This is a genomic window from Aneurinibacillus tyrosinisolvens (assembly GCF_001015055.1).
Classification (GTDB): domain Bacteria; phylum Bacillota; class Bacilli; order Aneurinibacillales; family Aneurinibacillaceae; genus Aneurinibacillus_A; species Aneurinibacillus_A tyrosinisolvens.
The window spans coordinates 57,672-115,342 of record NZ_BBWZ01000006.1 but is presented as its reverse complement, the minus strand read 5'-3'; the positions used below and the strand labels follow the sequence as shown (position 1 = coordinate 115,342).

Annotated in this window: 53 protein-coding genes and 2 pseudogenes (2 of these 55 cut by a window edge); 8 read left to right on the top strand and 47 right to left on the bottom strand. The window is 44.1% G+C overall.

Annotated elements, in window-relative coordinates; translation table 11 throughout:
- Nucleotides 1-200 carry the 5' end (the start) of a patatin-like phospholipase family protein gene (locus MBEAL2_RS07920; protein ID WP_052947567.1) on the bottom strand. Its footprint begins 670 nt before the window's first position, so 200 of the gene's 870 nt are visible here — the first part of the coding sequence; it begins with the start codon at nucleotides 198-200; the stop codon falls past the left edge of the window.
- A gap of 220 nt (nucleotides 201-420) precedes the next feature.
- On the opposite strand from MBEAL2_RS07920, the gene MBEAL2_RS07915 reads away from it, so the two are divergent.
- Complete coding sequence (locus tag MBEAL2_RS07915; protein ID WP_052947566.1) at nucleotides 421-1,320, top strand: phosphatidylinositol-specific phospholipase C/glycerophosphodiester phosphodiesterase family protein; 900 nt, start codon at nucleotides 421-423, stop codon at nucleotides 1,318-1,320.
- 224 nt (nucleotides 1,321-1,544) lie between these two features.
- Nucleotides 1,545-2,288 (top strand): uracil-DNA glycosylase family protein, encoded by a 744-nt coding sequence (locus MBEAL2_RS07910; RefSeq protein ID WP_052947565.1) that lies wholly within the window; start codon nucleotides 1,545-1,547, stop codon nucleotides 2,286-2,288.
- Here MBEAL2_RS07910 and MBEAL2_RS07905 read toward each other — a convergent pair.
- Genes MBEAL2_RS07905 through MBEAL2_RS07895 form a run of 3 tightly spaced genes read right to left on the bottom strand, consistent with a single transcriptional unit; the run spans nucleotide 2,262 to nucleotide 4,833 of the window.
- A complete protein-coding gene (locus MBEAL2_RS07905) occupies nucleotides 2,262-3,113 on the bottom strand; it encodes an STAS domain-containing protein (protein ID WP_047151774.1) in 852 nt (283 codons plus the stop codon). The two genes, MBEAL2_RS07910 and MBEAL2_RS07905, sit on opposite strands and share 27 nt — an antisense overlap.
- Nucleotides 3,114-3,169: 56 nt before the next feature.
- Nucleotides 3,170-3,985, bottom strand: a complete 816-nt coding sequence (locus MBEAL2_RS07900; protein ID WP_047151773.1) for an STAS domain-containing protein — start codon at nucleotides 3,983-3,985, stop codon at nucleotides 3,170-3,172.
- A 50-nt stretch (nucleotides 3,986-4,035) separates the two neighbouring features.
- A complete protein-coding gene (locus MBEAL2_RS07895; RefSeq protein WP_236692719.1) occupies nucleotides 4,036-4,833 on the bottom strand; it encodes a PAS domain S-box protein in 798 nt (265 codons plus the stop codon).
- A 347-nt stretch (nucleotides 4,834-5,180) separates the two neighbouring features.
- Here MBEAL2_RS07895 and recQ point away from each other — a divergent pair.
- Nucleotides 5,181-6,963: pseudogene (recQ, locus tag MBEAL2_RS07890) on the top strand (DNA helicase RecQ).
- A 104-nt stretch (nucleotides 6,964-7,067) separates the two neighbouring features.
- Complete coding sequence (locus MBEAL2_RS07885; RefSeq protein ID WP_047151772.1) at nucleotides 7,068-7,370, top strand: hypothetical protein; 303 nt, start codon at nucleotides 7,068-7,070, stop codon at nucleotides 7,368-7,370.
- Nucleotides 7,371-7,485: 115 nt separating this feature from the next.
- Here the strand turns inward: MBEAL2_RS07885 and MBEAL2_RS07880 are convergent, their stop codons facing one another.
- From MBEAL2_RS07880 to MBEAL2_RS07730, 34 genes are all read right to left on the bottom strand, one after another.
- Nucleotides 7,486-8,703, bottom strand: a complete 1,218-nt coding sequence (locus MBEAL2_RS07880) for a benzoate/H(+) symporter BenE family transporter (RefSeq protein ID WP_082129817.1) — start codon at nucleotides 8,701-8,703, stop codon at nucleotides 7,486-7,488.
- Between the two features lie 130 nt (nucleotides 8,704-8,833).
- Nucleotides 8,834-10,390 (bottom strand): extracellular solute-binding protein, encoded by a 1,557-nt coding sequence (locus MBEAL2_RS07875; RefSeq protein WP_047151771.1) that lies wholly within the window; start codon nucleotides 10,388-10,390, stop codon nucleotides 8,834-8,836.
- The gene (locus MBEAL2_RS07870) at nucleotides 10,387-11,529 is read right to left on the bottom strand and encodes an ABC transporter ATP-binding protein (protein ID WP_047151770.1); all 1,143 of its coding nucleotides are present in this window, start codon (nucleotides 11,527-11,529) and stop codon (nucleotides 10,387-10,389) included. Before MBEAL2_RS07870 ends, MBEAL2_RS07875 begins: the two co-directional genes overlap by 4 nt.
- Before the next feature lie 477 nt (nucleotides 11,530-12,006).
- Nucleotides 12,007-12,342 (bottom strand): cupin domain-containing protein, encoded by a 336-nt coding sequence (locus tag MBEAL2_RS07865; RefSeq protein WP_052947564.1) that lies wholly within the window; start codon nucleotides 12,340-12,342, stop codon nucleotides 12,007-12,009.
- Nucleotides 12,343-12,445: 103 nt separating this feature from the next.
- On the bottom strand, nucleotides 12,446-13,576 hold the full coding sequence (locus MBEAL2_RS29030) for a CapA family protein (RefSeq protein WP_052947563.1): 1,131 nt from the start codon (nucleotides 13,574-13,576) through the stop codon (nucleotides 12,446-12,448).
- A 25-nt stretch (nucleotides 13,577-13,601) separates the two neighbouring features.
- On the bottom strand, nucleotides 13,602-14,726 hold the full coding sequence (locus tag MBEAL2_RS07855; protein ID WP_052947562.1) for a zinc-binding dehydrogenase: 1,125 nt from the start codon (nucleotides 14,724-14,726) through the stop codon (nucleotides 13,602-13,604).
- A 67-nt stretch (nucleotides 14,727-14,793) separates the two neighbouring features.
- Entirely contained in the window at nucleotides 14,794-16,167 is a 1,374-nt protein-coding gene (locus MBEAL2_RS07850) for an amidase (protein WP_052947561.1), read from the bottom strand.
- A complete protein-coding gene (locus tag MBEAL2_RS07845; RefSeq protein ID WP_047151769.1) occupies nucleotides 16,164-16,367 on the bottom strand; it encodes a hypothetical protein in 204 nt (67 codons plus the stop codon). Before MBEAL2_RS07845 ends, MBEAL2_RS07850 begins: the two co-directional genes overlap by 4 nt.
- 68 nt (nucleotides 16,368-16,435) lie before the next feature.
- Nucleotides 16,436-16,681 (bottom strand): amidase family protein, encoded by a 246-nt coding sequence (locus tag MBEAL2_RS33925; protein ID WP_161798188.1) that lies wholly within the window; start codon nucleotides 16,679-16,681, stop codon nucleotides 16,436-16,438.
- A complete protein-coding gene (locus MBEAL2_RS07840; protein ID WP_052947560.1) occupies nucleotides 16,579-17,784 on the bottom strand; it encodes an amidase in 1,206 nt (401 codons plus the stop codon). Before MBEAL2_RS07840 ends, MBEAL2_RS33925 begins: the two co-directional genes overlap by 103 nt.
- A 371-nt stretch (nucleotides 17,785-18,155) precedes the next feature.
- The gene (locus tag MBEAL2_RS07835) at nucleotides 18,156-19,208 is read right to left on the bottom strand and encodes a ketopantoate reductase family protein (RefSeq protein WP_047151768.1); all 1,053 of its coding nucleotides are present in this window, start codon (nucleotides 19,206-19,208) and stop codon (nucleotides 18,156-18,158) included.
- Between the two features lie 42 nt (nucleotides 19,209-19,250).
- On the bottom strand, nucleotides 19,251-20,261 hold the full coding sequence (locus tag MBEAL2_RS07830; protein WP_047151767.1) for an oxidoreductase: 1,011 nt from the start codon (nucleotides 20,259-20,261) through the stop codon (nucleotides 19,251-19,253).
- A 23-nt stretch (nucleotides 20,262-20,284) separates the two neighbouring features.
- Nucleotides 20,285-22,039 carry a M28 family peptidase gene (locus MBEAL2_RS07825; protein ID WP_047151766.1) on the bottom strand — a complete coding sequence of 585 codons (1,755 nt, stop codon included), beginning with the start codon at nucleotides 22,037-22,039 and terminating at the stop codon, nucleotides 20,285-20,287.
- A gap of 249 nt (nucleotides 22,040-22,288) precedes the next feature.
- Nucleotides 22,289-23,647, bottom strand: coding sequence for a M20/M25/M40 family metallo-hydrolase (locus MBEAL2_RS07820; protein ID WP_236692718.1), 1,359 nt, complete (start codon nucleotides 23,645-23,647; stop codon nucleotides 22,289-22,291).
- A 16-nt stretch (nucleotides 23,648-23,663) separates the two neighbouring features.
- On the bottom strand, nucleotides 23,664-25,019 hold the full coding sequence (locus MBEAL2_RS07815; protein ID WP_047151765.1) for an Asp-tRNA(Asn)/Glu-tRNA(Gln) amidotransferase GatCAB subunit A: 1,356 nt from the start codon (nucleotides 25,017-25,019) through the stop codon (nucleotides 23,664-23,666).
- Between the two features lie 38 nt (nucleotides 25,020-25,057).
- Nucleotides 25,058-26,512, bottom strand: coding sequence for a sodium:solute symporter family protein (locus MBEAL2_RS07810; RefSeq protein WP_047151764.1), 1,455 nt, complete (start codon nucleotides 26,510-26,512; stop codon nucleotides 25,058-25,060).
- Nucleotides 26,513-26,749: 237 nt separating this feature from the next.
- A complete protein-coding gene (locus MBEAL2_RS07805; RefSeq protein ID WP_047151763.1) occupies nucleotides 26,750-28,534 on the bottom strand; it encodes a M28 family peptidase in 1,785 nt (594 codons plus the stop codon).
- Between the two features lie 45 nt (nucleotides 28,535-28,579).
- Nucleotides 28,580-29,815 (bottom strand): M20 family metallopeptidase, encoded by a 1,236-nt coding sequence (locus MBEAL2_RS07800; RefSeq protein ID WP_047151762.1) that lies wholly within the window; start codon nucleotides 29,813-29,815, stop codon nucleotides 28,580-28,582.
- 169 nt (nucleotides 29,816-29,984) lie between these two features.
- A complete protein-coding gene (locus tag MBEAL2_RS07795) occupies nucleotides 29,985-31,154 on the bottom strand; it encodes a metal-dependent hydrolase family protein (RefSeq protein ID WP_047151761.1) in 1,170 nt (389 codons plus the stop codon).
- Nucleotides 31,155-31,245: 91 nt separating this feature from the next.
- Nucleotides 31,246-32,673, bottom strand: a complete 1,428-nt coding sequence (locus MBEAL2_RS07790; RefSeq protein WP_047151760.1) for a sodium:solute symporter family protein — start codon at nucleotides 32,671-32,673, stop codon at nucleotides 31,246-31,248.
- Between the two features lie 109 nt (nucleotides 32,674-32,782).
- Nucleotides 32,783-33,478: a hypothetical protein gene (locus MBEAL2_RS07785; RefSeq protein ID WP_047151759.1), complete on the bottom strand. Its 696-nt coding sequence runs from the start codon at nucleotides 33,476-33,478 to the stop codon at nucleotides 32,783-32,785.
- A 95-nt stretch (nucleotides 33,479-33,573) separates the two neighbouring features.
- Nucleotides 33,574-34,776 carry an MFS transporter gene (locus MBEAL2_RS07780; RefSeq protein WP_047151758.1) on the bottom strand — a complete coding sequence of 401 codons (1,203 nt, stop codon included), beginning with the start codon at nucleotides 34,774-34,776 and terminating at the stop codon, nucleotides 33,574-33,576.
- 224 nt (nucleotides 34,777-35,000) lie between these two features.
- On the bottom strand, nucleotides 35,001-37,058 hold the full coding sequence (locus MBEAL2_RS07775; RefSeq protein WP_047151757.1) for a sigma-54 interaction domain-containing protein: 2,058 nt from the start codon (nucleotides 37,056-37,058) through the stop codon (nucleotides 35,001-35,003).
- A 217-nt stretch (nucleotides 37,059-37,275) separates the two neighbouring features.
- Nucleotides 37,276-38,043 (bottom strand): aspartate/glutamate racemase family protein, encoded by a 768-nt coding sequence (locus tag MBEAL2_RS07770; protein WP_052947559.1) that lies wholly within the window; start codon nucleotides 38,041-38,043, stop codon nucleotides 37,276-37,278.
- Nucleotides 38,044-38,124: 81 nt separating this feature from the next.
- Nucleotides 38,125-39,237: a CapA family protein gene (locus tag MBEAL2_RS07765; protein ID WP_047151756.1), complete on the bottom strand. Its 1,113-nt coding sequence runs from the start codon at nucleotides 39,235-39,237 to the stop codon at nucleotides 38,125-38,127.
- Between the two features lie 20 nt (nucleotides 39,238-39,257).
- Nucleotides 39,258-40,013, bottom strand: coding sequence for a M20/M25/M40 family metallo-hydrolase (locus MBEAL2_RS07760; RefSeq protein WP_236692725.1), 756 nt, complete (start codon nucleotides 40,011-40,013; stop codon nucleotides 39,258-39,260).
- 44 nt (nucleotides 40,014-40,057) lie between these two features.
- Nucleotides 40,058-40,405: a zinc-binding metallopeptidase family protein gene (locus MBEAL2_RS32725; protein WP_236692717.1), complete on the bottom strand. Its 348-nt coding sequence runs from the start codon at nucleotides 40,403-40,405 to the stop codon at nucleotides 40,058-40,060.
- 12 nt (nucleotides 40,406-40,417) lie between these two features.
- Nucleotides 40,418-41,212: an SDR family NAD(P)-dependent oxidoreductase gene (locus MBEAL2_RS07755; protein WP_047151755.1), complete on the bottom strand. Its 795-nt coding sequence runs from the start codon at nucleotides 41,210-41,212 to the stop codon at nucleotides 40,418-40,420.
- Between the two features lie 15 nt (nucleotides 41,213-41,227).
- Complete coding sequence (locus MBEAL2_RS07750) at nucleotides 41,228-42,586, bottom strand: MFS transporter (RefSeq protein ID WP_082129814.1); 1,359 nt, start codon at nucleotides 42,584-42,586, stop codon at nucleotides 41,228-41,230.
- A gap of 140 nt (nucleotides 42,587-42,726) precedes the next feature.
- Nucleotides 42,727-43,191 carry an Lrp/AsnC family transcriptional regulator gene (locus MBEAL2_RS07745; RefSeq protein WP_052947558.1) on the bottom strand — a complete coding sequence of 155 codons (465 nt, stop codon included), beginning with the start codon at nucleotides 43,189-43,191 and terminating at the stop codon, nucleotides 42,727-42,729.
- 245 nt (nucleotides 43,192-43,436) lie between these two features.
- Nucleotides 43,437-43,604 (bottom strand): hypothetical protein, encoded by a 168-nt coding sequence (locus MBEAL2_RS31680; protein WP_161798187.1) that lies wholly within the window; start codon nucleotides 43,602-43,604, stop codon nucleotides 43,437-43,439.
- Between the two features lie 114 nt (nucleotides 43,605-43,718).
- Entirely contained in the window at nucleotides 43,719-45,290 is a 1,572-nt protein-coding gene (locus MBEAL2_RS07740; protein ID WP_047151754.1) for a class I adenylate-forming enzyme family protein, read from the bottom strand.
- 194 nt (nucleotides 45,291-45,484) lie between these two features.
- Complete coding sequence (locus MBEAL2_RS07735) at nucleotides 45,485-46,147, bottom strand: glucosaminidase domain-containing protein (RefSeq protein ID WP_052947557.1); 663 nt, start codon at nucleotides 46,145-46,147, stop codon at nucleotides 45,485-45,487.
- A gap of 52 nt (nucleotides 46,148-46,199) precedes the next feature.
- Nucleotides 46,200-46,823 carry a C40 family peptidase gene (locus MBEAL2_RS07730; protein WP_052947556.1) on the bottom strand — a complete coding sequence of 208 codons (624 nt, stop codon included), beginning with the start codon at nucleotides 46,821-46,823 and terminating at the stop codon, nucleotides 46,200-46,202.
- Between the two features lie 309 nt (nucleotides 46,824-47,132).
- Between MBEAL2_RS07730 and phaP the strand changes: the two genes are divergently transcribed.
- The gene (gene phaP, locus MBEAL2_RS07725; RefSeq protein WP_047151753.1) at nucleotides 47,133-47,669 is read left to right on the top strand and encodes a polyhydroxyalkanoic acid inclusion protein PhaP; all 537 of its coding nucleotides are present in this window, start codon (nucleotides 47,133-47,135) and stop codon (nucleotides 47,667-47,669) included.
- A 79-nt stretch (nucleotides 47,670-47,748) separates the two neighbouring features.
- Here the strand turns inward: phaP and MBEAL2_RS07720 are convergent, their stop codons facing one another.
- The 4 genes from MBEAL2_RS07720 to MBEAL2_RS32715 form a co-directional block, all read right to left on the bottom strand.
- Nucleotides 47,749-48,315: a TnsA endonuclease N-terminal domain-containing protein gene (locus tag MBEAL2_RS07720; RefSeq protein ID WP_047151752.1), complete on the bottom strand. Its 567-nt coding sequence runs from the start codon at nucleotides 48,313-48,315 to the stop codon at nucleotides 47,749-47,751.
- 43 nt (nucleotides 48,316-48,358) lie between these two features.
- A complete protein-coding gene (locus tag MBEAL2_RS30080; RefSeq protein ID WP_047151861.1) occupies nucleotides 48,359-50,152 on the bottom strand; it encodes a site-specific DNA-methyltransferase in 1,794 nt (597 codons plus the stop codon).
- A gap of 3 nt (nucleotides 50,153-50,155) precedes the next feature.
- Nucleotides 50,156-51,466: a hypothetical protein gene (locus MBEAL2_RS32720; RefSeq protein WP_236692716.1), complete on the bottom strand. Its 1,311-nt coding sequence runs from the start codon at nucleotides 51,464-51,466 to the stop codon at nucleotides 50,156-50,158.
- A 279-nt stretch (nucleotides 51,467-51,745) separates the two neighbouring features.
- Nucleotides 51,746-52,174 (bottom strand): SNF2-related protein, encoded by a 429-nt coding sequence (locus MBEAL2_RS32715; protein ID WP_052947554.1) that lies wholly within the window; start codon nucleotides 52,172-52,174, stop codon nucleotides 51,746-51,748.
- A gap of 304 nt (nucleotides 52,175-52,478) precedes the next feature.
- On the opposite strand from MBEAL2_RS32715, the gene MBEAL2_RS07705 reads away from it, so the two are divergent.
- Nucleotides 52,479-53,483 carry an aldo/keto reductase gene (locus tag MBEAL2_RS07705; protein ID WP_047151751.1) on the top strand — a complete coding sequence of 335 codons (1,005 nt, stop codon included), beginning with the start codon at nucleotides 52,479-52,481 and terminating at the stop codon, nucleotides 53,481-53,483.
- 25 nt (nucleotides 53,484-53,508) lie between these two features.
- Nucleotides 53,509-54,672 carry an iron-containing alcohol dehydrogenase gene (locus MBEAL2_RS07700; RefSeq protein WP_047151750.1) on the top strand — a complete coding sequence of 388 codons (1,164 nt, stop codon included), beginning with the start codon at nucleotides 53,509-53,511 and terminating at the stop codon, nucleotides 54,670-54,672.
- 72 nt (nucleotides 54,673-54,744) lie between these two features.
- Here the strand turns inward: MBEAL2_RS07700 and MBEAL2_RS07695 are convergent, their stop codons facing one another.
- The 4 genes and pseudogenes from MBEAL2_RS07695 to MBEAL2_RS07690 all read right to left on the bottom strand — a co-directional run bounded on the left by MBEAL2_RS07695 (nucleotide 54,745) and on the right by MBEAL2_RS07690 (nucleotide 56,841).
- Nucleotides 54,745-55,695: a D-2-hydroxyacid dehydrogenase gene (locus MBEAL2_RS07695; protein WP_052947553.1), complete on the bottom strand. Its 951-nt coding sequence runs from the start codon at nucleotides 55,693-55,695 to the stop codon at nucleotides 54,745-54,747.
- A gap of 32 nt (nucleotides 55,696-55,727) precedes the next feature.
- Nucleotides 55,728-55,908 (bottom strand): annotated as a pseudogene (locus MBEAL2_RS32710) (ectoine/hydroxyectoine ABC transporter ATP-binding protein EhuA); the annotation flags it as partial.
- Complete coding sequence (locus MBEAL2_RS34325) at nucleotides 55,871-55,996, bottom strand: histidinol dehydrogenase (RefSeq protein WP_161798186.1); 126 nt, start codon at nucleotides 55,994-55,996, stop codon at nucleotides 55,871-55,873. The pseudogene MBEAL2_RS32710 and the gene MBEAL2_RS34325, both read right to left, overlap by 38 nt.
- Nucleotides 55,997-56,151: 155 nt before the next feature.
- Nucleotides 56,152-56,841 (bottom strand): GntR family transcriptional regulator, encoded by a 690-nt coding sequence (locus MBEAL2_RS07690; RefSeq protein ID WP_047151749.1) that lies wholly within the window; start codon nucleotides 56,839-56,841, stop codon nucleotides 56,152-56,154.
- A gap of 307 nt (nucleotides 56,842-57,148) precedes the next feature.
- Between MBEAL2_RS07690 and MBEAL2_RS07685 the strand changes: the two genes are divergently transcribed.
- On the top strand, nucleotides 57,149-57,334 hold the full coding sequence (locus tag MBEAL2_RS07685) for an alpha/beta-type small acid-soluble spore protein (protein ID WP_047151748.1): 186 nt from the start codon (nucleotides 57,149-57,151) through the stop codon (nucleotides 57,332-57,334).
- 61 nt (nucleotides 57,335-57,395) lie between these two features.
- On the opposite strand, the gene MBEAL2_RS07680 is transcribed toward MBEAL2_RS07685, so the two are convergent.
- Nucleotides 57,396-57,671: the 3' portion of a sensor histidine kinase gene (locus MBEAL2_RS07680; RefSeq protein ID WP_047151747.1), read on the bottom strand. Its footprint extends 1,131 nt past the window's final position; the window shows 276 of its 1,407 coding nt (coding positions 1,132-1,407); its start codon lies beyond the right edge, outside the window — the gene reads right to left on this strand; the stop codon is at nucleotides 57,396-57,398.

Genomic DNA, 57,671 nt, shown 5'->3' with positions numbered 1-57,671 from the left:
CGTTTGGTAATGGAGGGGATAATGTTAATTAGCTGTTCTGGTGAATACCCATAAGCATAAAGGGCAGCCACAATTGCTCCTGAACTGCTTCCTGTAAGACAATGAATCGGTATCCCTTCTTCTACGAGCGCCTGCAAAATACCCAAATGGGAGCAGCCTACAATTCCTCCTCCACCAAGTGCAACTCCGATTTTCTCCACTTTGTTCACCCCAATCCATTGCTATTTCTTTCAATTATTGGTTAAGAATACGTTAATTATTCTTTAGCAAAAAATAAAAGTATTGTATTAAGAAACCGTAAAATATTTATTATCGTTTGTAATTCTTTTCGATTTCACCTTTGAAATTCAGTGATTTATTTATAACATGATAGTCGAAAGGTTTATCACTAACAAAATCTAGTTCAGAGGTGAAGAATGGATGAAAAAATGGTTGCTGGCCTTGACCTTAGTTTTTACTGCATGTATGACGCCTTTTGCCAATGTTTTTGCTGCTGACCAAGAGAATTTGAAGCCTTCTAAGCAGGAATCGGTTTTACCTCTTGCAAGGACTCATGCTCATAATGATTATGAGCACACCCGTCCATTATTGGATGCCCTGGAACATGGATTTACAAGTGTTGAAGCTGACATCTGGCTTGTCAACGGAGAACTGCTGGTTGCCCATGATATAAAAGATTTACGTCCGGGACGTACATTAAAATCTCTTTATCTTGACCCGTTGAAGCAAAGGGTCAAAGATAATCACGGAGCGGTTTATCCAAACTATGAGCATGATATTACCCTATTGATTGATGTTAAGTCAGAGGCTGATTCTACCTATCGGGTTCTACACGAGCAACTTCGCCAGTATCAAAATATGCTGACCAGGTTCGCACCTTCAGGGGTGAAACCCGGCGCAATTACCGTTATTGTTTCAGGGAACCGTGCGGGTACCGTGATGGAGAAACAGGCTGTTCGTTATGCAGCTTATGATGGACGTATGAGTGATCTCGGGTCAAAAGCTTCGAACGAGTTTATCCCCCTCATCAGTGATAACTGGACTAAGCAATTTACATGGATGGGTAAAGGAGAAATACCGAAAGAGGAACAGGAGAAGCTGTATCAAATCGTTTCAACCGCTCATGCTAATGGTCAAAAGGTACGTTTTTGGGCTACTCCTGACACCCCTTCTCCTGAACGAGAAGCTGTGTGGAATGAACTTTTGCGGGCTGGCGTCGATATGATTAATACGGATGATTTGGCAGGCTTACAACAGTTCCTGATGAAACATGACCCGAAGCCGTCCGAACCTCAAATTACCTGGGAAACGAATAACTAAAGACCAAACAACGAAGGACTATGCTTACCCAGACTGCTTTTAGGAAAAGAAGTTGGGTGTATAGTCCTTTGTTTATTAAATGAATAATATGCTTTGGCATGGAAAGGGTATGTATACCCACGATAGGGAAATTATAATTTCTAGATATTAGCTAAATACAATGATCTGTCACCCTATTTAAGCGAGAGTAAACTAAAGTGCTACTGACAAGAAGGGAATAATCCATGCTGCATATAAATATTAGCAACCCTGCGGAGCTCATCTCTGCACTCCCCCACAACGTTAAACTAACCAAAGGTGACCTTTTAACCGAAGATTTTCTTCTATATAAAAACAATGGATTGGAAATCTATTATGCACCGTTTGACTACACGAATGAAACGGCAAAAGTTGTCATTGTAGGCATTACACCCGGCTGGAATGAAATGGAGATCTCCTTTCGGCAAGTTAGAGCAGCACTTTCAAGGGGATTATCATTTGAACAAGCTTGCAAGCTTGCCAAACAACAGGCAGCATTTGTTGGCAGCACGAGGAAGAATCTCTGTGAAATGCTTGATGACTTAGGCCTGCCAGCAATCTTTACTATAGAGAATAGCCAATCGCTTTTTCATGATAATATTCACTTATTGGACGCAACCTCTGTCATCCGCTACCCTGTATTCATTCATAGCAAAAATTACACCGGGCATAGCCCAAACCTTTTAAAAACACCAATCCTCCGGCAATTTGCAGTAGAAATATTCAGTGAGGAAATCAAGGCGATTAAAGATGCACTCATCATCCCACTTGGAAGTTTAGTCACTTCAGCCTTAGAGCTCCTCATCGAGCAGGGAATGGTCAAGAAGGAACAATGCCTCCTTGGATTCCCACACCCTTCAGGAGCGAACCGCCACAGGAAAAAACAATACGAAAAGGCAAAGCCCGAGTTAAAAACTATGCTATTAAAAAATCTTCTCTACCTTATGTAAATCACTTAAAGCTTGCTGTAGGTTTGCTTTTATCGTTAAATCATTAAAATCCAATCCAAGACTCACCATCGTCTGAGCAACTCCGGGACGAATCCCTGTTAGTATCGTTTTTACACCAACAAGTGTCAAGGCGCTAATAATTTTAAAAAGCTGATCCGCTACCATCGTATCCACAATCAGTACACCTGATAAGTCCAATATAAGATGAGATAACTTTCGGTTAGCTGCTTCTTTCAACGTCTCCTCCATTAACAACTTGGCTCTTTCTGTATCTACGTTTCCGATCAAAGGCAGGATAGCCACTCCTTTTGTAAGAGGAACAACCGGTACCGATAATTCAAAAAAGGCACGGTTCGCTTTTTCAAGGGTGGCTTGATGGAAATGAACATACGTTAAACTAAAAGAATAAACAGCCTTATCCAGGAGAGGATCGATAACAGATAGCACTTCAAATACAGTATCAACTGATATATTCTGTTCGTTTACTTCTTCGTGTATGGCTTTCCATATAAACGTTCGATAAAAACTCGTATCAAGTAAGGCTTCATCTAAAGGAATCCCTAAATGATAAATAAATTCCCCTGTCTCCTTGCCCCAGCTCAAAATCTTTTCAAAAGCTTTCTCATCATCTAATTTCTCTTTTAGTGTTTCCCCAAATAAACCAATGAAACCAGCCCGAATTTTTATGATATCTTCTTCTACATGGGCGATTTGCTGCTTTTCCTCTTCACTTGCCGCTGCTAACCTGTTTTCGTGCACTCTTTTCGCAATTTCATATCTTCTTTCTAAGATTTTTTCCCCCAGAAACTGCAGTTCGTTCTCCATTTTTTTCCTCCGAAAGTTTAGTTGATTAATTATGCCCCGTTTATTTCTGTTTCATGTTACTCCATACTTTCGATTGCCTGCTTAACATTAGCATAGGTTTTGATGGATGAGAAATCGATTCCTCCGCTAATCACAGTCTGGGCTATTTCAGGACGCAAGCCTGTCGCAATCGCCTTAATCCCCAACAAACGAAGAACGTTATGGATTTTAAACAAATGATTGGTGACAGCTGTATCAATCATTTGGATGCCGGAAAAATCAATAATAAGGCATTCAATCTCTAATTCGGCAACCTTTGGCACGACCTTCTCTAAAATGTAATTAGCCCTGTAAGAATCAATGGAACCGATCAGCGGGAGAACCGCAATTCCATCTTGAATCGGTACAACGGGTGCTGATAATTCAGCCATTTCCTTTTGAGTCTCTTTAATAATTTTATCTTTAAGTCGCTCAAATGCAAAGATGGTTTCATTAATACTTGTATCCAGCATGCAGTTGATCCGCTTGTTAATAAAGGTGACTTCTTTCGTAGAAAGTCCATGCTCCAGACCTATTTCGGTCATGCGTTCAGTAAAGACGATTCGAGTAGGCGGATAACGAACAATAATATCTGAAATTCTGCCGCCTAAAGATGCCTCGCGTTCTCCATTCTTTTTACTCCATGCAATAAGGTCCTCCGGCACTCCCTCTTCATCGCTAGTGATGGATTTCCCCAGGAACTCTATAAATTCAATATACATAATGACTGCTTGTTTTTTCTCCCACTCAGGAATTTCTAGGTTCATTCTTTGAAGAACACCTTCAACGATTTCAACAGCTAGAGGTTTTGCATCTTCAATCAGGTAATTAGCAACTTTAGAAATCAAACTCATCGCTCTCCTCCATACATTTAGTTATATAGTAATTAATTATAACAAATAACTCAGCCTGATTTTTCAACACCCAGATAATGCAATGCTTGCTTTACAGTCGCAAATGTTGGGACTGAGGACAAATCAACTCCAAGCTGGACGGCGATTTGAGCAAGCTCAGGTCTTATTCCCGTTATAATGGAACGAACACCAAGCAAATGAAGGACGTCATTAATTTTAAACAAATAATCGGTAACCATTGTATCGAGCGTATAGATGCCTGAAAAATCAATAATTAAACACGCAACGCTCTGTTCCTTTATTTTTGAAGGAATATCGTCTAAAAGGTATTTCGCCCGATACGAATCGATAGAACCTACCAGTGGAAGCACAGCGATTCCTTCAATAACAGGTACGAGGGGCGCAGATAATATGCTAATTTCTTGTAATGCTTTTTTGAGTGTTCTCTCGGTTTCTTTACGCTGTGTTATATCTCTAAGAACAGATTGAACTGCTTTTTTATCATCAAACATAATAGGATTACAATTCATTTCTACATCAACAAGTGTGCCATCCAGTCTGAATATTGTTTGTTCGATGAGTTCACCCGGTTCATTTTCTACTATACTCTTCTGTATTCTTTCTTTAATTACCGCTTTACAGTCTTCTTGAAAAATATCCAGCACACATGCACCAATGATATCTTCCTTAGCAGCTCTTAAAAATTTGGCGCCTGATTCATTGATATACAATACTTTATAATCAGTGTGCATGATAATCGTTTCTGCGGAAGATTCAACGATTTGACGATACATTCTTTCCCTTTTGATTAATGATTCATACGCTTCATCTGAAGTGTTTCCCATCATGTTTCCCACTTCCTTACCAAAAGTTTAGGCTATATAAAAAAATGATTGACCGTACTATTGTACTGCAAAACAAAAGTTACTTTTGGTCACAACTAACCTAAAACAACTATTCTATTTACCCTAAAAGTTCTGGTTTAAAACCTCTTAAAGAAAGATGATATGCTGGTTAAAAGATTTATATAAATGGCCAGGATTAAAAACGAACGTATATTTCCTTTTTTATGTTATAATAAAAGCGATAAATTCCAACGACAGAAAACAAAGAAACATCTAATGATAGTTCTTCAGGTTGTCGAGACATTCTCGGCAACCTTTCTAATTTGGGGTTCCAAAGGAGATGGGGTTCGATGTATGAACAAGCAAAAGAGCTGTTAAAAAAATATTATGGATACGATGATTTTAGAGAAGGCCAGGATACGATTATTAAAAGCGTACTTGAAGGGCAGGACACCCTGGGGATTATGCCGACCGGCGGTGGAAAGTCCATCTGCTATCAAATACCCGCCCTCCTGTTACCGGGAACGACGCTTGTAATCTCCCCCCTTATTTCTTTAATGAAAGATCAGGTAGATGCTCTCGATAGTCTTGGAATTCCTTCGACTTACATCAATAGTTCGTTAACGTATAAACAAGTAGAGAAGCGGATTAACGAGGCGCGGCTTGGAAAGTACAAGCTGTTGTATATTGCGCCGGAGCGCCTGGAGTCTGAGGAGTTCTTCTCCCTGCTTCAATCACTTGAGGTATCGATGGTGGCGGTTGATGAAGCCCACTGTATCTCTCAGTGGGGGCATGATTTTAGGACAAGCTATTTATCGATCGCTCCCCTGCTTGAGAAACTTTCCAGCCGTCCGGTTCTTTCAGCGTTTACTGCTACAGCTACACCGGAAGTCAGTACAGATATCGTAAAATTACTTTCTCTTCGCACCCCGAATGTATATATACGCGGATTTGACCGGCCCAACCTATCTTTTACGATTCTGCGCGGGGAAAATAAAAAAAGACTTCATTCTCCATTACGTGGAAGCAAACAAGGATCAGGCAGGGATTATTTATGCTGCAACGCGTAAAGAAGTGGACAGTGTCTATGAGTTTCTAAATAAAAAAGGATACAAAGCAGGCCGCTACCATGCGGGTTTGTCAGATAAAGAACGAGCGCGAAATCAAGATGAGTTCCTCTATGATGATATCCGGATTATGGTCGCCAGCAACGCATTTGGCATGGGGATCGACAAATCAAATGTACGCTATGTAATCCACTACAATATGCCGAAGAACATGGAGGCTTACTACCAGGAGGCCGGGCGGGCCGGGCGCGATGGGGAACCGAGTGAGTGCATCATGCTATTTAATCCGCAGGACATTCTGATGCAGAAATTCCTCATCGAGCAGTCCTTCCTTACAGAGGAACGAAAAACAAATGAGTATCGAAAACTGCAGGCCATGGTCGATTATGCCCATACGACCCAATGTGTGCGCAATTATATCCTGAAATATTTCGGGGAGGAATCAACCGAGGAATGCGGCCGCTGCAGCAACTGTACGGATGACCGGGAAGAAAGCGATATTACGGTCGACGCCCAGAAAATCTTCTCCTGTATTTGGCGTATGAAAGAACGTTTTGGTATGTCCCTTGTTGCCCAGGTGCTGCGCGGTTTAAAAAACAAAAGAATACTCCAGTTTGGCTTTGAAAATCTGCCAACGTACGGCCTGCTTCGCCAGTACACAGATAAGGAGATAACCGATCGGATTAATGTTCTCATTGCCGAAGGGTATCTCACATTAACAGGCGGCCAGTATCCGGTTGTAAAACTTGCGCCACGTGCCGTTCGTGTTTTAAAGGGAGAAGAAAAAGTTTTCCAGAAGGTGCGTAAGAAGCAGCAAAAAATTGTGGAGGATAACGCTCTGTTTGAGCAGCTTCGCCAGCTGCGCAAGGAATTATCCCAGCGGGACAATGTGCCGCCTTATATTATATTTCCAGACAGCACCCTTCGCGAGATGAGCGAATACTGTCCGACGGACGAGTCTTCGATGCTGGCCATTAAAGGTGTCGGGGAAGCGAAGATGAAAAATTACGGGCAGCCGTTTTTGGAACTGCTGCAAAAATATGCGGAAGAACATGCACTTGTTTAAACTAACCATGCCGGATGCTGCCGTTGCTGGTTTGATTTTGCATAAAACATGGAAAAAGAAACAAAATAGTTAGAGATACTAACGAAAAGAAACGGAGTGATCGCATGAAGCCAATTGAATACCTCATGACCCCAAAAGTTGATGATACGTTTGACTCCGACGCGATAGAGGCGATTATTAGCAAGGCAACGGAAATATTTGAGACAGATCCGGATAAGTATTATTGGCTTGCGGTTGAATCTACAGATGAGGGGTGTGCCATTAAGGACGAAAACGGAAATGTATGTGGTACACTTTCAGTGAACATTCCTGAGGCAATGTGGATTCTTACCGAAGAACAGGAAGAGCAGTATCTCTTTATGGCATTGCTGCCGGAAGAGTATGAGGAAGATCCGGATGTAGAATAAGGAAGAGGGCGGGTGGGCTATAAGCTGCCCGCCCCTTTTTTCATGAAAAGAGATACTAAAATTGGAGTTTTAGGATCAAGGGCTTAATCGCTCCAAAAAACCTTCTTTCGGAGAGTTATTTTTCCAGTGTCCTTGCGATGACTGCGCCAAATAGGAGTGCCCATACTGGAGCACTAACGTGGAACAAAGATACGTTAGACAAAGCAACAATAAACGCCGTTAACGAACTCAATGAATACTTTTTCCCGGCAAAACCCAATTGCAAGTTTGATAGAAGAACCCCAACAAGTGCAAATCCGGCCAACATCGAAATGAATGCCTGTGGCAGAGCTTGAATGAATGGAACGATTTTCCAGGCAAAAACTCCGAATCCCACCATCGCTATTCCCGATACGACAGCAGCAACATACCGTTGTGACTTCGGTCCGGAATCCGTGCCAGAGCAAATAGCTGTCATCATCCCGGCGATATTGGCACATTGTCCGCCGAAGAAACTAGTAATGACGGAAAAAATACCGCTTACAGAAACGATGTTGCGAATGGGCGGTTTATAGCCGGTACTTTGCAGTGCACCAACCCCGGGCGCCACATCGTTGCTTAGAATCAGCATTGCCAGGGGAACAGCCAGGGTTAGCAGCCCTTTCCAGGTGAATTCCGGCGCCTGCAAAGTTGGAAACAAATAAGCATTGCCCATCCCCTTCATTTCCAGCCCCTGTGTCCCCAACAACGCGAGAATTGCGACAACGACAGCCCCCAGTACAGGCGGTATTCGCTTGCTAAATTTCATGAGGATAAAATAACTGATCAGCGCTGCTCCTCCAACAATCGGCATTTCCTTTACAGATGGGACGAGCCGAACCACATAGCCGGCCACCAGCCCGGCCAGCATCGCGGAAATCACTTCTCTCGGAACCCACTTGATAATTTTCGTAAAGAGGCCGGAGATGCCAATAAGAAAAATGAGCAGCCCTGACATGAGATATCCACCGACTAGCTGGGGATAGGTAAACTGTGCTGTAACCGTAACCAAAAAAGCCACTCCTGTTAAAGAATGGCCCCCTGTAATCGGCATACGGTACCGCAGGGCCATCAGAATTCCAAACAATCCACCAAAAAAATAAACCGCAAACATCCAATTGATCGTCTGCTGATTCGTAAACCCCCCATTAGCCGCTGCTTCCAAAAGAATAATCGCCGGACCCGTCATAATTAAGGTGGCGGAAATAAGCCCGGTTGCCACGTTCTGTGCCGTCGCATCCGAGAACAGACTGCTGACCCAATTCCCGCGTGGTATCACACCCTCGAGGACTTCGGTTTCTTTGGGTAATTCCATCTTTTGCACTCCTGTCTACTGTGTTATCTATTAAAGGTTACATACAGTATACCATCTTACATGTTGGTGAAGCTGTTGAATAAGTAAGGGGTGTGCAGTCTGTAAACCGCCCACCCCTTTTCTTTTAAGCTTATTTGATTAACCCTTTGTTCTTTAGGAACGCTATCGCTACTTCTCTAGGATCCTGTTTATCTAAATCTACCTTAGCGTTCATTTCCGCCATCTCTTTCTCAGATATTTTCCCGCCAAGCTCATTTACGACGCCTTTCAGTTTTGGGAATTTATTCAATGCTTCCTCACGAACGACCGGAGCCGCATAATAGGGGGGGAAGTACTTTTTATCGTCTTCAAGCACACCAAGATTGAAACGAATAATTCTTCCGTCTGTCGTGTAGGCAGGAATGGCATCTATTTCTCCTTCTTTTACAGCAGAGTACATCAAGTTAGGATCAAGGCTTCGCTTATCTTTGAAATTGAGACCATATGTTTTAACAAATGCATCATAGCCATCTTCACGCTCGAAAAATTCTGCAGGGCCGCCAAAAGTAATTTCAGATGATCGAGGCGCAAGCTCAGAGATTGTCTTTACTCCCAGTTGTTTATATATCTCTGGATTTAAAGCAAGGGCATACGTGTTTTCAAAGCCCAGGGGCTTTAGCCATTCTAACTGGTATTTCTTCCTGTATCCTTCTTTTACTTTATTGTAAATTACATCTGCACTATCTTCCGGGTTGTACGGTTCTTTCAAAATGGTCAATAGGCCTGTCCCTGTATATTCAATATACATATCGATATCGCCTTTTTGAATGGCCTGGGTCAAGATTGGTGTTTCCCCGAGCCCTTCTTGTACGGTGACATTATACCCTGTTTTTTCCTTCACATATTCAGAGATAACGTAAGGAAGTATGTATTGTTCCGTCCACTTTTTACCTGAAATTACTACTGTATCTTCAGCATTGCCGCCTCTTAACCCAAAGAATAGGGCGAGGACTGCAATCGGAATCAAAATGAGGGCTCCTTTTTTCCAGGAGAATTTTTTTCTGGATTTTATATCTGTCGCCATCTCAATGCGTCTTAAGATAAGGTCAATCGCAATAGCCAGAACGGCTGCCGGTATTGCACCTGCCAGAACCAATTCATTGCGTGTTGTGGTTAATCCTCTGTAAATGATGTCACCCAATCCGCCCGCACCGATGAATGCCGCAAGAGTTGCCACGCCAATCGTTAGCACGGTTGCCGTACGCAAACCGGCCATAATAACGGGTATAGCGAGCGGAAGTTCAATCATGCGTAAAATCTGGTTTTTCGTCATTCCCATCCCCCGTCCGGCTTCTACCGCTGCCTGGTCAACACCGGAAATCCCTGTGTACGTATTCCTCAAAATCGGAAGCAGCGCATAGATGGTAAGGGCAATAATCGCTGTAACACTTCCTATTCCAAAAAGCGGGAGCAGAAAACCAAACAACGCAAGACTTGGAATGGTTTGAAACACAGAAGCAACGCCCATGACCGGCTCCGCCAATCTTCTTCTTCTTGAAATATAAATTCCTACCGGGATGGCGATGAGCGTTGCGATAAGGATGGATACAAGAGATAAAAATAGATGCTGCTGCAGCGCTTCAAGGATTTCTGGCCATCTTGTTCGGAAGGTATCGATTAATAACATAAAAAAGTTTTCCTTATTCATTTAACAATGCCTCCATCCCCGGGTGCTGCTATTTTCATACCGGCTAACCCTCTCATCATCGTTGCGCGGGTAATGAGCCCGACAAGTTTTCCATTTCGGAGAACAGGGATGGAGACGGCACCTTTGGCAAAGATTTCTGCCACATCAGTATATGAAGTGTCCGCTTCCACTGTCTGATAATCCTGATTCATAATATCTCTTAAAGTTTTGTCTTCATCAGCGTAATAACGTTCCACATTATCAATCGTAGCAATACCAATAAATTGATTTTGGTTGTCTGTTATAAGTAAGCTGTCAACTTTATACATTTTCATCGTTTTTAGGGCTTGTGCAAGTCCTCTAGCAGACCTTGCTGTTATCACTTTCTTGATCATCAAATCTTCCGCAATCGGCTGGGAGTTATTCCCTGCCTCCAGGCGCTCCTCCCCAATGAATCCTTTAACAAAATCATTCTTTGGATGGCGGAGAATTTTCTCAGGCGTATCAAATTGGACGATTTCCCCATCCTTCATGATCGCGATTCGATCAGCAATCTTGATGGCTTCGTCCATATCATGGGTAACGAATACGATCGTTTTCTTAATGTTTTCCTGGAGATTAACCAGCTCATCCTGCAGCTGTTCCCGGCTGATTGGATCGAGTGCGCTGAATGGTTCGTCCATGAGGATAATCGGCGGTTCAGCGGCTAATGCGCGGATAACGCCGACACGCTGCTGCTGTCCTCCACTCAGCTCTGCAGGAAAACGTGATTTATACTCTTCAGGGTCAAGCCCTACCAAATTAAGCAGTTCATCCACCTTTTTTTCGTAGCGTTCTTTCTCCCATCCTTTTAACCTCGGAACAAGGGTAATATTATCTTCAATTGTCATATGTGGAAGTAGACCGATTTGCTGGATGACATAACCGATGTTTCTCCGGAGCTGGACCGGGTCTTTATCGGAAATGTCTTCCCCGTTAATAAGAATTTGGCCGCTTGTAGGCTCAATCAACCGGTTAATCATTCTCATTGTCGTTGTCTTCCCACAGCCACTTGGGCCAATTAACGCGACCAATTCTCCCTTTTCTATATGAAAGTCAATATCTTTTAAGGCCACAAATCCATCCGGGTATTTTTTACCCACATGTTTAAAAGTAATCAATTAAAATCGCCTCAATCCTCAGTACATATTTTGTACCATCTACAACTGCTCGAATCTATTCCTTATTGTTATCGCCTTATTATTAGAAATATATAATTTCACGATACATTCTCATTAAAATGACCTCATACCAATACCAATTCCTCCTTCACATTAAAATAATTTGTGAACATTTTTCGAACAAATCTATTGCATAATTTTGAATAATATAATATTGTTAATGCATAAATCAAATTTAATTGAAGGAAGTGCATCGACATGAGAAATGCTGCGAAATACGCGGGGGACTTCGTTAAAGGTATTTTTTATGCGGCCTATTCTTTTGCAGCTGTCTTAGTCTTAGTGATTCAGGAGTTGTCAAATTTATAAAATGGATAACATGACTACAAGAGCATAGCCATCATTATCTTCTGTGGATAGATAATGATGGCTATATTATTTTTCTACTATATTTAAAGGGACCCAAACTCTCTCTGTTTACCGCGCCATTGCCCATACGGAAAGAGATATACATGTACCCGGGTTAATGTAGCGATGCGGGGTTGTACTGGAAAAATAAATATTGTCTCCTTCATAAAGGTGAATGACACGCCCATTCAGCATGACCTGTAACTCTCCCCGCATCACAATCCCCGCTTCCTCGCCCGGTTCACCGGCGCGTTTCCAAGCCATTTTTTTTGAAATTGACTGAAGGATTTCCAGCAGTTGATAGGCCATTTCTGTATTAAAGACGTTTCGTGTTTCCGGGCGATCGAGAACCACGTCCGCAATATGACCTTCGACCTCGGTTTGCCTGAGATGTACAAATTGCATGCCAAATCGCTCCTTTTTCTAAAGTAGTTATTGAAATTTCAAAGACGTCCCATAAAAGCAAGGGACGTCTTTGCTAAGTATTGTTTCCATTATTAATAGTCAATTACTTTGTGTTTTTCCACACAACATTCCCGTCTTCGATAAATGTTTGTGTTCCACGCTGGTTTGAAAATTCGTTAAGCCGGTTTGCAATTTTCAAACTTTCTTCCTTATTTATTTCTATAGCTTCGCCTACATCATTTAATACAGCAGGCTGGATTTTCACATGTTCTACTTTGAGTTTCCCCTCAGAAGGCGTCAATTTAATATCAATGATGCTGCTTTGCCGGTTCTCAGGCAGACTTGGCGGAAAATGAGGCAAAGTAATGGAAGAAAGATCGAGCCCTACATGTGTATATTCATAGTGAGAAATGTAGTTGCCCAGGCTGTAGAGAACTGGAACTTCTTTATCTTGCCCTTTATGATTCTTTACTGCGAATGACTCCATACCATATGGAGCGTGTGCATGGTGTCCAATAATAATATCCACACCTGCATCTGCCGCACGTTGCGCAACTAATGGTTGATATTCTGCGATTAATCCTTGATATGGTGTACACCATTGAGGCGGGACACCCCAATGTATGGCCAATATAACAAAATCTGATTGTTCGTTGGCTTGTTTAATTGTCTTTTCCAGTAATAACATGTCCTCTTCGACCGGTTCGGTTTTTATCCATGGCGGTGTTCCTGGCTGTTCATACTCGACGCTTGGTTCAATATCGTAGTATGTCTTTACTCTTAACCCGGCAATACCCGGGCGATTGTTCGATGCCTGAAATCCCGGAGGTAAGGTTGAAGACCAGGAGAGAAACGCAATTTTATAATCATCAACATCTAGGTAAACAGGTTGTATTGCTTCATCAATATTTCTACCGGCACCTGCAAACTTTACTCCAATCCTATTTAACTCTTCAAAAGTTTGGGAGAGTCCCTCAGGACCCCAATCCATCGTGTGGTTGTTCGCGAATGAAACGACAGTCGGGTTTACTTGTTTTAACCATTCTCCTGCTTCAATTGGCTGTTGTAAGCGAATTTGCTTATCTGCAGCAGCACCCGGCTCAGCCACAAAAGGGGACTCCAGATTACCTATACGAACATGTGCAGCATCCCATACAGTCCGCAATAAATTTTCTCCTGGTTTTTGCGTCAGTGTAATATCACCTACAGCAGCAAGATGGATTGCCAATGTCATACATTCTCCCTCCAGTTAATTAAGATTAGGAACTGATTTTTATGACTATTTTCCCGAAATGTTTTCTTTGATCCAGCGCATCTTGTGCCTCAGCTATTTCAGTTATATCGTATACATGGTGGATCTGTGGATTTAATTGTCCTCTCCACACTTGATTGGTCACCTGTAAAAAGTCTTCCCAATTCCCCAGGGGCGCCCCTAGTATTTTTCGATGCCATTGATAGATTTCACGTATACTTAAATCTGGCGAATCACCAGCAGTGGCGCCTGATAGAACAAGTTTCCCTCCCATTTGAAGGCACCTTAAGCTATGTCTGATGGTGGGAGCACCGACAGAATCAAAGGCAGCGTGAACACCTTCCCCCTTCGTCCACTCCATGATTTCCGCCTCCCAATCGCCGTGAGAATCAAATGCGGCAACAGCCCCCATATTAAGTGCTTTTTGTCGCTTTTCATGACTTCCGGCTGTAACAAGCACCTCAGCACCAGTAGCCACAGCAATTTCAAGCTGCGCTGAACCAAGTCCACCCGATGCTCCCACCACAAGAATGCGATCAGAAGGCTTAATTTGGGCTACCGTTATGACTCCTCTCCATGCTGTTGTATATACAGCTGGAATGGCAGCTGCAACTTCAGAAGAAATATGGTCAGGTATAGCAATAATATTTCTGGCCGGCGCTGCAACATATTCGGCCAATCCGCCCCAGCAATGTTCACCTAATATATGATAATCAGGGCACATGCTTGGTTCGCCTTGCCTGCACCAGCGGCATTCACCGCAGCCGATGGCTGGATTGATAAGTACACGTTCGCCACTATCTATGTGTTTCTTTTGACCAGGAATAGATGGACCATAATAAACAACACGGCCGGCCACATCAACGCCTGATACATGCGGTAATGTTATTTTAGGAACACCTGGTCCTTTTAACCCTTCTCTTGCAAAAATATCAAGGTGGTTTAAGGCAGTCGTCTCAACCTTAATTAAAACCTCCCCAGGTCCAGGAACTGGCACCGGAACTTCTTCGATTTGTAATACTTCCGGACCGCCATGTTCTCTAATAACAACGGCCCGCATTGTTTTAGGTAGACTTTGGGATAATTCCGAATTATCAGCTGTTAGAACGTCGTTCCCGCTTTTATCATTCATAGGCTTTCTTCTACTCCTTCGAAAAAATTGTTTTTAGCAGCTATTAAAATTAATTCATCCAACAACTTTAGGATTGGTCATTTTTTATCCGTTTTACGCTCGGAACCTGTCCTTTGCAGCCAGTGACCTGTTCACAAACAGCGGCAACCTGGTAGATAATGCTTTCCGTAAATGGTTTGCCAACGATTTGCATGCTAAGAGGCAGCCCCGAACGGCTTATTCCAGTAGGCAATGCCAATGCCGGTAAACCGGTAACATTGAATGGCGCTGTAAGCTGAGTCAGTGCTTCAATTACCGGAATGTCCAATTCCGGGCTCTCGTCATGCCGGGGTGCAGAGCTAAGCGTAGTTGGAAGAACAAGGACGTCTATATTCTGCATTGCAAGGTTGACTTCCCTGCAGAAGCGTGCCCTGAACCGCTGGGCGCGGAGATAGTCTACAGCTGGTATGAGGCTGCCAATTTCCAGCCTGTCACGAATGAGCGGATGGTATTGGCCGCCTTGTTCTGCTAGCAGTTCATCGTGTGCAGCACTCGCTTCAGGAAGCATCACCCCCATGAGAACTTTTGCGGTGTCCTTGAGGATTGGAATTTTCACCTCACGAATAATAGATGCACCTTGATCTTTAAGATATTGGGTGAGTTTCATAATGGCAGATTGTACTTCGTCCGTTACGTCGCTGCCTATCTGTAACACACCGATCCGCAAGCCAGCTACACTCGGAGACGACAGCAGGTCCGATTCAAATTGAAAATCACTGATAGCGCTAAGCAGCGCTGCATTGTCGTACACACTCCGTGTCATGGGTCCGACATGGTCAAGACTCCATGCTAATGGAATGACCCCGTCACAGCTAACCAAATTGTACGTTGGCTTCAATCCTACTAATCCGCAATAAGACGACGGAATCCGGATGCTCCCGCCTGTATCGGTGCCAAGAGAACCAAAAGCGAGTCCCGCCGCGACGGAAGCAGCCGAGCCGCTGCTCGAACCATTCACGGTATGTTCCAGGTTCCACGGATTGTTCGTAATACCAATGGAAGGGTGCGTTTCAGCATAGGCAAACTCCATCATATTGGCCTTCCCTAAAAGAATAGCCCCTGCCTCCTTGAGCCGCGTTACGACCTGCGCATCCCGCACTGGAACATACTCATTCATAATTGGAGAACCCGCCTTCGTCGGAATGCCGGCGATTACAATGTTGTCCTTCAGATTAATAGGTACGCCGTGCAGCGGCCCTCGGTCCTGACCTTTCATCATCTCTTGTTCTGCTATATGGGCCTGTTCCAACGCTAGTTCGGCAGTAATCGTAGCGTATGCGTTAAGCTTTCCGTTTTCACGTTCAATTTCCTCAACCAGTACATGGGTCACTTCAACTGGAAAGGTCTCACGCTTTCGATACAGTTCGGCTAGGGACTGAATTGTAAGTTGAGTCATATTCATTTAGATGCGTCCCCCTTGCTGAAGTTGATAGGATTGAACAGGGTTACCGGCTCCTCAAGAATGTCGATGGGTTTCAGTTGTTGGTACATTTGCATTGTCTGATTGATTTGGGGCGTAAGGTACGCAATCCTTTGAGGGTCTAAATTTAACCCTATTAGCGCAGTTAAATTTGCAATCAGGCTTTCATCAGCTTTTTTCACTCGAATTTCCTCCTAAACCGTTTTATCGATACAGCTTCCATAGACCAAAACATCTTATAGCCAATAACTTATAAGGGAGGTCTTCTAAATCCACCTGTTTCTCTTTCATAAACGTCAGCCACTCGATAGATTGCTGCTTCATCGTCATAACGTGCTATCATTTGAATCCCAACAGGCAGGTTACTATCTGTTGTATTTCCCGCTGAAATCGTTAATGCCGGATGACCGGATATGTTAAATGGGATGGTTCTAAGAGAGGCGTCAATATCCCCTTCTTCAAATGTTGGATCGTTCTTGGTTGCCGGATAAGGCAATGTTGGGCAAACCAGAATATTAACTTCCTTGAAACTCCGTTAACGGTTTCTATAAATTCCCGCCTTTTTTCCAGCGCCTCCAAATAACTCATCGCTGAAATATTAAATCCCTCTTTTACATTGGTGTATGTTCCGGGGGCATAATCATCAGCCCGGTGTGGATGCCATTCCTTGTGATAAAATGATGCTTCGGCCAATACGAGCGTAAGACCAGCACGACCGATAGATTCGATACCGGGTATTTCAACCTCTATAATTTCCGCACCTAAAGAACGCAATTGCTCGATTGCATTGTTTACGAGTGATAGAACCTCCCGATCAAGAGGCAAATCCATAAGCTTTTTAATGACACCAATTTTGGTTCCTTTTATAGAGCCTGTAAAAATAGAGTCAAAGTTGAGAGGATCCGTAGAAATAGCTTCCAGCACCGCTGCATTATCACGGACCGTTCTTGTTAAAGGGCCAACGTGATCAAGTGAATGGGAAAGTGGAAAAACACCTTTACGGCTCACCTTTTCATGGGTTGGCTTTAACCCGACGATTCCACAAAAGGTGGCCGGTCCCCGGATGGAGCCCCCAGTGTCAGTTCCTATAGAGGCAAAACCGATTCCTGCAGCTACTGATGCACCTGAGCCTGTACTTGACCCTCCAGCTGTACGTTGAATATCCCAGGGGTTGTTGCATTGTCCGTAATCCGGATGCACCGAGCCATAAGCGAATTCTAACATGTTGTTTTTTCCAAATAACACTGCACCGGATTTTCGTAAAGCGGTATAGATATCAGCATCATAGTCCGGCACAAAATCTTGCATAATTCGGGAGCCCAGAGACGTCCGAATTCCCTTTGTCATGAAAATATCCTTTACGGATACAGGAATCCCGGTTAATTTCCCTGTGTCCTCTCCCTGTAAGAAGAGGGCTTCTGCCTGTTTTGCCTGTTCTATTGCTTGATCGGAAAGCACTGTAATAAAAGCGTTTAGTTTAGGCTCAACATCGTTGAGCCTTTCGAGGGTGGCTTTCGTGACTTCAACTGGGGAAATTTCCTTTTTGCGATATAGCGAACCGATCTGCTCAATGGAAGAAAATAATAAATCATTCGTCATTCTGTTATTCTCCTCATTCTACCCCTATCAGAAAGGATATTAATTTTTACAACATAATTGCGCCTGTGTTATTTTGAGACTTACTTTTCTTAAAAAATTTCAATAGAGATTGGGGTTATGTACTTTTTGTTTTCCTTTATAAATCTTTTAAGCAACTTTTGTGCCAATCCAAATCAGATCTTTTTTCTGATTGTTGTGTAATTATTACTCTTATTAGGGTCTGTTAGGTTTAAAATAATAAACCTAATGAGAAGGTAAAGAGAGTCAAAAAAGAGGGGATAAAAAAGAAGGAAAAGATGCCGCCTTGCAAAAAAACGGCTCCCACAACCAGGGAGCCGTTTTTTCTACTTCTCGCAAAGAATTGAAAGAAATTAAGAGGATGCCTGTTCAACTCTATTTTTCTGATATAAATCATGCAAAATTTCCAGGTTTGAAAGCGACATCTCTCTCTTACCTTCCTCAACCTCTCTAATCATCAACAGAACGGATTCTGTCAGTGGCAATTTAATCCCCGCAGCCTCACCCACTTCAATCACAGGCGTTAAATGATAGGGAACTTCTGTCTTTCTCTTACGTACAGCCAGATCCCGCCAAATACCCGTTTTCGTCTTGGTATAAGTGCGAAGCCTCTGGATTAGCGTATCAACTTGCAAATTAATTTTCTCCAAATCACGCGTTTCGATAGGATAGACCAGGGAAGGTTCCCAGTCGTCAAATCCCATCGGCCTAATTTGAAGATAATCCGCTACGGCCAGGACCTCCGCAGCCAGGTCCATCAGCATCTTACGGTTGCGTTCCGGTTCCAGTACATCTGCAATGGTTTCATCGGTTAAGGCAGTAGCAGTCAAAATCGCCCCGTAGGCTAGTTTTCCCCATAAGTATCCCCAGATGTTATCCGTTGCTTTCGCTGTCCCCAATGCAGAAAGGCAAGCTACAAGGTTTTGGACCCGTGCAGAGATAGTGCCATCCAGCTCCCCGATATACACACTGCCAACTCCGCCATATTGAACAAGCCCGGGTTCCAGATAGTCGGCAAATAGATTAATGAAGCACCCGACCGTTCGATCCTTTCCAATCAGATTAGCGATTTCCTGCTCGCATAGCCCGTTTTGAAACGAAACGACAGTGGCGTCAGGAGTTAAAAGATGTTTAAACGAATTCACTGCGCCGCCTGTATGCTGTGCCTTCACACAAAGAAACACAGTTTCTAACGGTTCGCCAAGTTCAAGAAGCTCTTCGAGGGTCATTGCTTTCACTGGAATCGTAAAGCTATTCTCATTTCCTTTAATCGTCAGTCCGTATTCTTTCATTTTTAACACATGGTTCTGCGCGGTATCTACGAATGTAATGTCCTCTCCGGCTTTGGCTAAGCAGGCACCTACCACTCCGCCGATGGCTCCGGCACCGATGATGGTGATTTTCATTGCTGTTTCCCCCTCTCCCTTTCTTCGTTCTACAACTCCATATTAATAGGCCATGTTGTAAACACCAGGCAGTTCAAGGCTGACTCCCAGAGTGGCTGCCGCTTCTTTCGCCCAGTAAGGATTACGAAGCATGCCTTTCCCTATACAAACCATGTCCGCTTGTTCATTTCGTATAACGGCTTCGGCTACATACGGATTCTCCAATTTCCCCACGCTAATGATCGGAACCTCAAGTTCCTTCCTGTAAGCAGCAGCATACCTGGCCTGGTAAGCGGGATATACCTCCGGACGATAGGAGGAGTCGCCTCCAGTACTCACATCGAAGACATCAACCCCCGCCTCCTTAAACAGATGGGACATGGACAGCATCTCCTCGAAGGTGTAACCTCCTTCCAGGTACTCCACAGCAGACACACGGAATATAAGGGGCATCCCCGATGGCATCGCCTGTTTGACTGTCCGAATGACGTCAAGTGCAAATTTCGTCCGGTTCCCGTATTCATCTTCCCGTTTATTGCTTGCAGGTGACATGAATTGATGGATAAGATAGCCGTGCGCCCCGTGCAATTCAATCGTATCAAAGCCCGCTTCAATCGCTCGCTCGGCTCCCCTTCCAAACTGTTCCACAATCCCTTCTATTTCTGCCTTCGTTAAAACACGGGGAACAGGGCTCTCCTTGGAGAAAGGAATCGCAGAGGGGGCGACAATGTCCCCGCCCGCAATCGTTGATTTTCTCCCTGCATGTGAAATTTGCATTCCGATTTTTGAACCGTAGCGATGACACTCTTCAATGATGAGTTTGAACCCGTCTACCTGAGCATCATTATAGATACCCAGGCAGCCCTCAGTAATGCGTCCACGCGCTTCCACATCGGTCATTTCAGTTAAAATCAGCCCTGTGCCTCCCATGGCGCGTGATACATAGTGAATCAAATGCCAATTCTCGACCATTCCCTTCTTATTGGAAGCTTGATACTGGCACATAGGTGACATGATGACACGGTTTTTGATCTCTAGATTACAAAGCTTGATAGGATCAAATAAACTTGGCATGAAAACAACTCCATTACCTTATTTTAGTCAGCTAATTTATTCAGTAACTCGGTCGAAACCTGGCTTCCTTGCAATAAAGCATGGTTGACACGATTGACTCTGCGGACCAAAAGTGTTTTGTATTGATAGAATGCATCGCTTCCCACTTCCACTTCAGCGAGTTGATCAATTTCCGCAAGAGCGGGAATCGGCGCCTGCTTTAGTGCAAGGTCGTGTTCATAAATGCTGCCCCGAATATAGTTAAGCGGAATCAGGATACGGGATAAGTCCATTAATCCTTGATTCACCAGGGATACCTGTTCTTCGGTTAGGATTTTATTATGGATGGATGCATATATTTCTGTCACCAGATTCTCCAACGCTGTTATGCGATCCACGGATTTGGCCAAATCTAAGCGTTCGCCCGCCTTCTCCTGATAAGCGATTAAATGGCCTTTCAACTCTTGCACTGCAGAGAGCTGATTGACTGGCAGAATCGGGTTAGAGCAAGCTTCATACACAGTTCCCACGTAGATTTTGCAGTCACGAACCAAATTGTCAGGATCCAGTTTATCGATCGTATCTTCCGTAGTATGCCACCACCAGCCAAACCCGCCGGCACGTCCTCCCCCAAAGAGCATGGCAAATGCCTGTGCAGCAGGATCAGTGGAAGGCTGCTGTTCGGATAACCCCATAAATAAAGATGGCGTTCCTGTGCCTAAGAAGGACTGATCTCCTGCACGTCCAAAGCGTGAACCGATAAATTCCTGATCAGCAATTGCAGCAACCGGACCGGCAGCCAAATCTTTCGTTTCTGCCATACTGTTTGCTTCGCTCAGGATGGTAGCACCTTTCCCGCCAACGGAATCAACGTTAATATGTAATACGCAATTCTCATAAAGTTCTTCCCAATAAGTATCACAGTACCAGGCTGATCCTGCATATCGTCCATGGGAATGCCCAGACCAGAAGGCAAGTCTCAGTGTTCTTCGCAGTTTATCCCGGTTTTCAGAGAGGATCCGCGCTACTTCCATCATGGTTGCGTCGGCTGAACCGTTATCCATGGCTCCATAATGCCATGAGTCAATATGTCCGCTAAACATGACGAACTTATCCGGTTCCACCGTACCGGGAATCTCTGCAATCAACGTCGGAATCTTGCGCCAGCCAGTATCAACTTCCGTCTTCATCCATACGCTCAACTTCGCGCCGCCTTTAACGTCCGCCTTAATCCCTTCCCCATCCGCATGATTCACAGAAGCAACCGGGATTTTCGGCAATAACTGTTGCGTCTCGGGAGTCGGGCTTCCCCATACAGGGGAGACAATCATTTCATGTGTATAGGCCGCATTGATGAAGAGAGCCGCGATCGCTCCGAACTGTTGCGCCAGCTTGACTGCACCAGGTACGGCCAATCCATCAATCAATACAATTTTCCCTTGGACATCCGCTTGCTGGTAATCCTGCGGCAGGCCTTTTCCTACATAGACAAGTTCACCTTGCAATCCTCCCTCCTGAGTAGGCTGGGCCATGGAGTGGGTGATACATTTAAACTCTTTGTCGTCTACGCGGAGGCTTGCCTCGCCTGGCAAGCTGATGTAAGCATCGCATTCTAACAGCTGAGTCGATAAGCCGAATCCTTCCAGCGTATCCTTCACGTACTGAAATGCACGGTATTCTTCATGTGTCCCCGATAAACGAACCTCTTTCGATACTTCCTCGGTGTATTCCATTAAATTCTTCTCGCTTACTTCTTCCACTAATAGTTGCTGCACTGCGTCCAGCTGTTTTTGAGTCATGATTACATTCCTCCTATCATTCATATAAACTATTTAGAATAGATGTTTGTTTCAGAAAATTTTGTAGAAAAAGATATTTATCATATCACTATCTTAATACATACTTTTTTGCAATTTCAATTACTTTTTTTATAAAAAATAAAATTTTACGTATTAATTTTTAAAATTAATGCAAATTTAATAGTTCACTTTTGTTTTTACAAAATAAGTAAAAGGAGAACTTTATGTTCTCCTGGATGTAAACAAAAGCTACCTGATTTTTCCTAAATCGACGAGGACCTGACATGTGGTTTTAATCCCTTGAAAAAAACAAACTACATCCATGTTCTCATTCGGAGCATGGTTGTTTTCATCGGCATTAGCGTAAGGAACAAGAACGGACGGAATACCGAGGGTCTGTGTAAAAACATAGTCCGGAAATGTGGCACCAGAAGCAAGCATCACAATTGGCTCTTGATTGTAGGCTGTTTTCACAGAAGCAATAACCCTCTGAACCGTATCCAGCGATAGAGATGTTCGAGAAGGTTTCACCTTACCCAGGCAGCGAATCCTCACATCGGGAGCATGCATTTCCACGTGTTGTTTTACCAGCGTATAAATGTCGTCAGGATTCTGATCTGCAGCAAGCCGAATGTCTAATTTCACCTTCGCCTTACTCGGAATAATCGTTTTAACTCCTTCCCCCCCATAACCGCTGGTTAGTCCGCTGATGTTAAATGTTGGCTCAAGGGAGAGCTTACGGTAATAGGTGGAACCATCCATGGCCAATGTTTTTAAACCGAATGCCCTAGCCGTTTCTACTGAATCATAAGGAAGCTTTGTGATTTGCTTTAGCTCCTTAGCAGTCGGTTGTCTCACCTGGTCATAAAACCCACTAATTTTAACCATTCCATCCGGCGCACACATCGAATGAAGTAAATGAATCAATTTCCAGGCCGGATTCGGAACAATTCCCCCCTTGTTCCCGGAATGATTATCACGTTCGGCCCCTTCAGCCGTCAACTCCAGATAAAGCATTCCCCTGCAGCCCAGCATAACGATAGGCGCTCCACTTGAATCAAGCGGACCATCAGAGGTATATACGAGGTCAGCTTTAAGCAATTCCCTGTACTTTAAAACAAAAGGTTCGAAATTCTTACTTGTATTTTCTTCCTCGCCGTCAAATACCATCTTGACATTAACAGGCAACTCTCCGTAAAGATCCAGCATCGTTTTGACAGCCAACACCTGCGCCATTAACTGTCCTTTATTGTCGCCTGCTCCTCGCGCAAAGATTTTCCCCTCCCGAATTTCCGGTTCGAAGGGTGGACTGAGCCATTCATCAACAGGTTCGGCAGGTTGAACATCATAATGACCGTAAATCAAAAGTGTGAAATCGCTGTTCGAAGAATACACCTCTCCAAAGACGATGGGGTGTCCTTCGGTATCAATAACTTGGGCATTGATACCGGACTGGCACATCAACTCTTTTAGAAGAGTTGCGCATTCCCTTACACCAATATCTTCTGAACTAATGCTCGGTTGTCTTAAAAGCTGAAATAGCATCTCGATGTATTCATCCTGCTTCTTGCTAATCTGCTGTTCGATCGGTTCCCTTTTCACGGTCACTCACGCCTCTTTTGTTTTATAGCGGAGGCCTTCGGTAGCCTCCGGTAGCCTGCTGGTAAGCATCTGCTACTCTATAAACCGTTTCCTCTTCATAGTAGCGTCCTATCAACTGCAGTCCAACGGGTAAATTTAAGGAAGCTGTGTTCCCTGCAGAGACACTAAGTGCTGGATGTCCAGTAATATTAAATGGGATGGTTCGCTTGGAGATATCTATATTTCCATCTTCAAAGGACGGATCCTTTTCGGTCGCCGGATATGGAGCTGTAGGACAAATGAGTATATCTACCTTCTCAAAGGCCTCATTTACGACATTTGTGAATTGACGACGTGCTTCCAATGCTTGTAAATAACTTACAGCATCAATCTTAAGGCCCTCTCGCAGATTCCCATATGTCCCCGGAGCGTAATCCTCAGCTCGACCCGGTACCCATTCTCTATGGTGGTAGGAAGCCTCCGCGAGTATAATGGGCATCCCCGCTTCCTCCGCAGTTAAAATCCCAGGGATGTCTACCTCGGTTATATCCGCTCCTAACTCTTGCAGCTGGACAACGGCAGACTCAAACAATGATCTTACTTCGGGATGAAGTGTGTCATCAATAAACTCACGGATGACACCAATATTAACTCCATGAATATCCCCTGTAAAAGTATGTGTAAAATCGCAAGGACGGGTGGCAATTTCCTGCAGTACATAAGCATTATCCCTGACCGTACGAGTGAGGGGACCAATGTGATCGAGGGAATCGGATAGAGGAAAAAGCCCATATGAATTTACTGTTTCATAGCTTGGTTTCATTCCAACTACACCACAGAAGGCAGCCGGTATACGTATGGATCCCCCGGTATCTGTACCGATAGAAGCGAATCCAATTCCCGCCCCCACCGATGCTGCCGAACCTGTGCTCGAGCCACCTGACGTTCTCTTTGTATCCCAAGGGTTGTTGCATTGGCCATAGTCGGAATGAACCGAACCGTAAGCGAATTCAAGCATATTATTTTTTCCGAACACTACAGCACCGGCATTTCTTAACGCTGTATAAACGTGAGAATTGTGATCCGGAACATGATTAGCCAGAATGCGAGAAGCTAACGACGTACGGGTACCCTTCGTCATAAAGATATCTTTGATTGAGATAGGGATCCCCGTTAACCTGCCAGCTTGCTCCCCTCTCAAAAAGACAGCTTCTGCCCGTTTGGCTTCTTCAATCGCCTCGTCATGCAGGACGGTAATAAAGGCATTCAATTTCGGCTCAAGGCTATAGAGTCGATTCAGTGTAGCCTCGGTTACCTCTACGGGAGACACTTCCTTCTTCCGATACAGATTACCGACTTCTTCAATAGATTGAAACAGGATTTGCTCTATCACTTTCATTTACTCATCACCCCATCCTAAAAGATTTATTACTTCCTCTAGCTTACAATTGTTTGATTATCAGAAATATTTATCTGTTCATCTTTAAAGAAAGGTGCCAGTGCCTCTTTAGAAACAGGTTTGGTAACTAAGCTAACTAACACCATGCCCAGCAGGCTAACCGGCATACTAATATAGACCGCATCTAGCCCAAACGGATTCCCTAACACCAACCAGATGATTGCACTTCCGATACCTCCGACCATGGAACAAACCGCACCAGCTGTTGTTCCTCGTTTCCAGTAAAGCCCTAACAAAGTAACAACTGCAAAGGATGAGCCGATTAAAGCTGCTGCGTTAATCCAAATTTGTTGGATCAGCGGTAGTGGATTGAGCGCAAAAGGAATGGGCAGAATCCCCATAATCAGGACCACGATCCTTGTTATCTTCACCTGCTGCTTATCGGTCATCTCCTTTTTCATGACTTTTTTAAGTATATCGTGGGAAATTGCACTTCCTAACATTAAAAGAACCGCACTCACCGTTGATTGAATCGCCGCAAGAATAGCAGCTAGCAAGAGGCCGCCCAACACCGGGGGGAGTAAATTCATTGCAATGGTCGGGCTTGCTAAATCCGGAGACTGTAAATGCGGATAAAGCACTCTGGCACTCACCCCGAGAATCGATACGGAAACAGCAATAATGGCTTGGAAGATAAGGGAGTAGCCAACGGCTCTGCGGATCGTCTTATTATCTTTTATGGAGAAGAATCGAACAGCAATAATGGGATAACCAATCATCATGATGAAGAAGGAGAGAGCCACAGCCATCAACGTATTGGGCGGCATACCGTTGCCGATTAAGCCAGGGTCAATAGAAGCCAGCTTTGCATTTAATTCGGCAAATCCCCCTGCTTTTCCGACTGCAAACGGAATGGCAATGGCAAATCCAACAACAAAAATGGCCATCTGCAGCAAATCGGTATAGGCGATAGCAAACAAACCACCAGCCACGGTATAGGCGATAAATACCGCTGCAATGATAAGAACACCTGCTGTCTTTGATAAACCAAACACAACATTCAGCAAATACGAGCCACCAACCAGTTCCGCAACAATCGTCATACCAAAACACACCAGGAGAATGATAACGGCGATGACTCTGACTCTATTGCTTTCAAAGCGAGTTCCTAGTAAATCGGGAATGGTCAAGGCCTTATGAGAATTAAAGAAGGCTTTCATTTTTGGTGCAATCAGCAGCGTCATAATCGTCCAGGATGCCCAAATGGCTATCCATATCCAAGCAAAATTGTACCCAACCTGGTAATGAAATCCTACGGTTCCAATCGCTGTCCCGCCGCTCATTTGGGTCGCAGCCAGGGTGGCTCCTCCAACAACGGCTCCTAATTTTCCACCGGCTGCCAGAAAATCCGTCTCATTCTTTATTCGAGAACGCATATAAAAACCAATAGCCAGGACGACAAGTAAATAAATAATGACAATGGTGGCAACCATTATTGATCCTCCTCCCGCTTGTTTAAAGCCTCCGTAACGACAAAGTAACCGAGGATAAACAAAGCCATGACAATCCAGATTATCCAATTGGAAACCCCTAAGCCTAAAAATGTGTTCATGATTTACCCCCTATTTGAACAGAATAAATAATAATAGTAAAAAAACGATAATTCCTTTACAGTTTGGAAGGAAGCGGCCGATAGGAAGTCGGCCGCCGCTTGCTCAGGATATTAGAAACTATAGTTCTTGCTTGTTAAGTTGAAGCAGCTCACGAGCTTCACGGAAAGCTGCTGCTATACGGTTTTGACCGCGAGTCAGATGCGTTTGCAGAACATTATACTGGTGAGTACCCTTCTCTAATTTTTGGAAATTTCCTGCAGCAGCAATATCCGGTAGTGGGGCCACATTCAAAGCAGGATCATGGCGGAATTTTCCTTTTCTTGAGAAGTTCACTGGAACAAGAACACGGGCTAGTCTTTCAATCTTGCGATTCGCTTCTTTGACCCATGGATTCGTAATCTCATCTTCAGTCAAACTATCAATCTCTCTATAGAAATTAGCGAGGTCTTCACGGAGGGATTTTGCTTCATTCAGTGCCGCGCTAAAGTCAAAGTGGTTTCCGGCAGCGTCCTGATAGGATTGGATCGTTTGAATGAATTCCTCAGCTGTCTTGACAAAATTAAACGGATGAACCGTAGCATTGATGGCCCGTAATACTGCTGTCGTGTAAACTTTAATATCTTTCTCAAGAATATCCAGATCCGCAACCGCAATGAGATCATCTTCTGTGTGCCAGTCAATGTTTCCGCCACAACCACCGACAGCATAGTATCCCTTCTCCTTCAGCAGTTCCTCGGGCATCGTAGAAGATAACATGAAGAAAGAAGTAATTCCAATATTGTTAAACGAGTAATCCCCTGCGCGAAGCGGCCTTGATCCCGCCGATGGCTGGCCTACAGCATCCTGGATTGCTTTCTGGCAGAATTCATCTGCCTCGCTCATCCACATCATGTGCTCATAGGAAGTAGCCCAGCGGCAGCCTGGAGAGTCACAGTTGACCTGAGCGATACAGTTCTCATCTAAATCAAGGCCAAATGCGTCGGCAAACCAGGTAGACCCGGCATAGCGGCCGTAGGAATGGCCCGGCCAAATCGCAATACGCAGGCTTCTCTTCAGCTTATCGCGGTGTTGATGGAAGATACGTGCCATCTCCAGAAGAGCAGCATCTCCGGTAGCGTTATCCCCAATGCCTACATGCCAGGAATCCAGGTGGCCGTGCAGAAGGACATATTTTTCAGGCTCTTCGGTACCTTCTATGAAAATATCGATAACCGGGCATGGATACCATCCTTTTTCCAGACGAGTCTGGAATTCTATCTCAACTTTTCCTTCACCGCACAACTGGATGAGTTCCTGTCCATCTGATTTGTTAATAGCCATAACTGGTATTTTCGGCTCATCACCCATGTTATCGAGATCCGGCGCTCCCCAAATTGTTGTACAGATTCCTTCGTGAATGTTTTCTCCAGGACTAATGAAAATAGCCGCTTTGACGCCCATTTCCGCAAATTCGCCGACCTTTCCCGGCATTGGGAAGCCTTCCGTCATTACAATTTTCCCTTCTAAATCCCCGATGTTATCATCGATTTTCGTACCGAAGATATCATTGATTCCTTTGGCATAGCCGGTAGAGATGAAAACGAGTTCGCCTTTCCCACCCTTATCTCCTGTAGAGATAGAGAAGGATGGGTTCTTCACTCGAATTTCCCTTTCTACAGGGTGCGTAATTTTTAACGTCGCTTTTCTCGGTAAGCTTAAATAGAGCTCCGGCTGGTGAACTTTGTGCGGGATACCCCATTCTTTTAAGTAGTCAACAAGAAAATCAGCTGCTTTTCGCTCATCCTCGCTGCCGGACTCACGGACAAGCGTAGTAAACCTTTCCAGTACGGCATTTGGTACTTCTTTGCTGATGTCTTCTAACAGCTGCTTTTCGACTTCGCTTACGTGGACTGTATTTTTCATTTTTAATCGACTCCTTTATGATTAAATATTTGTATAAAGATGAGATTAAGCGACTACATTTCTCGTCAGTACGGCGAGAATTTTTGTTGTTTGAATCAAATCTTCCATATCCATGAATTCATCATAGCCATGCAGGTGGTTGTCATTTGTACCCGGTCCAAAATTAATGCCAGGAATTTGGTGTTTTACAAACCAACGGGTATCTGACTGTCCTAGCATGCCGACAATGGGCAGTTCTCCTCCCATCACTTCCTTGACAGCGGCCTGCAATTCCGAGATTAAAGGAGAATCTTCTTCCGTAACCGTCGCCTCCGTTTGAAAATAAGGGATTCGCTCCACTTGAATTTTCATATCCGGATCTTGACTTTGCAGCTTATGAACCATCTCTTCGACCCTTTGATAAATTCCTTCCAGGGTATGTTCTGGAATTACACGAAAATCAACTTCAATCTCACAAGAGCCTGGAACGACATTGACCTTCGTCCCTCCTTGAATGAGACCAATGTTAATATTTGTATATCGCATCCCCGGAATGGCGGACGGTTCCTGTTCTAATTCCTGCTGCAGCTCATTTAGGCCTTGAATTACTTTCGCCATCTTTTCAACTGCGTTAACGCCTTTCCACTTAAACGCTGCATGAGCCGGAACACCATGAGAAACGATCCGAAGCTGCAGGACACCAGCCATTGCACGGACGATTTGGTTGCTGTAGCCTTCTACAATAACCATATCGCCTTCGACAAGGCCCTGTTCATTTATGTATCCAGCGCCCAATACTCCGCCCGTTTCCTCATCGCATGTTGCAGCAATGGTGATATTTCCTTTCATAGGAATTCCAGTACGTTTGAGAGCGACCGCAGACATAACATAGGCGGCCAATCGGCCTTTAGAATCCGTTGCGCCACGCCCATAAATTCGCCCGTCACTCACCGCTCCTGAAAATGGCGGGAATGTCCATTGGCTGTGATCACCCGCTGGCACGGTGTCTATATGGGAATTGAAAACAAGACCACGCCCCTTCCCGCTCCCCCTCAATGTAGCAATGACATTCTTGCGTGGAGACGTAAGGCCTTCCTCTTTCACTCGTTCCTCCGGTACGTCAATCACGTCAACCTCAAAACCAAGCTTTGTTAGTTCTTTATTTAGGAACTCACAAATCTCATCGTACATACCCGGAGGATTTTCGCTTGGGATTTGAATAAGATGCTGAAGAAATGTAAAGATTTCTTCTCTCATGCCTTCAATCGTTGCTTCAATTTTGGACTTTGTTTGCTGATCCATTGTTCTCCCTCCTCTACTGCTAGATAATGCAACTTCTGTGCCAAGTTATATTAAGATATTTTTTGGATAATTTTAAATATTTATTTTACATTAGGCTTTATTAGGGTGTTGTTTTATACCCTAATCTATATAAAATAAGACCAATCTCTTCATGAGATTGGTCCCTTGACTAAATTACCCTTTCTCCTGCTTGATAAACACATTCGACAGTTCGCAAATGTTTGATATCTGCCAATGGGTTTTCTTTGACCCCAATGAAATCGGCAGCTTTGCCCACTTCTAATGTGCCCACCTGGTGCTCGACCCGACAAGCTTTCGCAGCGTTTTTGGTCGCTGCCATGATGGCCTGTAAAGGACTTGCTCCGAAATTTACTAAACACTCTAATTCATAGCTGATTAAACCGTGCATGCTGTCCGTACCTACCGCCAGGTTTACCCCTGATTTAATGACCCGATGGAAATTTTCTGCCGCTACTTCACGGGCCTGCAGTACCTTATCTCGTATAGCCGAAACATTGAAATCGGTCTGTTCAATACCAGTAGGGTGAAAAAGTATGGAAAACGTTCCAATAAGCCAATGATTTTTTTGGATTACTTTTTCGGTTTGCTCCTCCGTAATAAAAACCGCATGTTCAATCGTTCGTACGCCTTCATCAATGCACAGATCCAATCCCTTGCCGCCATGCGCATGTGCTGCCACATACGTACCCACACGTTCAGCTTCCTCCACAGCCGTTGCAATCTCTTCTCTCGTATAACCACAGTAATCCAGAGATCCGCTGGCGCTGCTTACCCCTCCTGTAGCAAAAATTTTGAGAAAATCAGCTCCCCTGGCTAAATTTTGTCTGGCGTGCTTCCGGACCTCTTCCTTTCCATCCGTGGTCGTAATAGCAACCCCATGCCCATTGGAAGCAACTAAACCTCTCCCGCTTACCACAAGTCTCGGTCCGGGAATTAGTTTCTTTTTAATCGCCTCTTTAATTTCAACGTCGATAAAGTGCTCCTCACCCATAATTCTCATGGCCGTTACACCTGAACTCAAGTTTTTACGGATATTAGGCATACTTCGCAGGATGTTCGTCGGAGCAGGCAATCTCATTTGTTGAAGCTGATTTCCTTCCGATGGAACAATCGACAAATGAGTGTGGCTATCGATTAAACCAGGAAGGACATAGTAATCCGATAGGTCGACGAGGTCATATTCTATAGATTTTGAACCAAACTCACCCAGGGTGCCCACTTCGCGAATCATGCCATCCTCAATCAAAATACATCCATTTGGAACCGGCTCCCTCCCCGTTCCATCGAGCAATGCCTTGGTCCTAACCAATGTATACATGTTTTCCCCTCCTGCTCGTTTCAATAAAGAGAACCTGGCTGGCGTTAAGAAAAAGAGGCGGATCTCATTCATCCGCCTGAAACACGTTTCTCTAGGTTACATCATCGAAAAACGGTTGTAGGGCTTCTTTTGGAACTGGCTTGGTGAACAGGCTTACGATAACAAATGAAAGAAGGCTGACAGCGACGCCAGGGATTACTTCACTTAGCCCAAAAGGCTTGCCTGCAATATACCAGAATAGAGCTGTAAAAAATCCCAGGATCATAGATACAATCGCACCGGCTGCTGTCCCACGCTTCCAGTTCAGTCCAAGCACGACGGTGGCAAAGAAGAAGCTGGCGGTCAATGACGCCTGGAGTGTCACGATAAACTGAACAATATCAAACTTTTTCAAAGCCAGGAAAATCGGAATAATCCCAAGGACTAAAATCGCAATCCTATTCACCTTTATACGTTCCTGATCCGTGGCGTTCGGTTTAATCATCGTGGCATAGAAATCATGGGAAAAGGCGGAGGCAGATACCATCATAACTCCGGATACCGTACTCATGATAGCAGAGAGAATAGCAAGGATGATTAACGAACCGATAACCGGCGGCATGATATTAATCGCCATAATCGTGGATGCAATATCAGGTGTAGCCATATAGGGAAACAAGGTACGAACCGCCATTCCTGCAGCAGCGACAGAAATTCCAACGATCGCTTGAAATATAAAGGAGAATCCGATGGCTAGTTTAACTGTTCTCTTGTCACGGAGTGTGTACATCCGGGCTAGCTCATACGGTGCTGCGGCCATAGCAAATCCAAACGAAGCGCCAAATCCCAATAAATCCTTAAAGCCAAAATGCCATCCCGTAATTTTCGGGTTGAGTTCGGTCAAGAACTTGCCTACGAACTCGGAACCTCCTGCTTCTTGAAACAGCAGCGGAAGGACCGCAAAGAAGCAGCCTGCCATAATAACGGCTTGCACAAAATCGCTATAAGCTGTTGCGCGCATTCCGCCCTTCATCGTGTACAGTAATGTGATGCCGACCGTAATAATCGCTCCCCAGATGAATGGGATACCAAACAGGGTCTGGAAGATGTTTCCGCCCGCCTGATACTGGGCCGTTAATAATACAGTATAAGCAATCAAAATTAAGAGAGCTGAAATCGCTCTTGCTGCTTTACTGTTGAATCTTGTCCCGACATAATCCGGAACGGTCAAGCCTTTAAATGACTGAAATTTAGGTCCGACCAGCGTAGCTGCAACCAGCCAGCCCATCCATAATCCAGCCCAGATCCAGAGAAAGCTCCCTCCGGTCATATAATGGACACCTAAAGTTCCAACAAATGTTCCTGCACTCATTTGCGTAGCCGCAAAGGCAGCTCCTCCTACCAAGGGTCCAATCGAGCGGCCGGCGACAAGAAAATCTTCTGAATCCTTGTTTGTTCTTCCTGCCCAAATCCCGATACCTAATATGACTACGAAATAAATAACTAACACCACGTAGAAGGTCGAACTTACTTCAAACATGCCTGACCCCTCCCTTTTCTATTCTTTTTCACTGCGACAGGCCCAAATAAAATATCCAATAATCCAAAGTACTGTATACAGAACAAAAAGAGTAAAACTTTGTCCAAGGTTAAACATTAGCAAACCCTCCTGTTTTATTCTTTCTTTCACTAACCAGCCATGCCGTAATGATTCCCAAAATGACAACCAATCCTAACAGAGTATATAGATTAGATGTGGTGAAAAATCCAGCTGGAGAATCACCAAATTTAACATTCAAAAAATTCGGTATATTCATGATGTGCTCCTCCACCATTCCCGTTTCCCCTGAATCGATGACCGGGAAGGATTCATGGAGATATTGTCCTTCGGGAACCTTTAATTTGAGACTTACAACATTCGCAGTACCATCAGACGCTACACCCGGAATAACAAGCGGAATCTTATTCGGTTCATTGCTTGTGTATTCAAATGTAATTTCATAAGCAAAATCCCCGGATTTTCCCTGCGGGATCGTAATGAATACTTTATCATGCGTGGAACCCTTCTGTATCTCCGGTTTTACATCTTGTTGTCCGGAACGAATCACTAAGTTTTTGATGTCTATACCGTCAAAACGTGTAAAGAGATGTTCAAGCTTACCGTCTTTGACTGCTTCCACCTGGCTAATCGTAATCTTTTCTGATACAGATGCGCCCCCCTGGTTAGGTAAGACCTCGATGGATGCTTCCTTGACAAACGGTTTAGGGGCTTTTGCATCCGCTGCCCATACGGTTCCGGAACAGGAAAACATAAAAATAAGTACGAAAACCAAATACCTTTTCATTCATCTTTCCCCCTTTAGTTAAATAATAAGTAACCGTAATAACCTATTTGATGAATCGGCAGCATCCCTCCTCTCTCGTTATTCATCTAAAACATCTAAAGTTTCTGGTCTCTGACATGATCTACTCTTTTCTTTCCTTCCAAATCCCCCAGGCAACAAAGGGTGCGTACCGTTAAAAAGGCAAAACATACAATCCAAATCAGTTGGAAATTTCCTGTTATATCAAACAGTTTGCCATAAACATAGCCGGATGCTGCTGATGAGAGCTGCCCAATCGTATTCATTACACTGACCACGGAACCTGCCATTTCTATACTGACGATTTCTGTTGCAAGTACAAGCATCGGGGCCATAGACCAGGAAATCCCGGTTCCAACAAGCACCGCAACAAAATAAATCCCCCAATCCGAAAACCAATAGAGCCAGCAAGCGCTGCAGGCCAGCATCAGTGAGCCAACAATTAATGTTCCTTTTCTTTCCCCCATCCAATCCGAAACCTTTCCAGACACAGGAGCCATAATCACCTGGCTGATCATCACGATGGCCATTACCCAGCCAACTTGCTGCTTAGCATAACCTAATACAGATTCCAAATAGGTGGGCAGCCAGGCCAGAAAGGCATAGAGGCCGAACATACCAAAAAAGGAAATTCCAAAAAGCCTTACCACACGGGAATGGCGAAAAAGACGGAGAAATGAATAGCGCTGATGACCCCCTCCTTCTCCTTGTGATTTATCTGGCACCGGTCCCATGGGCAGCTTCCAAAATAGAACAAGCATCGGAAGCAGCAAGAAAGGCAGCGCCAAGTATAAATAAATACGAGGAATATGGACGGACAATACAGGAAACAACGTAAGCGTCAGCAGCATTGCTATCCCCGCCGCTCCCTCAAGGATACCGATGCTAAGTCCCCGTTTCTCCTTGGGAGTAAAGCTAGAAATCAGCTTAATGCCTGGAGAAAAAAGCATAGCAGAGGAGGCTCCCATGATAAATCTTAAGCCTAAGGCGAACAGAAACGATTCCGTAAATACGAACAGCAGCGAGGCGATCAGCATCACACAGCTTCCAATAAGAATCAGCCATTTTGGCGAATACCGATCTGCAAGGGTGCCTGCAGGAATTTGGAACAAAGCATATCCGAGCAGAAAGGAGGAAACAAGCCCTCCTACTTCGGCATATCCCACGCCATATACCTCTTTAAGTTCAGTGAAAAACGGAACAACCTCCATCCGATGTGAAAACGCGATAAAATGTATACCGCTGACAAACAGGATGACAAACCATTGCTGAACGCTCATTAGCTAACCCTCTATCTTGGAAATCTGCATGCATTTCATCTCCTTAAATTACAGCAGGCGTATTTGTCTATGTCATTTATCCAATGCAAAATCCATGCCATTCTAATATTTTTAGAATTTTCTGATCATATGGATGTAAAAGCTTTACTTCAGGTAGATTAGGTTGATTTAGGATCTATATTCTTATAACCTAATCCACTATTCCTTTCGCGATTCTATGATTCTCATATTTCAATACTAATACCGAGTTTCTTCTCAATCTGCTTGAGAGCGAACAACCCGTCCATTGTAATTCGGCTGCCCTGACCTCTTGTGCCAGAATAAAGCAACCCAAGCTGCCCCAATGTTTGCATACGGCTTCTAACCTGCTGATCCGTTAACGGAACATCCTTTTCAATAGAATAATGTACAATCCGCCCTCTTCCCACGCTCTCCCTCTTAGCCTTCGCCTGCTCCAAACATGATAGGATCACGTAGTAGTCTTGAAGCTCTCCATTCTTCTCAAGAACCTCCATATAATCCTCCTGTGGCGGGATAGCCGTAGGAGGATGTTCTTTAAATTGTTCAGGGAGATCCACCAGGTAGACTCTGCTTTCTTCCATTACGCTGGTCATATATTGAACAACACTGACCAATTCACGTATATTACCCGGCCAATGGTAGTGAACCAATCTTTCCATCACTTCATCAGATACATCCACTTTAGTTACGCAATATTCCCTTATGAAATGTTCAATCAAAAGAGGGATGTCTTCTTTGCGTTCCCGTAGAGAAGGAACCCGAAGCGGAAGCACAAACAACCGATAATATAAATCCTGGCGAAATTTCCCCTGTTCCACCATTTCCTTTAGGTTTCGATTGGTTGCCGCAATGACCCGTACGTGGATTGGGATAACCCGGCGCCCGCCGATTCTCATCACCTGCTTTTCCTGAAGGACGCGGAGAAGGAGTGCTTGCAAAGAGGGTGAAGCATCGCCAATTTCATCAAGAAAAATGGTCCCATTGTGCGCCATTTCAAACAATCCCGGTTTCCCACCCTTTTTCGCTCCAGTGAAAGCTCCGTCCTCATATCCGAAAAGTTCGCTTTCTGCCAGCGATTCCGGCAATCCAGCAAAATTAACCGGCAAAAATGGCCCGTTTCGTCGCGAGGAGAGGTGATGGATAGTATGAGCGAACAGTTCTTTCCCTGTTCCATTCTCCCCTAGAATTAGAACCGTACGATCCGTCTTAGCGATTTTCTCCAAAGTATGCAGCGTGTCCCGAATTTTTGTGCTTCTTCCAATAATGTCTTCTATCGTATACTTAGAAGAAAGACCTTTACCCTGCAGTTCCTTTCGGAGATCCTGTTCTAACTTCTGGATTTGGGTAACATCCTGAAATGCAATCACTTCACCGCGCTTTTGTTCTGCGGCTTCAATTGGCGTTTTATTAACAACTAGATCCACTCCGTCAAGAGATAGAATTAAATTTTCTTGATGGCTGGCGGCTTGAACAGCACTAAACTTAGGAAAAATTTCTTCAACGAGGTTCCCAATAATGTCCTCATCCGGTCGTTTTACTCCGAGGATTTTCCGGGCTGACTGGTTGATTTGAATGATTTTTCCGGATGAATCAGTTGCCACGATTCCGTCATGCACCGTATTTAAAATAGCATCTAATTGATGGTTCAATTCATTGACATGATGCATGGTATGAAAGAATCGTCTGCTTAATCTAATGATTTCTTGAATGTAACGGGCTGTGTAAATGTTCGCTTTATCTACGTTGAGCTTCAATCTTACGGCAATCTCAATAAGAGTAGAGAAGTCCATGGGACGAACCCCGATGTTCATTACTTGTTCCATTCCCTCCGGTACCATTTCCAGACCTTCTGGAATAATCGCTACCTTAATTCCTGTATCTAGCTTTTCTGTCATACCTGGATAATAAGGATACATCTGAAAGTCAAAGCCCAAATTACTTAACAGCTCGATCGTCTCCAGTGCAGTTTCCAGCATGTTGTTAACAACCAGACACCTTGTTCCGGCGGGAAGTGTCACCAGCTGTTCCAATCTAGATATATCAATCGCTCTTCGGGCCACTAATAATTTATCATTTGGAATAAATTGATTTACCGGTAATTTCGAAGACGAAGTCAATACCAGATCGGCAGATTGGATTTCCCTTTCATCCTCATGGGATAGAATTTCCATCGTATCTTCGAAGTAATCGAAAAGCTGTTTGTAAAACATGTTGAAAGTCCTTTGGTCCTTCGTAATGAGCATCAACCTGGGCAACTCCATTCTATTCCCCCCCTATTCCACTTTAAATAATTGAATATTCACATATTATCTCTTTCTCACATTTCACACAAGTCTATATAAATTTGCTCCTTTAAGGTTATCTTAGGAGCCAGGCTTGCGGAAGATTAATGTAATATAATTTGACAATGATAAATCCGCTAATTGAAAAGAAAAGAAGGAAGAGGTTGGCCCTCTTCCTTCTTCCCTAACTGCCCTTCTACTTCCTTACCATAAGCTCTTGAGATGATTTAACCTTCCCTGAACCGATCTTCGGAGGGGTCATATAGGCAGCTTTTGAATGACACAGTCCTGTACCTACTAACGCCTCCGCCATCTTTAGAGAGACTCGACCAGGATTCACGACCGGTACGCCAAGAATATCCGACATTTCTTCCGCCACATTCAAAAAGCCCATACTCATACAGCCGAGAACCAATGTATCTGCCCGATCTTCGCGAATCGCTTTTCTTCCTTCTTCAACGAGCTTAGCGATCGTCTCTGCTTTATTATTTGCCAGCTCAAGAACAGGCACTTCAATAGCGCGCACAGAGGCTAATTTCTTCCCTACACCGGCTTTCTCTACCAAATGATAAAGAGCATTTACAATACTCTCAGTTACGGTGATAATCGAGAATCGATGACCACACATAGCTGCAGCCATCACTCCCGCCTCTCCTGGTCCTACTACAACCATCTTGTTCGTGACTTCTCGAGCGGCATCCAGGCCTGGATCACCGTAGCACCCAATAATGGCCGCGTCATATCCCTGTTGTTCGAGTTCAACCATCTTATCTACCGTTTTAGGAATGCATAAGTACTCTTCATACAGCGATTCAATAGAGGCCGGGCCTTCTTCAATGTCAACGATATCAACTAACGTGCCGGGTGCAGCAAAGGATCGAAGGATTGATAGCCTGCGTTCCATCTCCTTTCGGCCATCCTCCGTCCGACTAATAGGACTTGGCAACACATATGCGATTTGCAAGTTAATACCCCCACTCTTTCATATAAGATTTTGCTTCAACACTACATTCTCTTGCAAGTTTTATTCCAACAGGGTCAGTATCTAGTTGTTCAATTGGATCTTGCCAATCCCTTTCTCGGTTGGAATTTTCAAACCAAACTCAAGTGAATGCTGTTCCAGCCTCTTAAGAACACGCTTGGAGTCTTCTTCATCCAAAAACTCAGGGTCACCTTTAGCGTTCATATGAATAGGCAAAAAACGTACTTCTGTCATTTTCTTTTCGTCTATATCAAGTTCTATGATAATTGCTTCTCTCGCTTCTCCTGTTAACAGGCTATCCACCTTATATGGCGGATATATCACCACAGTTAGTTCGGTCTTCTTATCATCACCCATACTGTGGAATAAAAAATTACCTAAGCTATAAGCAATGAGTCCATCTTTATACTTTTCTATACCATGAATTACGTGGGGATGATGCCCAAGAATAATGTCAGCCCCTGCATCAATTAACGAGTGAGCGAGAGGTTGTTGATAGTCAGCAAGCGGCCCTTGAAAACTTGCACACCAACCGTTTGGAATGCCCCAGTGCATATTGACAATAACAAGATCGGCATCTGCCTTTGCACTCGATATTTGTTTGCAGGCAAACTCCTGGTCATTCAAATTCACAGTGGTTTCAACCCAGGGTGACATTCCCGGTTGTTCATCAAGCGTGATATTATCAATAAAAAACCTCGCATGTGCTCGAATGGGTGCGATCCCGGGACGGGTTGGACCCGCAGCGTACCCGGTAGGAAGGGCACTACAAAAACCTAAAATCGCGACACGTAAGCCATCTATCTCTATAATTGCAGGTTTTGCAGCGGCTTCCAGGTCTTTCCCTCCTCCAACTACAGCGACACCGGATGCTTCTACTACTTCAATGCTTTCAAAAAGTCCTTCAACACCAAAATCAACAGCATGATTATTGGCAATATTGACAACATTTACCCCTCCATCCAGCAGTGAGGGAGCAATGCATGGATGTGCCTTTAGCGTTATGGCCTTATCTGCCTCAAATTCTGAAGTCGTTAAGGGGAGTTCAAGATTAGCAATAGACAAATCAGCCTGGCGTAAAACCTCAAAAACTTCATTAACCTGTGAAGCACAATCCGTTAACTTACGTAAAGGTGCGAGATCACCAACAGCGGCAATGGTTAACTTTTTTTTCATATTCTTCTTTCTCCTCCTTTTTATACTGTTTCATTTGCCAACTGTTCGATTAATAGCGCGACTAGAGCACTCCGGACCGGCATCTCCGATATAAGAAGATGTTCGTGGACAGCGTGCGCACCGTCTCCAACTGCCCCAAGCCCGTCAAGAGTTGGAGCAAGAGGAGCAGTAAAATTCCCATCGCTCCCCCCTCCCGTGGAAGCTTGTGGGAGATCAAAACCTATTTGGGATTTAGCCAGTTCCTTTGCTATGCCGTACAGCCGCTGGACTTTCTCCGTTCTCTCCAGTGGAGGGCGGTTCATTCCCCCTGTTACCTCCACAATCGTTCCTTCAGAACGGGATTTTAGATTCAACAAAATCGGGAGCATCCGATTTACTTCTTCTTGTGTGACAACCCGCAAGTCGATTTCAGCTTCGGCTTCTGCCGCCACCACGTTTGATATAGTTCCCCCCTTCACGAAACCAACATTGACCGTTGTACCTATGTCATAGTCTGTTAAGCTGTGCAGATATGTGATTTGTCTGGCCAGCTCCTCCACCGCGCTTCTCCCTTTCTCATGATCAACTCCTGCGTGGGAAGGAATTCCCCGAATCTTCATAGTAAAAATCCCCACGCCTTTCCGTGAGGTTTTCAATGCCCGGTTAGGAGACATAGATGGCTCAAGCACTAACACACATTTACTCTTACCTGCTTCTTCTTCGATTAACGGGCGGGATGTCGGGCTGCCTATTTCTTCATCTGAAGTAAAGAGAAATACGACCTTCCTATCGGGCAGCCTGGACAGCGTCTTTAAGGCATGAAGAGCATACAGTCCTTGGATCAGCCTCCCTTCATATCAAAAATCCCCGGACCGTATGCCTTATCATCTTCAATATGAAACGGCATGGACTCAATTGTTCCCTTTTTCCACACAGTATCAAAGTGGGCCAAAATCAGAATCTGTTCCTCCCCACTGCCCCATTCTCCACGAATATGATTTCCATACTGGTCATTTGGAATGATAGATGCCTTCCCACCTGTCAGCTTCTCAAAAAGGGAAGCGATGAAACCCGCCATCTGATCTGTCATTTCTTTGATATTCGATGGAGATTCCATTTCCACCACGTCACGGAGTGTTTCTACCATCTCATGCTGCTTTTCAGTCAAATATGTCAGAATCTCATTCATAGTGCATCCCCCTTATTTTTTAGATACGGATCGAAAAACACGGCCAGCTGAATATCCGCCATCTACAAGCAGCGTTTGTCCTGTTACATAAGAAGATTGCCTGCTGGCAAAAAACAAAACTCCCTGAGCTATCTCATCGATGGCCGCAGCTCTTTTCATCGGGCAGTAGCTAACCTTTTCAATGTGCTCTTCTTTCGCTTCTTCTGTCACAAGAGTAGAGAGCAGTGTTTCTGTTTCCACAAGGCCTGGACCAAGTGCATTAACCCTAATCCCATAGGGAGCCCATTCAAGCGCAAGAACCTGGGTCATCATTTTTAATGCCGCTTTTGATGAGCAATAATGAGCAACACCCGGACGGGCCACTTCACTTGCCGTCGAAGTAATATTTATGATGCGGCCTGGAATGCCCCTATCAACCATTACTCTTGCTGATGCTTGTGCCAGGAAAAAAGGAGCCCTTACATTGAGATCATACACCTTGTTCCACTCTTGCAACTCAATCTCCAAAGCGGGAGTAGAAGGGTAGATACCAGCGCAGTTTACCAGAATATCCAATCCTTCCATTTGCTCTACTACTGTTTCTACGATGTCCACTTCTGCTTGTGGTTTACGTAAGTCAGCCACCATGTACCGCACCTTCCCCCCTCCAGAAAGCTCTTCGGCAGTTTTGGTCAGATGGTCTTCGTTTACGTCCACCAGCATAACAGAGGCACCTTCCTGGAGAAGAGCCTTAGCAATTCCCTTTCCGATTCCTGTAGCTGCTCCTGTAATAAGAGCTCTCTCACCGGCTAATAATTTATTATCCATTTCATATTCCTCCACTTACTTTAATTCATCTCTGTACGTTTCTCTTATTTTGAACAATACTAATGTCGTAATGATTGCACAGGCAATGACATAATAAGTTGGAGAAAGGTTGTTACCCGTTGCTGAGATTAAATATGTGGCGATGAAAGGCGCTGTTCCTCCAAATGCTGCAACAGAGATGTTATATCCAACGGACAGCGCGCTTGCACGGACTTCAGTTGGAAAAAGCTCAGCAATCGCGGCAGGTCCCGGGCCTGAGAAGGCTGCTACAAACACGGCAAGTATCATTTGGCATACTATAATCATTCCAAGTCCCGCATCCGCCATCATACTAAAGAGTGGATAGGCCAGAATCGCAAATCCGATCGTTGATACTAGCAACAGGGGCTTTCTGCCAAAACGATCCGATAGATAACCCATAGCCGGGATAATAGAAATGAAGAAGATAATGACAATAACATTTGAAACTAAAGCCAAATTCATCGGAAGCTTCATAACTTTTGTAATATATGTAGGCATGTAGGTTAGCAAAAGGTAGTAGGAGGCAGTCCAGTGTACAGTAAAGCCCATTGCTATAAAAATTTCCTTTGGATGCTTTTTAAACGTCTCGACTAGCGGCGTCTTTGAGACCTTCTCTGACTTAGCGACAGATTGGAATTTCGGTGTCTCTTCTATACGCAGTCTTAGATATAGTCCAATTGCTCCGACAATAATTCCGATTAGAAATGGAATTCTCCAGGCCCAGGCATTTAATGTTTCTGGTGCAAAGACAGAAGTAAGTATTGTAGCTGTAATTGAACCAAGCAGAAGTCCACCGCCCGTGCTAAATTGCTGCCAACTGCCAAAAAATCCCCTTCTGTTAGGTGGCGCATATTCAACTATGAAAGAAGTGCCGCTTCCCCATTCTCCACCTGCTGATATTCCTTGCAATAATCTAGCCAATACTAACAGGATGGGAGCTGCAATCCCCGCTTGATTATAGGTGGGCAAAATCCCGATAATGAATGTTGCGGCACCCATTAAAATAACGGCTAAAGACAGTGCCTTCTTCCTTCCTACTCGATCACCATACGGACCAAAAATCAGAGCTCCTAACGGCCGCATAATAAAACCGATAGCAAATACAGCAAACGTTAAAAGCAAAGATGCCAGCGGATCAGTGGAAGGGAAAAAGAGCTTGCCGATAACCGGTGCAAAATATCCATAAATCGCCCAGTCATACCATTCCATGATATTTCCGAACGTCCCCGCAATGACTGCTTTTCTCGCCTCTTTTCTCGCTGCTTTTTTTTCTTCCTGTCCCGCAATCTTCTTCCTTGCTCCTTGAGCGCTGCCTTGGCTAAAATCTATCTCCTCTTCTGGATGTAAGGTCATACTGTTCCTCCTATTATCATTTTTATTTAAATGGAATCTATAACTCCAAATCTCAGAAATATGGGATTTCATAAGTTGAAAAATAACAAACTAGACTAAATAGGTTATATATTCAGATATTTATTTAGAAAAAATTTGTTTTATTTGACTCCCCAGTCATACGTCTGCTTATTGATTTGAAGCAACATAAATGAATGACTGTCTTCAATACCTTCAATTATGCTCAGTTTCTCGCTAATGATACGATAATAGTCTTCAATGGAGAATGTAATAATTTGAAGAAAAAGATCAAACATTCCAGTAGATGCTGCGACAAGCCGGACTTCCGGTATCTTTACTAATTCTTCTATTACACCTTGAAGCCTGTTTAAGCGAACCTTAACCCCTACCATGGCAACTGTCGACATTCCCGTCTTAATTGGGTCTACAACTGCAACAATCTTTAAAATACCATTCTCTATTAACCGTTGTACTCTATTACGAACGGTTCCTACTGTTACTCCTAACTCTTCTGCAATTTCTGTATATGACTTACGTCCATCGATCTGCAGATGCTTAATAATGGTCTTATCAATAACATCCATTTGAATCTGTCCTTTTTCCACGTTATACCCCCTTATAATTTTAAAATTTTTATTATTTATTACATTATATTATTTATTTTGCAATTTCAATATGCAAATTTTAAAAAAACAGGATTTTTCGCAAAATCATTTATTAAGATGTAATGTCTTATAAGCAATAAAAAAGCAGGGTACCCTCGTAAAGGAAAAAAAATCCCTAAAAAAGGAGAGGTACCCTGCTTATATCACCTGCTATATCGAGTTCCGGCCTTACAAATCAGTACAACTTAAATATCTTCTTCTGTAAGATGCATGTCAGGGTGTTCAAGTGTATCTGGCACATTATTCCCAACCCCTCGTCTAACTAATTCCTTCATAAGCTCGAATTCTTCGTGTTCATATTTAGAAGCTAGCTTCATAAGCTCTCCTGTCGACATTTTTGTATAATCCGCCATTAATTAATCACCTCTTAATTTATACAATACCCACCTTTCTCAAAAACAACCGGGCTTTCCTGGCTGCTAGTTAGCCCCAAGCAGCAAATTAAGATGTATTTTACGCGTACTCTATTAGTTTATAGCCCTTTCAGCATTCGACCAAAAAGGCTGGCGCAGTGCTTTCTTATCAATCTTTCCATACGGCGTCAATGGTAACGCTTCTATGAATGTAATCTCTTTCGGGCGCTTATATTTTGAGAGATGCTCGGCACAGTAAGCAAACAGCTCTTCCACAAGATGTTCTCTCTCATTCCTAGAAACAACCACGGCAGTGACAGCTTCGCCCCAATCCGGGTGAGGAACGCCAATCACAGCAACCTGGCTCACATCCGGGTGTTTCTGGATAACATTTTCCACCTCGGTCGAGTAAACGTTCATGCCGCCGCTGATAATCATATCCTTCTTCCGATCGAGAAGATAGACATACCCTTCCTCATCCATCACACCGACATCACCCGTATGAAGCCAGCCGTTCTTAAGTGTTTCCACTGTTTTATCCGGCTGTTTATAGTACCCGAGCATATTGTACGGTGTTTTGGCGACAATTTCCCCTTCCATCCCCCGTGGGACTTCCTTTCCTTCCTCATCAACGATTTTCACCTGGCACATCATCGCTGCCTGCCCGCAGCTGCGTAAGCGTTCAAGATTATTCTCGTCAATGACATGGTCCGGCTTCCTGAGCCTGGTAATAAAATTCGGCGCCTCTGTCTGACCATAAAGCTGGGTAAAAACATTGCCAAATGTTTCGATCCCCTGCTTCAAACGGGCAACCGTTATCGGGGCTGCCCCATAGAGAACCGTTCGTAGCGAGCTAAAGTCAAAGGCCCTTCCCTGAATTTGATCAAGTATACGATAAATCATCGTTGGAACCATAAATGTAAATGTAATTTTATTCTGTTGGAAGTGATTCAAAACGGCTTCAGGATCAAATTTTTTCTCAATGAAATGGACGGCATTCTTTAACAATCCGGCAAGCAGCACCATCCCTCCGCTGTGCGGAAGCGGAGAGGTTAATAAAATCCGCTCATCATCCTGGAGGCACAGCTCAATGACGTGGGAAAAGGCGTTAATCGCCGCATTTTCCTGGCTGTGTACGACACCTTTTGGCAGCCCGGTCGTTCCCCCGGTATAGACGATAAGTGCCCGGTCTTCCGGGTGCACTTGGACTCTCACATCGCTTTCCGGCCCGCCCGCCTGGAACTCGTCCCATGGAATAAAACCGTCCGGACATCGTTCAGGCGGAGAAACGCCGACCACAGTTTCCAGATCAGGCAGTGAAGCCTTCACTTTTTGAACAACCTCGAAGAAATTTTCTCCGACAATCAAAACCCTGGCCTCACAGTCTTTCAAAATATGGGCAATTTCCTTTTCACCAAGCATGTCGTTAAGCGGAACTTTGACGCCGCCTGCCTGGTTTAATCCCATGTCACAGATGACATACTCGAGACAGTTGGACATTAAAATCGCGACAGTTCCGTTTGGTTTTACGCCTCTATTGTTCAACGCATGGGCGACCCGGTTTGCGGCGCGGAGAAGCTCACGGTATGTCATTGTTTTTCCTTCAAACACCAGGGCCGTTTTATCACCGCCTTTTTTCAGTGCATTTAAATACAACGAATTCAAAGTGAGCTGTGAGCGATCCATATCAATGTCTCCTTCTAGTTCTTCTTTTTTAACGCAAATGCAAGTATTGATATTTTTCGCCATCTCTCTAAAGAATCCTTTAAGGGTTTGATTATTCAGTCTTTTCTTTCAACATAAAAAGAGTGCAGAGAAAAATCACAGGTTCTCTGCACTCTAAAAGGCACTGCAATATATAGTAGTTTTTGATAATCTCTTTACTCCGATATGCTAGGTGTGCTAAGTATTTTAGCGTAAATCTTCAATATATCCTCGCCATACCCTTTCCCCGGAACGGCCCACCTGCCATTCAAATCCTGCCAGCTCGGGGCGATGCCTCTTGCCACATATTTAAATCGAGCATCGATCAATGTTTCATCCTTTGGCAAACCTGTTTTACTTGCATAAGCATACAAATGCTGGATATGTGCGCGCACACCTTGTTCCGGTGTCTTGAAATAGTTTCCTTTAATCGTTTTACTATTTCCAACCGCTCCGATCCCCGCATAATTATGCTGGTTCGCCTGCACGATACCACCGAACCGGTGATACCCTGTTTCTTTAAGCATCTGGCAAAAAGCGATATCTCCGCGGATGCCGTATGTATTCCCAATCTCTATATACAATTTAGGCAGTTCGGCGGGGAAAGCCGGATTTACCGAACGGGCAAAGGCAAGCATCTGCTCCTCCTTAGCTAATGACACTCCCATAATCGACTGTTTTCCTTCCAGCCTTGGGATTAACGGTGTTGGAGATAAAGCAGTAGTTAAAGCAGGAATATTGTTCTGAGCATATACACTGTTATTATTCGACGCTGAAATCGTTCCTCCTGTGAATACAAGGCCAATAGCAACCGCTGTAGTTGTCATTTTTTTAAGCATATTTTTTGTACAATTCCTATCAAGATGTAAAAGAGTTGTACTCGTGCCTCCTTTAGTCGATAATTCGTTTCGCTCCCCAGTAATGCGCATCGTAATATGGGTTACCAAACAATGTGCTGATCTTTACACCGCCCGATGAACTAGCCTGCAGCATCTGGTTGTTTCCAAGATAAATTCCCACATGGGACACCCCTGCCGTATAGGTACCATATAAAAAGACTAGATCTCCTTTGCGCAGCTCATCCTTTGATACGGACTCTCCCATATCGCTGATCATGGCCGCGGAATGGAGCAGATTGTACCCGTGGCTGTTAAAGGCATACTGCACGAACCCTGAGCAGTCGAGTGCGGCATACGGCTTGTCTCCTCCAAAGACATAAGGGGTTCCAAGCTGAGTTTTTCCTGTTGCAATAATAGCGTCTGCTTTTGCTTCCCAAGATGGAGACCCAGCGGAGGGCCGGGCAGGAATTTGAATAACAAGCCCTTGGTGGATATTGCCTGCACTAATTTGCGGGTTTTCTTTCATTAAATCATTTACATCAACGTGGTATTTTTGAGCAATGGACCAATATGTATCTTGATCGGTAGCATTGTATGTAGTGGTAGAGGATGCAAACACTGACCCTCCAAATAAGTTGCCTGCCAAAATAAGAGAACCTAAAATCGCTTTTTTCATGCTAGTCTTATAACCTCCGATGTTGAGCGTTTTTAACTCTTTTAACTTTAAAGGTAAAATATGATCATTTTATTACCAAAATGTATGCAAAGTATTAAAAATTCCGTTAGAATGGAATTTTTCGTTTTAAAGGAAGAAATTTGGGGTATATAAAAATCTTTTATTGGACGCTATTAAATTCTTAATATTAATTTTTTATTAACTTTGAAGAGGGAATTATTGACAAGAAGCATCCTTAGGTGTAAATTACATATAAGAGATATTTACATTCTTATGTAGGCAAATAAAAACATACCTAAGGAGACGATTATGGTACAAACAGGAATGAAAAACACCGGAAATATTGTAGATTTTATGTGGGATGGCTGGTTGAACGGAGTGAAGATGGTGTGCGCGTACCAAAGTGAAATGACAAATCTCACCATGCAAACAATAGAACGCCAAAAAGAAGCCTGGAGTAAAACTACGGAAAACACTACTAAAATAGAACAAGAAATAAAGAAGTTTCTTGAAGACGTAAAGAATGATTACCAGACTAACCTGAGAAATCTTGGCGGCGAACAGGTAGGTAAAGCATTTGAAGAATGGAACCAACGTCTTAATGAAATTTCAAACCGTATCCAGCAGCTTACGGAGACACCTGCTAAAGCCAGTTTAACCGCAGTAAATAAATCACAGGAGCAGATCGAAGCCTCTTTGAGAAGTTTAATGGAGCAACAGGAAAAAACAAGAGAAGAAATGCAGTCCCTCATGAATAACTTTGTAAACGAAGTAAAAACAACACAAAAAAGCATGTTAGCATCGTTTGAAGCCAGCAAAGAGAAAGCAGTAAGCATGACGAAGTAAGTACCGAAGAGTATATTAAAAAAACGCAGCTTTCCTTCTTTATGAGGTAAGCTGCGTTTTCATCATGATTTTTATTTTGCTAATTAAGTATATACCTTGAGGCTAAGCCCAGTATCGTCATATTCTCGTCCACATCCGTATGTGGAATTAACACGTACTTCCAGGGCTTCCCACCATTCTGCAGCTCATGTTTAGTCGCATATTGACACCACTGAATCACCGCTCCAGCCTTTTGCTGCACAACTTTGTCCTGAAGCTCCTTTTCCTTCTTAACTTCGCAAATATACTTTGTCGTTTTGGTTTCCACGACAAAATCCGGATGATATACATTACTGTTATTATAGTAAATCTTCAGCTGTCCAGGGGTCGGTTTGAACCACTTCTCCACCTCAGGATCACTTTCACAAATAACCGCAAATCTCCGCTCGCTATCGGAATCAAATTTCTGCATTGGGTACAAACAGCGCCGGAAACCGCCAAACACCATACTGCGAATCTCTTTCTTATTTTCTACAGGCTGTCTATAGTGACGGATTCCCTCACCTAAATTCACGCTGTAGCTTTCTGTCTTCGGTGTTTCGAACCCTTTGCTTACGATTTCCTCGTATTCCGTTGCCATTTCATAGTAATGACCGTCTTCTTTCATTTGTGAGTGGAATAAATGCTTTTTACTTTTTCTAATTGGTCTTTTATGTAATTCTGGGATATTCGTCGGGATTCACGTTAAATGCTCTACAGCAAACGAGGACGGTCTCATCTTCTTTCATTTGCAAATCAATCTGATCAAGTAAGACCCTGGTAACAAGCTGCGTTGTTGTATAAATAAAGTCGGTTTCCGTTGATTTCCCTTGCTTCCAGTACACAGTATCGTCCGGCTGATACGTAAAGCCTTCATGCTTACACATTGCTTCTGCCAGCATGTCAGCGCTATATTCTTTGCTAACAATCCAGTTTCCGAACTTATCCTTTTCAAGCAGACTTGGGGCCAGACGATAGTAACGAAATCCTCCGCCGCCTTCCCAGTTGAATGCTTTACTAATCCCGCTTTTATCTGTTCCGTCTATGACAGCTTTTAACCTGGGAATAACATGGGTATGGCAGTGTTCACCAAGCTCAACCATAATCCACTTTCTTCCCATTTTATGAGCGACTGCCCCGGTAGTCCCCGAACCGGCAAAAGAATCTAACACCCAGTTTTCCGGGTCATTTTCATCGGTTGCCAGCTCAATACAGCGCTGAATGAGCCGTTCAGGTTTTTTTCCTTTTTTGAACTTGACCCCACCTTCTGCTGCAATGCCCTCCCAGGAAATGTCCGTCCAGACGTTTGTGAGCAGGGAAGTTGGAACGAGTTCTCCATCTATTTCCGCAACATTTTTGCTGTAAAAAATAATTTGTTTCCCGCCTCTAATGTATTGAGGCTCGTATCCTTCACGCTCCAGCTTATAAACGATTTGAGGATTCTGTAACGATACTTTTTTCAGTTCGACCGTCTGCTTGCCCGCACCCGCATCATCGATTTCTGCATCACGACAAACAGCGCGAGCATGATTCAGGACAAATTGCTCGGAATCTTTTGGTTTGTAGAACCTGCTTGCCCGCTCAAGTATGTAGAGATAAGCCCACTCTACAAACTCTTCTTTAGCTAGAGTGCTTGCTTTCTTCACCAGCTGGGGGGCTACAGTTTTTAAATTTAGCAGTTGATAATAAGCAAAACGTTCCATCATGTGTTCCTGCGCCTGTTTTGCTTTCATCCCTTTGAAACCGCTATATTCTTCGCTTAAAAAGCTTTTAATCGTGTCGATGCGTTCCTCGTTCCAATATTCTAAGAAAGCGCGATTTAATGAAACATACTCCCATTCTTCATGGGGTGCATCAATATTTTTTATGAACTTATTGTATGCAGGATCAATACTCTCTTTCTTTATTCTCATTGATTTGGATTTAAACTTTTCTTTGTCTTTGCAGTACCATAATATATATTCACTTGATTTAAATACGCCTGGATTAATCGTACTGAAAGCAGAGGGAGACCGAGCTTCTAACGTTATTCTATTAACGAAGTTCTTTCTGCCAAACCTTTCATCCAGCAATATTTTACAGTAATCGATTTCACTGTCGTCTAAATGGATAAAAATACTTCCCTCCTCATGTAATAAATTGTGGAAAATATCAATTCGCTCTTTCATCAAGGAGAGCCATATGGAATGTTCTAACCCGTCGTCGTAATGCTCAAAGGCATTTCCGGTGTTATAAGGCGGATCGATATAAATACATTTAATTTTTCCAAGAAACTCTTGCTCTAAAGCTTTTAATACCAGCAAATTATCTCCAAAGATAAGGCGGTTATCAAAAGCATTGTTATCCTTTGTTTTTTCTTTTGCATGGTAGGATAATTCGGGGTCTTCCAGCAAAATTCTCGGTTCCAGCTTCGGCTGGTTATCTTTTCCTATCCAGGTTAACTCTAATCTTGTCTTATTACTCATTCTCTACACCTCTGCTGCCCATATAATTCGCCAATGAATTTGATATAAATGTTGCTGAGTGACTTTCTGCTGGAGTTTTTCTTCCACTTGTGCAAACAGAACTTCTTTCTGGCGGTCAATCTCATCCTGTTCATTGTACAAGTTACGCCGCATATCATTGCGCTTCTTCTCCAGCTCTTTTACTTTTCGGTTTAGTTCTAGCTTCTCGGCAAGCTGCTTGGTCAAACGGGCTTCCCGCTGTTGCTGATTGATTTCAATCCCGATATTTTCAATTTCACTTTCCAGTTTCATCTTTAAATCTCCTGACCATTTATCCAGCTTTTCCAGCTCAGCGTCAAGATATTGTCCCGCCCTTTCCATAATACCATTTAAGATAGCAGCTTCTTGGTGCTCCTTTATCCCGGCAAGTGCATTTTGGATGGAAGCCGGTACGGAAGTCTCCTCTCCTTCACTCGCTGGTAAATCGAACATTTTCTCGCAAATATCTTGTTCAATTTGATTGCCTTCACGGTCAACACAAGAAAAAACGAGGTATTCTTCCATTTCAAGCGATTCAACTCGTAATAGATTAAGCGAAAGCCATCCTTCCTGTCCAACAAGCGGAGAAAGAACACTTACCTTTCCTTCATAATCAGAGTAACGAAAAATAATCCCTTTCGGCGGTAAAGCTCTTGATTTTGCTTGTTCGATCCACTCTACTGCTAGCGGATGCCCTGAACGGTAATGATGGACCTGGTTGCCAGGGTCTACTTTCTTGACCTGCGAAATCATTTGGTAAACTTCATTCTCGTTTTTTAATTGGAAGGACAACTGCTCGTCATTGAACACAGCTTGTCCATTTCCTTCATATTTAGACAGTCCCCATAGATAGCGTTCTAACCGATTCAAATACAGATTTGTTTGCTCATAATGATTACGCAGCTTTTCCCGTACTTCATCGTCGAAGTTTTCCAACAAACTCTCTCTTGTTTCCTGCATTTTATTTTGAATTTGCTCATCCAATTCCTGCTGAAGCTGGTTGAATGCCGCGCTAATTTCTTCAGCAGTACGGCAGTTCTGGTAAATTTGCTGGATTCGTTTCTCGAAGTCAACCCCTGACTCAAGGGAGCCAAGCACTTCATCGGAGGATCCAAAAATCCCGTTAAACAAACTGAACTTTTCAGAGAGCAGATGGAATACTCTCTTATCTGCTTCATTTTTTCGGTTTAAGAAGTTGATAACGACGACATCGTGCTTCTGGCCATAACGATGACTCTGCCGTTTTTGACCCTGAAATCTGGTCGTCGTAACGATGGCGTTCCAACCACGCTTCATAAATTGCTTTTGTTTCGGCATCATTATTTGTTCCGTTAAACAATACGATTTTTCCTTCATACCCGTTTCCTGCTAACATTTCTTTCAGGTATTGCTGCGTGCGCCGCGATTCAGTAAAGATGACCGCTTTTTCATTCGCACCAATTTCATGTAATGTTTGGAAGCCTTTTTCCAGGGCAATGAGAAGGGCATTTCCTTTTGCGTTTTCAGTAATCGATTTGGCTAGTTGATAGTAGCCGCGAAGTTCGTTTTGTTCCTGTTCAATCCGTTCTCTTGTATTTACTTCTTGTCTGGCTGGCTCGGGGTGAATTCCTGTGTAATCGGAATTCGCTGTGTATAATTCACATACTCTGTAACCTGATGCCGGAGTGTGCGGTGGCAAATCGGCTGCAGACGCTGTTTTAAGTCCATAAAATCATAGCTGGATATTTCTTTTGTTCCCCGTGCAAACTGTTTGCGAAACGATGCTTCATCGCCAAAAACATGTGAGTCGATAAAGCTTACGAGTCCATACAGTTTCATGAGTGAGTTTTGCAAGGGAGTTGCCGTTAATAGCACTTTTGGAAACCCTTCTGTTGCACTGTGAAGGATACGTGACATTTTGTTTGATTTCTTATATACATTTCGCAAACGATGCGCTTCATCAATAATGACGAGATCCCAGGCGACACGGCGAATGTCTTCCGCCTGTTTCTTTGCGTACTTCATCCTGCTGTAAAAACGGGACAGCTATCCCCGCTCTCTTCATCTCATTATAATTTTTCGTTTCCGCTCGGCCCATAATTGTTGACTTAGCCTGCCAATCGTATTAATCATCTTTTTTCTCTAAGTCTTATATTACCTTACTTTCTTCATAGAGTTATACATTAATAAGGAGGAGTATAGATAAAGTTAATAGTGATAAAAAGGAATGATCACGACCGAAGCCGAATGTAATAACCTAGGATATCACTCATTTAGAATGAACCCCTCATAGAATCATCCAATTTCAATCTTAAGTTTGGAGGTCACTATGGAAACCCGATCACTTGGCCATTCAGGTTTAAAGGTAACGAATCTTTGTTTAGGGACGATGACGTTTGGGAACCAGGCGGACAAGCAAACTGCCTTCGCCATTATGGACAAAGCATTTGAGGCAGGCGTCAACTTCTTTGATACTGCGGATGTGTACCCGCTGGGCGGAACTTTTGAGCAATTCGGCTCCACGGAGGAAACGATTGGCGATTGGCTGAAGGGAAAGCGGGACAAAATCGTTTTAGCCTCCAAGTGTTATGGAGCTATGGGACCCGGCGCAAACGAACGCGGGCTTAGCCGCAAACATATCATGCGGGCTATAGAAGACAGCTTGCAGAGGTTGAAGACAGATTATTTGGATTTATACCAGGCGCATCAATTTGATGTTAATACTCCTCTTGATGAAACGTTGCGGGCATTTGATGATTTAGTAACACAGGGGAAGGTACGGTACATAGGGGTATCAAATTGGAGAAGCTGGCAGATCGCCAAGGCGCTTGGCATTGCAGAAAGAAAGAATTATATCCGGATTGAAAGTGTGCAGCCCCGCTATAACTTATTATTCCGTATGATTGAAGAGGACCTGGTGCCCATGTGCCTCAGTGAAGGGGTTGGTATCATGACGTACAATCCTCTGGCAGGCGGCATGCTTACAGGCCGTTATCGATCCGGGCAGCAAGTCGAAACAGGGACACGCTTCGGGCTAGCCGGCGTGAGCAAAGCGGGAGATATGTATCAAAACAGGTACTGGCAGGAACCTATCTTTGCAGCTGTGGAGAAGTACGAGCGCTGGTGCTCCGAACGTGGGTATGATATGGCAACGACCGCCGTGCGCTGGGTGATACAACAGCCTGGAATTACGTCAGCCATCATAGGCGCAAGCCGACCGGAACAACTGGATGCAAGTTTAGCTGCGGCAGAGCAGCCTCCGCTCAGTAATGAGGATTTGCAGTGGCTCGATCAGATCTGGTTCTCCCTGCCTCGTCGCCGGGAAGAGCGGTAAAAATGTTCAATCAGGAGGAATCGATGTGAAGTCTTATAGCTATCACTGTGCTACTCAAATTGAAATGGGGATGGGAAAAGCGAAGCAGTTGCCGGAAATGCTAGAATCCCTGCAAGTTGGTTCATCCATTCTGCTTGTCAGTGATCCCGGTGTCATTCGCGCCAGACTCGTCTCCCCGATCCAAACCGCTTTGGAAGCAGTTGGTTATCGTGTATCCCTGTTTGATTCCATTGCACAAAATCCGCGAGACACCGATTGTCTGGCAGGTGCCGTACAATTCCGTGATGTTAATGCGGACGCTGTCGTTGCCATCGGTGGTGGAAGCGCGATGGATACAGGCAAAACGATCGCACTGTGCGGACCGAATGGCGGGACACCATCTGATTATGCGGACGGCCGGCGTTCCTATACTCATATTGCACCGATTATTTGTGTTCCGACCACAGCAGGCACAGGATCGGAAGTCACCCGCTCCGCCGTCATTACCGAGGCAGCCACACACCGGAAGATGACGCTTAAGCACGCCTCCTTGCGGCCAACCCTGGCTGTTCTTGATCCTGAATTAGCATTGAGTGTTCCGCCTGCTGTCACGGCTGCCACCGGCGTCGACGCTTTGGTTCATGCCATTGAAGGGTATACATGCAAAGTAACCAATACAATTTCACAGGCTCTCGGTGCCAGAGCGATGCAAAGCATAGTTTCTGCGCTGCCGATTGCTTTCCGGGACGGCCAGAACGAGACTGCTCGCCAGGAGATGCTAGAAGCGAGCCTGCTGGCTGGCCTGTGTTTCGGCTCAGCCGATGTGGCAGCTGTCCATTGTTTAGCCGAAGCGCTTGGCGGGCTTTATGATACGCCACACGGTGTCGCTAATGCGATATTTTTACCGTATGTGCTGCGGTTTAACGCTGCGGAAAATAAACAAATGCATGCTGCATTAGCGCATTATATGGGATTTGCAAAGGAATCGGATATGGACGAAATGGCTGTTGAAAAGCTGGTTGAAGGAATCGCAACATTTACAGAGGAGCTTCAAATTCCGAAGTTAAAAGATTTACCCGGTGTGCGAGAAGAGGATTTCCCGCGTATCGTGGAATTAGCGGTACACAACAGCTCAACGCCGAGCAACGTTCGCTCCGTTACAGCAGCTGATTACCTGCACATTCTTGAACAGGCTTATTATAGCAATTAAAATGAATAACCCCGTCTAGGCACTTCACTTTTTAGACGGGGTCTCTTTTCCCAAAAGATGAATGTATCACAGTTAATAACTGGAATTCCGATTCACTACACCACGCAATGGCTCTCCTTTAAGATAAAGCTTTACATTATCGGCAAAAAAACGCATGACCTCTAAAGGGATGCTTGGACCTGATATATGCGGTGTCACATACACATTTGGCAATGTCCAGAGGGGATTCTCCTTCAAAAGAGGTTCCTCGTAAAAAACATCCAATACAGCGGCCTGTAGATGACCTGAATGCAAAACATCGATTAAGTCTTCTTCGACAACCAATTTTCCTCTGCCTACGTTCACCAGGCAAGCAGTAGATTTCATTGCCAGTAGCAGTTCACGGTTTATCACATGACGAGTTTCATCTGTAAGCGGGAGAGTTAATACAAGATAATCAAGCTCCTGCACAAACGCACGCCACTCGTCTGGCCCATAATGCTGGTCAACTAAATGGGCTTGTTTTCCACTGTAGCTTAAGCCAGATACAGACATATCAAAGGCACGAGCTTTCTTTGCAATTTCCTTGCCAATCGATCCCAGCCCCGCTACCCCCATTGTTTTCCCTGCTAAAAACCCCGGCAAAAACGGCTCCCATTTCTTCTCTTTTTGCGCGATTCGTATTCTTGAAATATCCTGATTCAGATATAGAAGATAGGCAAAAACATACTCGGCAATCGAGCCGCCAAACTGATCCACAATCCTCGTAATGACAATCTGTTCCGGGATGTGCGGCAAGCTTACTAAATCATCCACACCCGCTCCCATCGACTGAATCCATTTTACCGAGGAGGCTTCCGGACGGGACAGCAAATGCAAGGGGAACTTCCAGGACAACAGCACTTCCGTACCCGCCAGTCTCTCCGCTGCCTCCTCCGGTGTAGAAGCCGACCCTACTGCGGTGTATCCTTTGGCTTGAAGCAGATCGGCATATACCTGGGTGTCGTTCGGGCTATAAATTAAAATCTTCGGTTCCCTGTCCACAATGATTCCCCCATCTTGATCAAAAACGAGCCCTAGTGCTCGACTTTCTTAATAAAAGCTTTTGTCCGGCTATGGTTTTGGCTGATGAAAAAACTCATAGGGCGGAGCTTCTTCCACAATGACGCCGTCATCCATGAAAATCACCCGGTCGGCAACTTCTTCTGCAAACTTCATTTCATGGGTCACCAGCACCATGGTCATCCCCTCCTCGGCGCACCCGCTCGATAATAGAGGATACCGTCTCTTCCAAAGCCTTGGTTTCTTCTACCGTTATTTGCGCTTCCTGTTTAAGATACTGCATCCCAATCACTCCTGCCCGGTAATAGGTGAAACTACTGCATATACAACTGTTCCAAAGGCTTATGAGGCTTCCTCTATTTGTTTATTGATAATCAATAAAACATTCCTCCCCCCTCGGTGTACAATATTGGTATACAATTGTCGTCGACAAAAAAACTATGGTGTATAACGCGTGATAATTTGTTCAATAGATAGAGCATGATTAAACGACTTTGAGAAATCGATATCACCCATGATAGACGGAATATGCTGGTGTGCAAGGTTCTTGGCCTGGTCAGCATCTTTATCCTGTAACGCCTGCAGGATGTCCTGATGTTCTTTAAAAGTATGGGAGTTATTAGCGCCGGAAACATCATAGAAGGTAAGAATGATATGACTGAGCGAGAGAGTTTCTTCCAGGCACCTAATTAAATAGTTGTTTTTAGAAGCTCTAATCATCGTTTTGTGAAACTCATCAATCACTTGCAGGGCCTGGTGGGGCTCATTTCGAATATAGCATAGGCTCTCTTCTTCAAGTAATGCTTCTAACTTCCCCAGCTCCCAGGGGGTAATCCGTTCTGCCGCTAATCTGACGGCTTCAGGCTCCAGCAGTCCACGAACATGAAAAATTTCTTCTGCCTCTCTGGGTGTGGGGCAATAGACGAATGACCCGCGGTTTGGAATCACCTGAACCAGCCATTCGTATTTTAATCTTTGAAGTACGGAGCGTATAGGAGTCCGGCTTACACCGAAAGCCGTGGCTAGGGAACTTTCAATTAATTGGGTGCCAGGAGGAAGATCTGCGTTAAAAATAGCATTTCGTAAAATGGTATAGATTTGATCTTCTCCCAGTTTTGGTGTTACCAATGCCGCTCCTCCTCATAATAAGCTTCCTTTCAGTGTTATTTTCCATAAAAACCTACTACCTGTCAATATTTTTTGATAAATGTGAATGTTTAACTAATTTATAAGAATAATTCTCACTGCTCATTTACATTGTGCTAATACCTTTAGCATGAATATAAAGCAAAAGCCGATGTACTTTTTCGCCCTGGTTAGATTTTCTAACGGTCTTTTTAACCGCGTAACGTTCTTATGTCGTTTTTGATTGTTATGCATAACATCTGCCATTTAACGCATACCAAAGGTAGACCGACCGAAAGGAGATGTTCTCATGCCACGCAATAAGCTTGTTGTACCCCAGGCGCAAAACGCTATGGATCAGTTTAAACAAGAAATTGCAAGCGAAATGGGAATCGAACTCGGTGCTGACCAGACCTCCAGAAACAACGGCAAAGTTGGCGGGGAAATGGTCAAACGGTTAATCCGTATAGCTGAACAACAATTAAGCCAGCGGTAGTAAAAGGGGCCCTCACAGGCCCCTTTTACTGTTCTATAGCTGAATATTATGTATTATAACGCTAAGCTCCTTCCTCCTTAAGCGGTAAATACACGTTAACCGTTGTGCCTGCTTGCAGAATGCTCTCAATCTCCAGTCGTCCGCCATGCAGTCTCACAAGCTCTTCACTGATGGCAAGGCCAAGGCCGCTTCCCCCCTTAACACCCGCGTCCACTCCTTTATAGAACTTTTCTGTTACATGGAGCAGCTCTTCCGGTGCAATTCCACGCCCTGTATCATGAACGCTCATGCAGACTCCCTCGCCCTTACAGTGTGCTCCTATCGTAATAACACCGCC

Coding starts and splice junctions, on each gene's coding strand:
- MBEAL2_RS07915 (WP_052947566.1), top strand. CDS start 421: ATGAAAAAATGGTTGCTGGCCTTGACCTTAGTTTTTACTGCATGTATG.
- MBEAL2_RS07910 (WP_052947565.1), top strand. CDS start 1,545: ATGCTGCATATAAATATTAGCAACCCTGCGGAGCTCATCTCTGCACTC.
- MBEAL2_RS07905 (WP_047151774.1), bottom strand. CDS start 3,113: ATGGAGAACGAACTGCAGTTTCTGGGGGAAAAAATCTTAGAAAGAAGA.
- MBEAL2_RS07900 (WP_047151773.1), bottom strand. CDS start 3,985: ATGAGTTTGATTTCTAAAGTTGCTAATTACCTGATTGAAGATGCAAAA.
- MBEAL2_RS07895 (WP_236692719.1), bottom strand. CDS start 4,833: ATGATGGGAAACACTTCAGATGAAGCGTATGAATCATTAATCAAAAGG.
- MBEAL2_RS07885 (WP_047151772.1), top strand. CDS start 7,068: ATGAAGCCAATTGAATACCTCATGACCCCAAAAGTTGATGATACGTTT.
- MBEAL2_RS07880 (WP_082129817.1), bottom strand. CDS start 8,703: ATGGAATTACCCAAAGAAACCGAAGTCCTCGAGGGTGTGATACCACGC.
- MBEAL2_RS07875 (WP_047151771.1), bottom strand. CDS start 10,390: ATGAATAAGGAAAACTTTTTTATGTTATTAATCGATACCTTCCGAACA.
- MBEAL2_RS07865 (WP_052947564.1), bottom strand. CDS start 12,342: ATGCAATTTGTACATCTCAGGCAAACCGAGGTCGAAGGTCATATTGCG.
- MBEAL2_RS29030 (WP_052947563.1), bottom strand. CDS start 13,576: ATGACATTGGCAATCCATCTTGCTGCTGTAGGTGATATTACACTGACG.
- MBEAL2_RS07855 (WP_052947562.1), bottom strand. CDS start 14,726: ATGAATGATAAAAGCGGGAACGACGTTCTAACAGCTGATAATTCGGAA.
- MBEAL2_RS07850 (WP_052947561.1), bottom strand. CDS start 16,167: ATGAATATGACTCAACTTACAATTCAGTCCCTAGCCGAACTGTATCGA.
- MBEAL2_RS07840 (WP_052947560.1), bottom strand. CDS start 17,784: ATGACGAATGATTTATTATTTTCTTCCATTGAGCAGATCGGTTCGCTA.
- MBEAL2_RS07835 (WP_047151768.1), bottom strand. CDS start 19,208: ATGAAAATCACCATCATCGGTGCCGGAGCCATCGGCGGAGTGGTAGGT.
- MBEAL2_RS07830 (WP_047151767.1), bottom strand. CDS start 20,261: ATGCCAAGTTTATTTGATCCTATCAAGCTTTGTAATCTAGAGATCAAA.
- MBEAL2_RS07825 (WP_047151766.1), bottom strand. CDS start 22,039: ATGACTCAAAAACAGCTGGACGCAGTGCAGCAACTATTAGTGGAAGAA.
- MBEAL2_RS07815 (WP_047151765.1), bottom strand. CDS start 25,019: ATGAAAGTGATAGAGCAAATCCTGTTTCAATCTATTGAAGAAGTCGGT.
- MBEAL2_RS07810 (WP_047151764.1), bottom strand. CDS start 26,512: ATGGTTGCCACCATTGTCATTATTTATTTACTTGTCGTCCTGGCTATT.
- MBEAL2_RS07805 (WP_047151763.1), bottom strand. CDS start 28,534: ATGAAAAATACAGTCCACGTAAGCGAAGTCGAAAAGCAGCTGTTAGAA.
- MBEAL2_RS07800 (WP_047151762.1), bottom strand. CDS start 29,815: ATGGATCAGCAAACAAAGTCCAAAATTGAAGCAACGATTGAAGGCATG.
- MBEAL2_RS07795 (WP_047151761.1), bottom strand. CDS start 31,154: ATGTATACATTGGTTAGGACCAAGGCATTGCTCGATGGAACGGGGAGG.
- MBEAL2_RS07790 (WP_047151760.1), bottom strand. CDS start 32,673: ATGTTTGAAGTAAGTTCGACCTTCTACGTGGTGTTAGTTATTTATTTC.
- MBEAL2_RS07785 (WP_047151759.1), bottom strand. CDS start 33,478: ATGAAAAGGTATTTGGTTTTCGTACTTATTTTTATGTTTTCCTGTTCC.
- MBEAL2_RS07780 (WP_047151758.1), bottom strand. CDS start 34,776: ATGAGCGTTCAGCAATGGTTTGTCATCCTGTTTGTCAGCGGTATACAT.
- MBEAL2_RS07775 (WP_047151757.1), bottom strand. CDS start 37,058: ATGGAGTTGCCCAGGTTGATGCTCATTACGAAGGACCAAAGGACTTTC.
- MBEAL2_RS07765 (WP_047151756.1), bottom strand. CDS start 39,237: ATGAAAAAAAAGTTAACCATTGCCGCTGTTGGTGATCTCGCACCTTTA.
- MBEAL2_RS32725 (WP_236692717.1), bottom strand. CDS start 40,405: ATGAATGAGATTCTGACATATTTGACTGAAAAGCAGCATGAGATGGTA.
- MBEAL2_RS07755 (WP_047151755.1), bottom strand. CDS start 41,212: ATGGATAATAAATTATTAGCCGGTGAGAGAGCTCTTATTACAGGAGCA.
- MBEAL2_RS07750 (WP_082129814.1), bottom strand. CDS start 42,586: ATGACCTTACATCCAGAAGAGGAGATAGATTTTAGCCAAGGCAGCGCT.
- MBEAL2_RS31680 (WP_161798187.1), bottom strand. CDS start 43,604: ATGGCGGATTATACAAAAATGTCGACAGGAGAGCTTATGAAGCTAGCT.
- MBEAL2_RS07740 (WP_047151754.1), bottom strand. CDS start 45,290: ATGGATCGCTCACAGCTCACTTTGAATTCGTTGTATTTAAATGCACTG.
- MBEAL2_RS07735 (WP_052947557.1), bottom strand. CDS start 46,147: ATGCTTAAAAAAATGACAACTACAGCGGTTGCTATTGGCCTTGTATTC.
- MBEAL2_RS07730 (WP_052947556.1), bottom strand. CDS start 46,823: ATGAAAAAAGCGATTTTAGGTTCTCTTATTTTGGCAGGCAACTTATTT.
- phaP (WP_047151753.1), top strand. CDS start 47,133: ATGGTACAAACAGGAATGAAAAACACCGGAAATATTGTAGATTTTATG.
- MBEAL2_RS07720 (WP_047151752.1), bottom strand. CDS start 48,315: ATGAAAGAAGACGGTCATTACTATGAAATGGCAACGGAATACGAGGAA.
- MBEAL2_RS30080 (WP_047151861.1), bottom strand. CDS start 50,152: ATGAGTAATAAGACAAGATTAGAGTTAACCTGGATAGGAAAAGATAAC.
- MBEAL2_RS32720 (WP_236692716.1), bottom strand. CDS start 51,466: ATGAAGCGTGGTTGGAACGCCATCGTTACGACGACCAGATTTCAGGGT.
- MBEAL2_RS32715 (WP_052947554.1), bottom strand. CDS start 52,174: ATGAAGTACGCAAAGAAACAGGCGGAAGACATTCGCCGTGTCGCCTGG.
- MBEAL2_RS07705 (WP_047151751.1), top strand. CDS start 52,479: ATGGAAACCCGATCACTTGGCCATTCAGGTTTAAAGGTAACGAATCTT.
- MBEAL2_RS34325 (WP_161798186.1), bottom strand. CDS start 55,996: ATGCAGTATCTTAAACAGGAAGCGCAAATAACGGTAGAAGAAACCAAG.
- MBEAL2_RS07685 (WP_047151748.1), top strand. CDS start 57,149: ATGCCACGCAATAAGCTTGTTGTACCCCAGGCGCAAAACGCTATGGAT.